This is a genomic window from Shewanella sp. FDAARGOS_354 (genome assembly GCF_002209245.2).
Classification (GTDB): domain Bacteria; phylum Pseudomonadota; class Gammaproteobacteria; order Enterobacterales; family Shewanellaceae; genus Shewanella; species Shewanella xiamenensis.
The window spans coordinates 4,930,585-4,986,657 of record NZ_CP022089.2 but is presented as its reverse complement, the minus strand read 5'-3'; the positions used below and the strand labels follow the sequence as shown (position 1 = coordinate 4,986,657).

Annotated in this window: 57 protein-coding genes, 4 tRNA genes and 2 pseudogenes; 28 read left to right on the top strand and 35 right to left on the bottom strand. The window is 44.3% G+C overall.

The features are described 5' to 3' along the window. The first annotated feature begins 5 nt into the window (after positions 1 to 5). Positions 6 to 830, top strand: a complete 825-nt coding sequence (locus tag CEQ32_RS22460) for a zinc-dependent peptidase (protein WP_037429412.1) — start codon at positions 6 to 8, stop codon at positions 828 to 830. Positions 831 to 949: 119 nt separating this feature from the next. Then, on the top strand, positions 950 to 1,441 hold the full coding sequence (locus tag CEQ32_RS22455; RefSeq protein ID WP_082389640.1) for a nuclear transport factor 2 family protein: 492 nt from the start codon (positions 950 to 952) through the stop codon (positions 1,439 to 1,441). Positions 1,442 to 1,445: 4 nt separating this feature from the next. On the opposite strand, the gene CEQ32_RS22450 is transcribed toward CEQ32_RS22455, so the two are convergent. Together CEQ32_RS22450 and ltaE are read right to left on the bottom strand one after the other, a co-directional pair. Continuing rightward, positions 1,446 to 2,909: an HDOD domain-containing protein gene (locus tag CEQ32_RS22450; protein ID WP_037420732.1), complete on the bottom strand. Its 1,464-nt coding sequence runs from the start codon at positions 2,907 to 2,909 to the stop codon at positions 1,446 to 1,448. Positions 2,910 to 3,071: 162 nt separating this feature from the next. After that, positions 3,072 to 4,085, bottom strand: a complete 1,014-nt coding sequence (ltaE, locus tag CEQ32_RS22445; RefSeq protein WP_088586908.1) for a low-specificity L-threonine aldolase — start codon at positions 4,083 to 4,085, stop codon at positions 3,072 to 3,074. A 299-nt stretch (positions 4,086 to 4,384) separates the two neighbouring features. Here ltaE and CEQ32_RS22440 point away from each other — a divergent pair, with 299 nt between their 5' ends. From CEQ32_RS22440 to tpx, 3 genes are all read left to right on the top strand, one after another. Continuing rightward, positions 4,385 to 4,960, top strand: coding sequence for an OmpA family protein (locus tag CEQ32_RS22440; protein WP_192959176.1), 576 nt, complete (start codon positions 4,385 to 4,387; stop codon positions 4,958 to 4,960). Between the two features lie 31 nt (positions 4,961 to 4,991). Beyond that, on the top strand, positions 4,992 to 5,819 hold the full coding sequence (locus CEQ32_RS22435) for a mechanosensitive ion channel family protein (protein WP_037420742.1): 828 nt from the start codon (positions 4,992 to 4,994) through the stop codon (positions 5,817 to 5,819). Positions 5,820 to 5,929: 110 nt separating this feature from the next. Then, positions 5,930 to 6,520 (top strand): thiol peroxidase, encoded by a 591-nt coding sequence (tpx, locus tag CEQ32_RS22430; protein ID WP_037429419.1) that lies wholly within the window; start codon positions 5,930 to 5,932, stop codon positions 6,518 to 6,520. A gap of 38 nt (positions 6,521 to 6,558) precedes the next feature. On the opposite strand, the gene CEQ32_RS22425 is transcribed toward tpx, so the two are convergent. Together CEQ32_RS22425 and CEQ32_RS22420 are read right to left on the bottom strand one after the other, a co-directional pair. Further along, positions 6,559 to 7,200 carry a trimeric intracellular cation channel family protein gene (locus CEQ32_RS22425; RefSeq protein WP_037420748.1) on the bottom strand — a complete coding sequence of 214 codons (642 nt, stop codon included), beginning with the start codon at positions 7,198 to 7,200 and terminating at the stop codon, positions 6,559 to 6,561. A 353-nt stretch (positions 7,201 to 7,553) separates the two neighbouring features. Then, positions 7,554 to 8,114, bottom strand: a complete 561-nt coding sequence (locus CEQ32_RS22420; protein ID WP_037420751.1) for a DUF4136 domain-containing protein — start codon at positions 8,112 to 8,114, stop codon at positions 7,554 to 7,556. Between the two features lie 178 nt (positions 8,115 to 8,292). Here CEQ32_RS22420 and CEQ32_RS22415 point away from each other — a divergent pair, with 178 nt between their 5' ends. The 4 genes from CEQ32_RS22415 (at position 8,293) to ruvX (ending at position 10,186) form a co-directional block, all read left to right on the top strand. Continuing rightward, positions 8,293 to 8,607, top strand: coding sequence for a hypothetical protein (locus CEQ32_RS22415; RefSeq protein WP_037420754.1), 315 nt, complete (start codon positions 8,293 to 8,295; stop codon positions 8,605 to 8,607). Between the two features lie 162 nt (positions 8,608 to 8,769). Continuing rightward, a complete protein-coding gene (gene yciH / locus CEQ32_RS22410) occupies positions 8,770 to 9,099 on the top strand; it encodes a stress response translation initiation inhibitor YciH (protein WP_047533731.1) in 330 nt (109 codons plus the stop codon). A gap of 68 nt (positions 9,100 to 9,167) precedes the next feature. Next, a complete protein-coding gene (locus CEQ32_RS22405) occupies positions 9,168 to 9,731 on the top strand; it encodes a YqgE/AlgH family protein (RefSeq protein WP_088586906.1) in 564 nt (187 codons plus the stop codon). A gap of 29 nt (positions 9,732 to 9,760) precedes the next feature. Continuing rightward, positions 9,761 to 10,186, top strand: a complete 426-nt coding sequence (ruvX, locus tag CEQ32_RS22400; protein ID WP_037420762.1) for a Holliday junction resolvase RuvX — start codon at positions 9,761 to 9,763, stop codon at positions 10,184 to 10,186. 63 nt (positions 10,187 to 10,249) lie between these two features. Here the strand turns inward: ruvX and hemH are convergent, their stop codons facing one another. The 4 genes from hemH to CEQ32_RS22380 all read right to left on the bottom strand — a co-directional run bounded on the left by hemH (position 10,250) and on the right by CEQ32_RS22380 (position 14,166). After that, positions 10,250 to 11,233 carry a ferrochelatase gene (hemH, locus tag CEQ32_RS22395; RefSeq protein WP_122040785.1) on the bottom strand — a complete coding sequence of 328 codons (984 nt, stop codon included), beginning with the start codon at positions 11,231 to 11,233 and terminating at the stop codon, positions 10,250 to 10,252. A gap of 68 nt (positions 11,234 to 11,301) precedes the next feature. Then, entirely contained in the window at positions 11,302 to 11,835 is a 534-nt protein-coding gene (locus CEQ32_RS22390) for a glutathione peroxidase (RefSeq protein ID WP_088586905.1), read from the bottom strand. Positions 11,836 to 12,006: 171 nt separating this feature from the next. Beyond that, complete coding sequence (locus CEQ32_RS22385) at positions 12,007 to 13,119, bottom strand: PilT/PilU family type 4a pilus ATPase (RefSeq protein ID WP_037420771.1); 1,113 nt, start codon at positions 13,117 to 13,119, stop codon at positions 12,007 to 12,009. A gap of 9 nt (positions 13,120 to 13,128) precedes the next feature. Further along, complete coding sequence (locus CEQ32_RS22380; RefSeq protein WP_037420775.1) at positions 13,129 to 14,166, bottom strand: type IV pilus twitching motility protein PilT; 1,038 nt, start codon at positions 14,164 to 14,166, stop codon at positions 13,129 to 13,131. A 35-nt stretch (positions 14,167 to 14,201) separates the two neighbouring features. Here CEQ32_RS22380 and CEQ32_RS22375 point away from each other — a divergent pair, with 35 nt between their 5' ends. The 8 genes from CEQ32_RS22375 (at position 14,202) to CEQ32_RS22340 (ending at position 21,267) form a co-directional block, all read left to right on the top strand. Next, complete coding sequence (locus tag CEQ32_RS22375) at positions 14,202 to 14,915, top strand: YggS family pyridoxal phosphate-dependent enzyme (RefSeq protein WP_088587025.1); 714 nt, start codon at positions 14,202 to 14,204, stop codon at positions 14,913 to 14,915. Between the two features lie 223 nt (positions 14,916 to 15,138). Continuing rightward, positions 15,139 to 15,957 carry a pyrroline-5-carboxylate reductase gene (proC, locus tag CEQ32_RS22370; RefSeq protein WP_088586904.1) on the top strand — a complete coding sequence of 273 codons (819 nt, stop codon included), beginning with the start codon at positions 15,139 to 15,141 and terminating at the stop codon, positions 15,955 to 15,957. Positions 15,958 to 16,031: 74 nt separating this feature from the next. Beyond that, the gene (locus CEQ32_RS22365; RefSeq protein ID WP_037420784.1) at positions 16,032 to 16,580 is read left to right on the top strand and encodes a YggT family protein; all 549 of its coding nucleotides are present in this window, start codon (positions 16,032 to 16,034) and stop codon (positions 16,578 to 16,580) included. Then, positions 16,580 to 16,870, top strand: a complete 291-nt coding sequence (gene yggU / locus CEQ32_RS22360; protein ID WP_037420787.1) for a DUF167 family protein YggU — start codon at positions 16,580 to 16,582, stop codon at positions 16,868 to 16,870. Before CEQ32_RS22365 ends, yggU begins: the two co-directional genes overlap by 1 nt. A 73-nt stretch (positions 16,871 to 16,943) precedes the next feature. Beyond that, positions 16,944 to 17,378: a DUF4426 domain-containing protein gene (locus tag CEQ32_RS22355; protein ID WP_037420790.1), complete on the top strand. Its 435-nt coding sequence runs from the start codon at positions 16,944 to 16,946 to the stop codon at positions 17,376 to 17,378. 114 nt (positions 17,379 to 17,492) lie between these two features. Then, on the top strand, positions 17,493 to 18,110 hold the full coding sequence (gene rdgB / locus CEQ32_RS22350) for an RdgB/HAM1 family non-canonical purine NTP pyrophosphatase (RefSeq protein WP_037420793.1): 618 nt from the start codon (positions 17,493 to 17,495) through the stop codon (positions 18,108 to 18,110). Then, a complete protein-coding gene (hemW, locus tag CEQ32_RS22345; RefSeq protein ID WP_055647820.1) occupies positions 18,110 to 19,267 on the top strand; it encodes a radical SAM family heme chaperone HemW in 1,158 nt (385 codons plus the stop codon). The genes rdgB and hemW overlap by 1 nt, the downstream gene beginning before the upstream one ends. A 152-nt stretch (positions 19,268 to 19,419) precedes the next feature. After that, entirely contained in the window at positions 19,420 to 21,267 is a 1,848-nt protein-coding gene (locus CEQ32_RS22340) for a DUF885 domain-containing protein (RefSeq protein WP_055647819.1), read from the top strand. 626 nt (positions 21,268 to 21,893) lie between these two features. Here the strand turns inward: CEQ32_RS22340 and CEQ32_RS22335 are convergent. The 5 genes from CEQ32_RS22335 to trmB form a co-directional block, all read right to left on the bottom strand. After that, positions 21,894 to 22,835, bottom strand: coding sequence for a LysR family transcriptional regulator (locus CEQ32_RS22335; RefSeq protein WP_011625622.1), 942 nt, complete (start codon positions 22,833 to 22,835; stop codon positions 21,894 to 21,896). 404 nt (positions 22,836 to 23,239) lie between these two features. Next, on the bottom strand, positions 23,240 to 24,061 hold the full coding sequence (locus CEQ32_RS22330; RefSeq protein WP_055647818.1) for a YggN family protein: 822 nt from the start codon (positions 24,059 to 24,061) through the stop codon (positions 23,240 to 23,242). Positions 24,062 to 24,239: 178 nt separating this feature from the next. Continuing rightward, positions 24,240 to 25,154: a glutaminase B gene (glsB, locus tag CEQ32_RS22325; RefSeq protein WP_011621971.1), complete on the bottom strand. Its 915-nt coding sequence runs from the start codon at positions 25,152 to 25,154 to the stop codon at positions 24,240 to 24,242. Continuing rightward, positions 25,154 to 25,480 carry a YggL family protein gene (locus CEQ32_RS22320; RefSeq protein WP_037420808.1) on the bottom strand — a complete coding sequence of 109 codons (327 nt, stop codon included), beginning with the start codon at positions 25,478 to 25,480 and terminating at the stop codon, positions 25,154 to 25,156. The genes glsB and CEQ32_RS22320 overlap by 1 nt, the downstream gene beginning before the upstream one ends. Positions 25,481 to 25,527: 47 nt before the next feature. Next, complete coding sequence (gene trmB / locus CEQ32_RS22315; RefSeq protein ID WP_055647817.1) at positions 25,528 to 26,244, bottom strand: tRNA (guanosine(46)-N7)-methyltransferase TrmB; 717 nt, start codon at positions 26,242 to 26,244, stop codon at positions 25,528 to 25,530. A 179-nt stretch (positions 26,245 to 26,423) separates the two neighbouring features. Here trmB and mutY point away from each other — a divergent pair, with 179 nt between their 5' ends. Together mutY and CEQ32_RS22305 are read left to right on the top strand one after the other, a co-directional pair. Further along, positions 26,424 to 27,536, top strand: a complete 1,113-nt coding sequence (gene mutY, locus CEQ32_RS22310; RefSeq protein WP_055647816.1) for an A/G-specific adenine glycosylase — start codon at positions 26,424 to 26,426, stop codon at positions 27,534 to 27,536. A gap of 9 nt (positions 27,537 to 27,545) precedes the next feature. Next, positions 27,546 to 27,824: an oxidative damage protection protein gene (locus CEQ32_RS22305; protein ID WP_037420816.1), complete on the top strand. Its 279-nt coding sequence runs from the start codon at positions 27,546 to 27,548 to the stop codon at positions 27,822 to 27,824. A 72-nt stretch (positions 27,825 to 27,896) separates the two neighbouring features. On the opposite strand, the gene CEQ32_RS22300 is transcribed toward CEQ32_RS22305, so the two are convergent. Further along, positions 27,897 to 28,472 carry a YceI family protein gene (locus tag CEQ32_RS22300; RefSeq protein ID WP_055647815.1) on the bottom strand — a complete coding sequence of 192 codons (576 nt, stop codon included), beginning with the start codon at positions 28,470 to 28,472 and terminating at the stop codon, positions 27,897 to 27,899. A 4-nt stretch (positions 28,473 to 28,476) separates the two neighbouring features. Beyond that, on the bottom strand, positions 28,477 to 29,028 hold the full coding sequence (locus CEQ32_RS22295) for a cytochrome b (RefSeq protein ID WP_047533772.1): 552 nt from the start codon (positions 29,026 to 29,028) through the stop codon (positions 28,477 to 28,479). Between the two features lie 387 nt (positions 29,029 to 29,415). Between CEQ32_RS22295 and CEQ32_RS22290 the strand changes: the two genes are divergently transcribed. The 4 genes from CEQ32_RS22290 (at position 29,416) to CEQ32_RS22275 (ending at position 30,208) form a co-directional block, all read left to right on the top strand. Continuing rightward, positions 29,416 to 29,491, top strand: a tRNA-Phe gene (locus tag CEQ32_RS22290). 21 nt (positions 29,492 to 29,512) lie between these two features. Next, positions 29,513 to 29,588 (top strand) — tRNA-Thr (locus CEQ32_RS22285). Positions 29,589 to 30,035: 447 nt separating this feature from the next. Then, a tRNA-Phe gene (locus CEQ32_RS22280) sits at positions 30,036 to 30,111 on the top strand. A 21-nt stretch (positions 30,112 to 30,132) separates the two neighbouring features. Continuing rightward, positions 30,133 to 30,208 (top strand) — tRNA-Thr (locus CEQ32_RS22275). 57 nt (positions 30,209 to 30,265) lie between these two features. On the opposite strand, the gene CEQ32_RS22270 is transcribed toward CEQ32_RS22275, so the two are convergent. Then, a complete protein-coding gene (locus CEQ32_RS22270) occupies positions 30,266 to 30,451 on the bottom strand; it encodes a hypothetical protein (protein WP_037420841.1) in 186 nt (61 codons plus the stop codon). A 154-nt stretch (positions 30,452 to 30,605) separates the two neighbouring features. Here CEQ32_RS22270 and CEQ32_RS22265 point away from each other — a divergent pair, with 154 nt between their 5' ends. Further along, on the top strand, positions 30,606 to 30,950 hold the full coding sequence (locus CEQ32_RS22265; protein ID WP_037420843.1) for a DUF3634 family protein: 345 nt from the start codon (positions 30,606 to 30,608) through the stop codon (positions 30,948 to 30,950). A gap of 75 nt (positions 30,951 to 31,025) precedes the next feature. On the opposite strand, the gene CEQ32_RS22260 is transcribed toward CEQ32_RS22265, so the two are convergent. From CEQ32_RS22260 to CEQ32_RS22195, 14 genes and pseudogenes are all read right to left on the bottom strand, one after another. Further along, entirely contained in the window at positions 31,026 to 31,238 is a 213-nt protein-coding gene (locus CEQ32_RS22260) for a hypothetical protein (RefSeq protein ID WP_181159889.1), read from the bottom strand. Between the two features lie 91 nt (positions 31,239 to 31,329). Next, the gene (locus CEQ32_RS22255) at positions 31,330 to 31,881 is read right to left on the bottom strand and encodes a DUF3833 domain-containing protein (protein WP_088586902.1); all 552 of its coding nucleotides are present in this window, start codon (positions 31,879 to 31,881) and stop codon (positions 31,330 to 31,332) included. Beyond that, entirely contained in the window at positions 31,869 to 32,417 is a 549-nt protein-coding gene (locus CEQ32_RS22250; RefSeq protein ID WP_088586901.1) for a chalcone isomerase family protein, read from the bottom strand. The genes CEQ32_RS22255 and CEQ32_RS22250 overlap by 13 nt, the downstream gene beginning before the upstream one ends. Positions 32,418 to 32,437: 20 nt before the next feature. Then, positions 32,438 to 32,989: a DUF2878 domain-containing protein gene (locus CEQ32_RS22245; protein ID WP_226871858.1), complete on the bottom strand. Its 552-nt coding sequence runs from the start codon at positions 32,987 to 32,989 to the stop codon at positions 32,438 to 32,440. A 42-nt stretch (positions 32,990 to 33,031) separates the two neighbouring features. Then, on the bottom strand, positions 33,032 to 34,288 hold the full coding sequence (locus tag CEQ32_RS22240) for an SAM-dependent methyltransferase (RefSeq protein ID WP_037420850.1): 1,257 nt from the start codon (positions 34,286 to 34,288) through the stop codon (positions 33,032 to 33,034). A gap of 1 nt (position 34,289) precedes the next feature. Beyond that, entirely contained in the window at positions 34,290 to 35,081 is a 792-nt protein-coding gene (locus tag CEQ32_RS22235; RefSeq protein WP_088586899.1) for a DUF1365 domain-containing protein, read from the bottom strand. After that, positions 35,078 to 36,328: an NAD(P)/FAD-dependent oxidoreductase gene (locus CEQ32_RS22230; protein WP_088586898.1), complete on the bottom strand. Its 1,251-nt coding sequence runs from the start codon at positions 36,326 to 36,328 to the stop codon at positions 35,078 to 35,080. Before CEQ32_RS22230 ends, CEQ32_RS22235 begins: the two co-directional genes overlap by 4 nt. Next, entirely contained in the window at positions 36,325 to 37,125 is an 801-nt protein-coding gene (locus CEQ32_RS22225; protein ID WP_069453298.1) for an SDR family NAD(P)-dependent oxidoreductase, read from the bottom strand. Before CEQ32_RS22225 ends, CEQ32_RS22230 begins: the two co-directional genes overlap by 4 nt. Continuing rightward, a pseudogene (locus tag CEQ32_RS22220) lies at positions 37,125 to 37,442 on the bottom strand (nuclear transport factor 2 family protein); the annotation flags it as partial. The pseudogene CEQ32_RS22220 and the gene CEQ32_RS22225, both read right to left, overlap by 1 nt. Before the next feature lie 14 nt (positions 37,443 to 37,456). Continuing rightward, positions 37,457 to 38,665, bottom strand: a complete 1,209-nt coding sequence (locus CEQ32_RS22215) for an IS4-like element IS10A family transposase (RefSeq protein WP_001206290.1) — start codon at positions 38,663 to 38,665, stop codon at positions 37,457 to 37,459. 105 nt (positions 38,666 to 38,770) lie between these two features. After that, positions 38,771 to 38,908, bottom strand: a pseudogene (locus CEQ32_RS22210) (nuclear transport factor 2 family protein); the annotation flags it as partial. A 44-nt stretch (positions 38,909 to 38,952) separates the two neighbouring features. Further along, a complete protein-coding gene (gene phrB, locus CEQ32_RS22205) occupies positions 38,953 to 40,491 on the bottom strand; it encodes a deoxyribodipyrimidine photo-lyase (protein WP_088586897.1) in 1,539 nt (512 codons plus the stop codon). Further along, complete coding sequence (locus tag CEQ32_RS22200; protein ID WP_088586896.1) at positions 40,481 to 41,518, bottom strand: MerR family transcriptional regulator; 1,038 nt, start codon at positions 41,516 to 41,518, stop codon at positions 40,481 to 40,483. The genes phrB and CEQ32_RS22200 overlap by 11 nt, the downstream gene beginning before the upstream one ends. Positions 41,519 to 41,638: 120 nt before the next feature. Then, positions 41,639 to 42,592 carry a YbgA family protein gene (locus tag CEQ32_RS22195; RefSeq protein ID WP_037420865.1) on the bottom strand — a complete coding sequence of 318 codons (954 nt, stop codon included), beginning with the start codon at positions 42,590 to 42,592 and terminating at the stop codon, positions 41,639 to 41,641. Positions 42,593 to 42,793: 201 nt separating this feature from the next. Between CEQ32_RS22195 and CEQ32_RS22190 the strand changes: the two genes are divergently transcribed. Beyond that, complete coding sequence (locus CEQ32_RS22190) at positions 42,794 to 43,303, top strand: hypothetical protein (RefSeq protein ID WP_088586895.1); 510 nt, start codon at positions 42,794 to 42,796, stop codon at positions 43,301 to 43,303. A 133-nt stretch (positions 43,304 to 43,436) separates the two neighbouring features. Here the strand turns inward: CEQ32_RS22190 and CEQ32_RS22185 are convergent, their stop codons facing one another. Together CEQ32_RS22185 and CEQ32_RS22180 are read right to left on the bottom strand one after the other, a co-directional pair. Further along, on the bottom strand, positions 43,437 to 44,666 hold the full coding sequence (locus CEQ32_RS22185; protein WP_088586894.1) for a DEAD/DEAH box helicase: 1,230 nt from the start codon (positions 44,664 to 44,666) through the stop codon (positions 43,437 to 43,439). 107 nt (positions 44,667 to 44,773) lie between these two features. Continuing rightward, the gene (locus tag CEQ32_RS22180) at positions 44,774 to 47,431 is read right to left on the bottom strand and encodes a bifunctional diguanylate cyclase/phosphodiesterase (RefSeq protein WP_088586893.1); all 2,658 of its coding nucleotides are present in this window, start codon (positions 47,429 to 47,431) and stop codon (positions 44,774 to 44,776) included. A gap of 536 nt (positions 47,432 to 47,967) precedes the next feature. Between CEQ32_RS22180 and CEQ32_RS22175 the strand changes: the two genes are divergently transcribed. Beyond that, positions 47,968 to 50,388: a Lon protease family protein gene (locus CEQ32_RS22175; protein WP_088586892.1), complete on the top strand. Its 2,421-nt coding sequence runs from the start codon at positions 47,968 to 47,970 to the stop codon at positions 50,386 to 50,388. Between the two features lie 79 nt (positions 50,389 to 50,467). On the opposite strand, the gene CEQ32_RS22170 is transcribed toward CEQ32_RS22175, so the two are convergent. Beyond that, a complete protein-coding gene (locus tag CEQ32_RS22170) occupies positions 50,468 to 51,535 on the bottom strand; it encodes an alkene reductase (RefSeq protein ID WP_037428790.1) in 1,068 nt (355 codons plus the stop codon). A gap of 129 nt (positions 51,536 to 51,664) precedes the next feature. Between CEQ32_RS22170 and CEQ32_RS22165 the strand changes: the two genes are divergently transcribed. Further along, the gene (locus tag CEQ32_RS22165) at positions 51,665 to 52,246 is read left to right on the top strand and encodes a TetR/AcrR family transcriptional regulator (protein ID WP_069453306.1); all 582 of its coding nucleotides are present in this window, start codon (positions 51,665 to 51,667) and stop codon (positions 52,244 to 52,246) included. Between the two features lie 100 nt (positions 52,247 to 52,346). Here CEQ32_RS22165 and CEQ32_RS22160 read toward each other — a convergent pair whose 3' ends face one another. Beyond that, a complete protein-coding gene (locus tag CEQ32_RS22160) occupies positions 52,347 to 52,571 on the bottom strand; it encodes a TIGR02922 family protein (RefSeq protein ID WP_037420886.1) in 225 nt (74 codons plus the stop codon). A 323-nt stretch (positions 52,572 to 52,894) separates the two neighbouring features. Further along, the gene (locus tag CEQ32_RS22155; RefSeq protein WP_088586890.1) at positions 52,895 to 54,463 is read right to left on the bottom strand and encodes a methyl-accepting chemotaxis protein; all 1,569 of its coding nucleotides are present in this window, start codon (positions 54,461 to 54,463) and stop codon (positions 52,895 to 52,897) included. Between the two features lie 383 nt (positions 54,464 to 54,846). On the opposite strand from CEQ32_RS22155, the gene CEQ32_RS22150 reads away from it, so the two are divergent. Beyond that, positions 54,847 to 55,569, top strand: a complete 723-nt coding sequence (locus tag CEQ32_RS22150) for a YebC/PmpR family DNA-binding transcriptional regulator (protein ID WP_037420892.1) — start codon at positions 54,847 to 54,849, stop codon at positions 55,567 to 55,569. Positions 55,570 to 56,073 lie beyond the last annotated feature (504 nt).

The window sequence follows — 56,073 nt, the reverse complement described above, 5'->3', positions numbered from 1 at the left end:
GGACTATGCTCGCCAGTTTAACGATTCTAATATTTGGCCTCAGTGCGATTGCTTGGTTGGCCTCCAGTCGTTGGCGCAAAAACCTCCGTCGTAAACAAGTGATGGCAAGCCCCTTTCCAAAGACTTGGCGAGCAATACTAAAAAGAAGACTTCCATTTTTTCATGCATTACCTGCAGATCTTCAATTGCAACTTAAACGTCATATTCAGGTATTTTTAGATGAAAAGCATTTTGTTGGCTGCGATGGTTTACTCATAACCGATGAAATTCGAGTCACTATTGCTGCCCAAGCATGCCTACTGCTACTTAATCGCAAGACCGATTTCTACCCTAAACTAAGACAAATTTTGGTCTACCCCGATGCATTTATAGTCGACAGCCAACGACAAGATCCATCAGGCTTAATCAGGGAGCAACGTAACGTACTCGCTGGAGAATCATGGGAGCAGGGACAAGTAATACTTTCATGGAAAAATACGCTTGAAGGCGCTGCCAATCCACACGATGGCAACAATGTTGTCATCCATGAGTTTGCCCATCAATTAGATCAAGAGGATGGCCACGCCAATGGCGCCCCAATTTTAGCTCGTGGCCAAGATTATCTGTCTTGGTCAAGCGTATTTAATCAAGCATTTAATGAACTAGTTGAAGATACTGCCGTCGGTAAACCAGCCCTATTTAATGGCTATGGGGCTACCAACCCAGCAGAATTTTTTGCCGTAGCGACCGAAGTTTTTTTTGAAAAACCAGCAGAACTCAACCAAGAACATCCAGCACTTTACCGAGAATTAAGTCATTTCTATCAAGTTGATCCGCTCAATTGGCACTGATGTCATTACAAAGTAATAAACACAAGGAATACCCTATGACAATAATAGCTAAATACAAACATCTTTCAGCCACTTCGCATAATGCCACTCGGCAAAATTCAAGTCGATTCTGTACCACTATGTTCATTCTTGTTGTGGTCGCGTTACTCTTCAGCTCGAATAACCATGCTAATGATAGTAATGCCATCATACCAGCAACAAGCGGCATATCAGTCCCATCTGCCGATGAACAAGCCGCAGCTCAAGTACTTGATCAATTGAATCAATATTCCAGTAGTGCCGATTGGGATAAATATTTTTCACTGTATCGTCAGGATGGGATTTTTATCGGAACGGATGCGAATGAACGTTGGGGAATGGCAGAATTTGAACACTATTCCCGTCCCACAAAAGGCTGGCGCTACGATTTAACTTCGCGCCATTTAGTGCAACATGGTGATGTAATTCTGTTCGACGAACTGCTCAATAGTCCGAGTTATGGCGTGAGTCGTGGTACAGGAACATTAATCAAAACCAATGGAGAATGGAAAATAGCTCAATATCATTTAAGTTTTCCCATCCCCAATGGTATAGCGAAAAAAATCACTGCTGAAATTAAAAAAGCACAGTAAATCGTTATTTTAAGGACACGGTAAAACACACATTTGCCAGCTGTGAGAAGTGGATGAAAGCTTGAAAATCCACTTCTGTAAAACACCTCTCAGATGGTCCTCTGTCTGCATAATAAAAGCCGATCACTTTATTATCCACCAACAAGGGCGCCACTAAAAAACCCGACTCTGGCAATTGCACTTTTAACTCACGACATTGTTCTTGCCATTTTTTGGCACTCGGATTATCAACCCAAAGTGACTCCTTATGCTCCATCGCCATTGGAAATAACCCCTTCTTATCCCCAAGTTCGATAATAAATAATCGTTTCATTTCCTCTGCATCTCTGCCAAGCATAATTCTTGGCTGTAGCTGTTTACGGCTAGGAGACAACAGCAACACACCACAGCGATCAACTCCAACCCCCTCTAAAATACCCTCAAGTACGGTTTGCATGATTTGATTAAAATCGGCTTTATTGATTGCAAAAGCTGTAAGCTCACGCAGTTTAGCTAATTGGATATTTAAATTGGCGGCAAAAATCGGTAGTTCTACTTCTGGCAAACGAGACTCAAGCTTATCGAGCCTCTTGGGATCAGGTAGATAGTCAATCAACACTTTAGCGCCATAGGCTTCAGCTAATTTATGGGTCGCCTTGGTACAACGCTGCATTCTTAAGGTAAATTCACTCTCATCCAGCCCGGTAAAGTTGGCCGCTTGAGTTATAAATTTCTCAAGATCGATCTGATCTGGTATCGCCACAGAGAGCGTTTCGCAAAGTTTATCCGCTAAAAATATGCAGCGTATTTCAGGACGAGCGTCATCGGGATTATTTACCGCTTGGATCAATAATTCCCCCAATCCCCAATGGCGAGCAATACTCTGGGTTAGTTGTGAAAAAGAGGTACCTAATGATTCACGAATAAGAGTTCGCTCTTCTGCTGGAGTTTCACATTTCGTTAATTGGCTATCGAGGGTTTCGGTAAATTCTCCCCCGATACTCCAAAACGCACTCTCACCAATATGAAAAAGCAAACAGGCTATAAAGGCCTCCTCTTGAATATCATCATCATAATGACTGAGCATCATCCGAGTTAACATCGCAGCTTGAAATGCCTTAGCCATTAATTTGATTAATCTTTGATATACTGAAGGCGAGAGGTTTTTACTTTCTAACAAGCTAGATAATAATTGTGCAGTGATACAAATATTACGAACTGCATCAAAACCAAGCACAATAGCGGCTCGGCTTACAGTAGAAATTTGCGTACTGCCCTTATGGTAAATAGCGCTATTTGCGACCCGCAAAATACGTGATGTGAGGGCGTTATCATGCATCACGCTACGCCCTAATAAGGCAAGTGAAGAAACGTCATCCTTGGCAAGCTTTTCTAACGTTTGGACGGTGGAACAAAGCGCTGGCATTTCCAACTCACTTATCCGTTTTGTCCAATAATCAACCCCTTTATTAGTATTATTAGGTTTCAACCTAGCTTTCCCTTGATGGTTTAATGTTATTGTTTTTAGTATAGATAGGCTTAAAAAATTCGCCTTGCATCTGGTTCACAATTCAACGATTGATTTTTAAATCCGCAATAGGCTGAACTGAAAACAAAGAAAAGCCCAAGGTTTAACTTGGACTTTAATCAATTACGCCTGCAGATGTAATTTAAAAACCCGCAGTACTTTATCAATATCCTGGCGCGAGACATCTTTATGGGTAACAAAACGTATGGTACGCCCAGGACTAATCAAAATGCCCTCATTACGACAGCGTTGCGCTAAGGCCTGTTCATCGATATGAGAAGCTAAGGTTGCAAACACCATATTGGTTTGAACGGATGGCAAGTCAATTTCAAACTCGTCTAATAGGCTTAACTGTTGGGCCAGATATGCAGCGTTTTGATGATCATCTGCCAATCTTTCAACTTGCGCAGTTAGAGCTAACTCCCCCGCAGCTGCTAGAATCCCAGCTTGACGCATACCGCCACCAAGCATTTTTCGCCAACGCGTCGCTTTTTTAATGAGGCGTTCATCGCCTAAGAGTAACGATCCGACTGGCGCGCATAATCCCTTTGATAAACAGATCGAAACAGAATCAAAGTGTACGGCGATATCAGCAATAGCGATCCCTTGTGCCACTGCGGCATTAGCCACTCTTGCACCATCTAAATGAATTTTTAAACCGCGCTGAAAAGCCAGTGCCTGCGCATTGGCAAGATAGGTTTGGGGCAACACTTTCCCCCCGATAGTATTTTCCAAACTCAGCAAGCGCGTTCGGGCAAAATGAATATCATCAGGCTTGATTGCCGCTTCAATTTCGCTAAGAGCAATAGTCCCATCTAATTGATTTGTTAGCGGTTGTGGTTGAATACTACCTAACACCGCCGCACCACCACCTTCAAATTTATAGTTATGAGCTTGCTGACCGCATAGATATTCATCCCCGCGCTCACAATGCGACATCAAAGCCAGTAGATTGGCTTGGGTGCCAGATGCCGTAAAAAGTGCTCCCTCAAAACCAAACATCTCGGCGGCCATGTCCTGTAAACGGTTAACGCTCGGATCATCACCATAAACATCATCACCCACTTCAGCCCTCGCCATGGCTAAACGCATTGCCTCAGTAGGCTGGGTTACAGTATCACTGCGTAAATCTATCATTTTGTCCTCAACTTCTTCTGCCTATCCCCTATGCGCATATCAAACACGCCTCGCGACTCTAGCCTTAAAGAAAAAAATTGTATAGCTTGCTGATATAGCTGCCGATAAAACATACAACCTAATGCAAAATTTAATCTGATATAATTGATTTATATCGAATAAATGGCAAAACTTGGCGTTATAACGTTTAAAAGCTACAATAGCCAACTAGGATGCTCCTGCTAAAGCAATGCCAATCTCCTAGTGATTTTGACTGCTAGATATTAAACATAAGGTGATTTGTGGTGAATATATCCGTAATGCAATGGATTAAACTAGCCTCTTTAGCATTGAGTTTAACCCTAATGCTACCAGCTTATGCGTGGCAGGATACAGATCAAGATGGCGTGCCCGATATTAAAGATGCCTGCCCCAACACAACCACTAACACTACGGTGATGGCAAATGGCTGTGTTTATGAAGTCGAAGCCACGGCCACTAATATTCAATGTAATCTCAATGACCCCAGCACCTATTCAGCTCCTGATTGTCATCATATTGAGACAGCCATTGTGTATTTTGAGTTTGCGATAGCAGAGGTAGATTTATCGCAGTGGAAAGCATTAGCCTTAGTCAAAGCATTTTTAGAGTCAAATACTGATGTTCATTTAATCTTGGTTGGGCACACAGATATTGTCGGCACACCTGAGTTTAATTATCAGTTATCACTTCAACGTGCGCAAAATGTGAAACAAATTTTGGTTGAAGACTATGGATTCAACCCAAATCGCTTTACCGTTGTCGGTAAAGGTATATCTGAACCAGTAGCAGATAATCGTTCCAGCGAAGGTCGCAGATTAAATCGACGAGTACAATTTTTCGTCAATAATAAGTAGTTTTGTTAGCGTATTTTTAGGGAGTAATTTAATGGAAAACCTTGAAGGCTTATTAAAGCAGGCTCCAGATCTGATCATGACCTATGGAGTGAAGATCTTATTTGCCCTTGTTATCTTTTTTGTCGGTAAATATTTTTCCGGCGTTGCGCAAAAGGTAGTGCGAAAGCTACTCAACAGCCGCAAAGTTGATCCAACGGTGGTCTCTTTTGTAGCCAACTTATCGTGGGCTGTTGTGTTTGTCTTCACCATTATCGCCACCTTAGGCCAAATTGGTGTGCAAACCGCATCTTTAGTCGCGGTTATCGGTGCCGCCGGTTTAGCGATAGGTTTAGCGCTGCAAGGATCATTATCTAACTTTGCTTCAGGCGTGTTAATGGTGTTATTCCGCCCATGTCGCGTGGGTGACTATATTGAAGCTGCTGGTATTGCTGGCACTGTTGATGAAATCACCATTTTCTCAACTAAATTACGCACGCCAGATAATAAGGTTATCGTTGCGCCCAACTCTTCAATCATGAATGGCACGATCACCAACTACTCAGCCTTAGAAAATCGTCGTATCGATTTAGTCATTGGCGTGTCTTATTCTGCGGATATTGCCCAGACTAAAAAAGTTTTGACCGAGATTTTAGATAACAACCAATATGTGCTGAAAGAACCGGGTTACACCGTGGGTCTGTCTGAACTAGCAAATTCTTCAATTAACTTTGTAGTTCGTCCTTGGGTAAAAACGGCGGATTACTGGACAGCTCGTTTCGAGATTTTAGAACAAATCAAAAATGCGCTTGATGCAGCCAATATTGAAATTCCATTTCCACAAATGGATATTCATGTAAAACAACTGCCCGAGAGCAAATAATCAGCAGTGATATTAGAAGGCCGGTGAAAACCGGCCTTTTTTATGGTGATAAGCCGGATTTTGGCGTACCTTAACCGAATATGCACACATATCTGAGTAAGAGAGAGAATATGCCAAAGTATGTTTCATTTCTGGCCGCTGGCTGTGTTTTTAGTTTAATGCTGCTCAGCCCAATGGCGATTGCCAGCAATAAAACCCAAGTAATGATGGGTGAAAAGACTGTCACCCTAGAAGGAAAATTACCTCAACTTGAGCAAATGGCCCCAAGATTTAAAGTCGTTGATGATAAATTCAATCCAATCAACTTAACCGACTTTAAGGGAAAAACCATCCTGATTAGTGCAGTGCCTAGCTTGGATACGGGTGTTTGTGCGTTACAAACTAAACGCTTTAATAGCGAGGTCAGCCACTTTTCTGATGATGTCGTCATGCTAACCATCAGCACGGATTTACCTTTCGCGCAAAAACGTTTTTGTAAAGTTGAGAATGTTGAAAATATTAAAGTGTTATCCGATTCTGTTTGGCGTGATTTTGGCGAGAAGTATGGTCTGTTAATTGAAGATTATGGCTTACTTGCACGGGCGATTTTCATCGTCGATGCCGAAGGTAAACTCAAGTACCAAGAATTAGTACCCAACATTGCCCAGCATCCAAACTATGATGCCGCGCTAGAGGCGCTAAAAACCATTCAAGCACAGTAATAAGCATAAAAATAGGGCATTTAATGCCCTATTTTTTATTAGTGCGTATGTTGGTCGCCGTTGGCTTGATAGTCGAAGGTAGGCATAGACCAATGATAGCGTAATGCTAACATCCGCCAGCTAAATCCAAAACTTAAGCAAATTAATAGATTAATCCACTCAGCCAATTGATAGGCGTTTAGCGTGATATATAACCCCGCCGTAAAGAGTGAGATTACCGCATAGAGCTCTTTCTTAAAAATCAAAGGCACTTGATTACAAAGAATATCGCGAATAACACCACCAAAAACACCGGTAACCAATCCCATAACGACCGCAATAGTTGGACTAAAACCAAGCATCAGGGTCTTTTGCGCGCCAACAATTGAGAACACCGCTAAGCCTAAGGCATCGATGGCCAAAAACAGCTTAGACAAATAACGCATAACTGGCGCAATCGCGACAGTTAACAAAGATGCAAATGCAATCGCAATTAGATAGTGGACATTCTCGACCCAAATCAAAGGGTAATTTCCAAGTAACATATCTCGTAAGGTGCCGCCACCAATAGCGGTAGCACAACCGATAATGACTACGCCGAATAAATCCATCTGCTTACGGCCAGCTGCTAATGCCCCAGTCATGGCCTCAGCCAAAATCCCAATCAGCCATAATAATCCGATAAATTGCGCTTCTTGCATTTAAACTACTTATTACCCATGCATAAAAAACGGATTTTGCCTGATAATCCACGGGCTGGATAATGAGATTATTTAAATTTTGTCATTAGAATATTTAATCTATTGATACCATTTATGTATTAGTCATTTCTAACTTTCAATATCACGCTACACTACACTCCTTAAATAACAATAAATTAACTAACAGACAGTTGCCAGCCGCATTCAATTAAGCTTACTTTTTGATAAGTTTTAATAAAGCATAATCAATTAAACTTTGAAATTTTGTAGAAAACTCAACATCACGTCATTCAAGCCTAAATTTTGGCCATAAAAAAGCGGCCTAATAGCCGCTTTTTTAGACGAAAAGTAAATTATTTGTTTTCAGGTTTCGGAGGATAATTCGCCATGACACTTCCAACGGCATCATTGATGAGCTGGACTCTTTCAGAAGGAGTATTTTTATCACGAATGGTGTCAGCCACCGAACCACGCCATATTAACTTAGCTGTTTTATTATCAACTAAATCAATGATCAACGTACCAACTTCGTATTCTCTCACCGTGGTTTGAGTTTGCATGTTGCCACCCCATCCCCAACCAGGACCATAGTAAGGGTTATAGCCAAAGTTGGTATTGAAAGTATCTACATTAATCTTTTTGTCGATTTTAGTCAGATAGTTAACTAGGACATCAGCGTCTTTTGCATCGACTAACGTCATGCCCTTAGCAGAAAGTTGTGCATTAACTGCATCACGCACTCGCTGATCCATCAGACCATCGAGATGATAACCTGAAGCATCAGTCTTTTGTGCTACCCAAGCATAGGTTTTGTATTGAGAGAAATTGGCACTGGGATCATAGTCCCAACCAGACTTAAGAGAACTACAAGCACTCAAGGCCAGCACTGCTAACCCTACGATAAAATTTTTCATGGTGATTTCCTTGGATTTCGTAAAGAACACAAATGAGCCGATAAATAAATTTAGCTTACAGAGCAATGGCCGATTCTACAACTCAATATAATGAAAAGCAGAGCGTTATTCAGCTTGACTTCAGCAATCGATTTAAATGATAATGATTATCACTTAAAGCGATTAAGGGATAAATAACATGTACTGGTTCATTAGCGCATTGATTGTTGCATCAGCAATTTTCTGGCTAGCGCCACAAAAAGCCTCAATCGACACCAATAACAATAAACTCACGCCTCATCTCCCGATGATGTTATTGTTTTTGCCTTTGATTGTAATGAGTTGGCTGATATTCGAAGCTGTATCAAATGGTGCAGACTACACCACAATTGCCGCATTTGGTTTTGTTGCCACAGCCTGTTTAATTGCACTTCCCAAATTACATCGTTTTATTATGCCCTGCGCCCTACTCACCGCATTGGCATTAATCGCTATGGTTTTGCAACATCTATAAATTCCATTTGAAAACATGCTACTTCCCTGCAAAGAGCTAGCATTTACCTTCGGCCACTTTCAGTCTCTGTCTGTGGCCTTTTTTTACCTCTACTTTTTACCTCCACGAAGCATAATGAATTTGATAGACTTAAGCAGTTTACATTCAGATAAAAGATGACTTATGAGAGTAGATCCCAACGTTTCCTTAGTATACAGCACTGATAAAGGTCGCATTACTGCCGAACCAGAAGCAAAAGCACTCCCCGCATCCGATGGCATTGTGCGTATCCACAGAGACAGCAAAGGCCGTAAAGGTAAAGGTGTCTCGGTCATTTCAGGCCTAGGGCTTGACGATGCTGGCTTAAAAGCACTAGCACAAACACTTAAAAAACAATGTGGTTGTGGTGGGACGGTTAAAGATTTCACGATCGAAGTGCAAACCGATAACCGTGAACTACTCAAACAGTTGCTTGAAAAACAAAACTATAAAGTCAAATTAGCCGGCGGTTGATACGCCACGATCCTAAGTAGCTGGATTTTATCTATCGATCAATGCATGTGGGCTGAACGGAGCATTTAATGGAGAGTTTGCAGAACCATTTTTTAATCGCCATGCCATCACTCGATGACACTTTTTTTGAGCGCACCGTCATCTATTTATGTGAGCACGATGAAAAAGGCGCCATGGGACTAGTGATAAATAAACCGCTGGGCATTGAAGTTAACTCCTTGCTCGAGCAGATGGATCTCCCAACAGAGCAAGTGTCTGCCGATTTTGCGATGGGATCGCAAGTCTTAATGGGCGGGCCAGTTTCCCAAGATAGAGGGTTTGTACTACATACTTCCCAACCCTATTGGGCCAATAGTACGGAATTAGGCTCGGGACTGATGCTTACCACATCTCGAGACGTATTAACCGCTATAGGCAGTAAGCGCTCGCCAGATAAGTTTCTCGTGGCATTAGGTTATGCTGGCTGGGGTAAAAATCAGTTAGAGCAAGAACTTGCCGATAACTCTTGGCTTACGATCCCCGCCGATCACACCTTACTCTTTGAAGTAAACCACGAAGATAGATGGCAACAAGCTAGCCGTTCACTGGGATTTGAGGCTTGGCAACTTTCAACACAGGCAGGCCACGCCTAATCTCACTTTATTTAACGAGTTAATATCAGATGAATACTAAAACCGTGTTAGGTTTTGATTTTGGGACAAAAAGCATCGGCGTTGCCGTAGGGCAACAAATTACCTCCAGCGCAACACCACTTTTATCTCTTAAGGCCGTTGATGGCATTCCAAATTGGGATGAAATAGCCAAACTCATCCAAGAGTGGCAACCCGATTTAGTCGTCGTGGGTTTACCGCTCAACATGGATGGCACAGAACAAGAAATGACCCACAGAGCAAGAAAATTTGCCAACCGACTAAACGCTAAGTTTGGGGTCAAAATTGTCACTCAGGATGAAAGACTCACCACCACAGATGCAAAAGCTAGGCTATTTGAACTCGGCGGCTTCAAAGCCCTCACCAAAGGTCAAGTTGATGCTGTGTCAGCCGTATTGATTGTCGAAAGCTATTTTGAAAATCATTTCGGCGACTAATGAGCGATATCAAAACAAAAGGATAGCCTGAGCTATCCTTTTTTATTTCTACGATATTAGTGTCTACAGATAGGGTTTAACCAAGCTCGCCATCATGCTGATATGGTCATCATTATCATTTAGCGCTGGAATATAACGGAACTTCTCCCCCCCAGCATGAGTAAAGATATGGCCATTTTCGCCCACGATCTCTTCTAACGTCTCTAAACAATCGGCACTAAATGCTGGACACACAATCGCAACATCACGCACACCTTGACTCGGCAGAGCCGCCATCGTCGCATCCGTATAAGGCTGTAACCACTTAGCTTTACCAAAACGTGACTGGAATGTAATTGCAAATTCATCTTTGGCCAAACCCAATTGCTCAGCCACAAGACGAGTGGTCTTCATGCAAAAACAATAATAGGGGTCACCCAGATGAAGATTACGCTCAGGCATACCATGGTAAGACAGCACTAACTTTTGTGGCTTGCCATGTTTGTCAAAATCGGCACGAATCGAATTGACTAATGCAGCAATAAACTCAGGGTTATCGTGATAAGTATGAATAAAATGCAGCGAGGGCAAATAGCGCCATTGACAAAGTTCCTTGGCAATAGCGTCAAAAGCGGAACCCGTTGTCGGCGCAGCATATTGGGGATATAAGGGTAAAACAACTATCTTATCAATCCCTTGCTTATGCATATCCTGTAACGTGTTTGCCACTGAAGGGTTTCCATAGCGCATAGCTAAGTGAACCGACACTGGATAACCATCGGCGGTTAATTTATCAGACAATTTAGCCGTTTGCCGCAAACTGATATCCATCAGTGGCGACCCAGCTTCTGTCCACACCTTTTGATAAAGTGCCGCGGACTTTGCTGGGCGAACGCGCAGCACTATGCCATGTAAAATCAGCATCCAGAGGAGTTTTGGAATTTCTACCACCCGAGGGTCGGATAAAAACTCTGCAAGGTAACGCCTTACGGCCGATGCAGTTGGCGCATCTGGCGTGCCAAGGTTAAGTAACAACACACCCACTTTGCCACGCGTTGCGTGGCCCATCTCTTTTGATAATCCTGAAAACCTAGCCAAAGTAGCCTCTTAAAATTTGTAAATGAATAAATTGGGCATTAAAGCACGGATTCTATTGCCTGCTTAAGCTCGGCACTATCGGGTTTAACCTTAGAATTAAATTGCTGCACAGTATTGCCATCGCCACTCACTACGTATTTGTAGAAATTCCACTTGGGTGAGCCAGCTTTATCGCCTAAGTATTTGAATACAATGTTAGCATCACTACCTCGGACGGGAGACGTCGCGAGCATGGTGAAGGTGACACCATAATTGATGTAGCACACTTTAGCGGTGTCTTTTTCATCATTCTCCTCTTGGAAAAAATCATCCGAAGGGAAACCAATTACCACTAACCCTTTATCTTTATATTGTTGATGGAGTGCTTCTAAGGCTTTAAATTGCGGCGTATAACCACAATTACTGGCGGTATTGACCAGCAGCACAGGCTTACCCTGAGTGAGCTCACATAAGTTAACGCTCTGTTCTGAGTGCAATTTACGCACTTCAACATCAAGGTAGCTTGGGCATGTTGCCGCCAAAGCGCTGGTGCTCATCAAGCTAGTCAAGATAAATAGCGGGAGTTTCATCATAATGTCCTTCTTATTCAATGATCCAAGATAGGCGAACTTATTCTTATTACGTCACTTGCTACGGTAAAGATCATATTGAATAAAAAAATAAAAGCTACAAGGAGTTATCGATTGCTTTAGCTGATAAAAAAGCAGCTCAATCGAGCTGCTTTAACACACGACAAAATAGGATTAATCCATATCCAAGGTCACGCCTTCCATAAAGCTCGAACTGGCGGGTTCTTTATTTTGCAATTTAATCATTAACCGCAAGTCGTTGGGTGAGTCAGCATGGTGAAGCGCGTCGGCATAACTGATCTCCCCATCGACATAGAGCTTTAACAGAGCTTGGTCAAAGGTCTGCATGCCTTGCTCATTCGATTTGGCCATGGTTTCTTTGAGTAGATGCAGTTCATTTTTAGCAATCAAACTCGCGACACGTGGCGTATTGATCAAGACTTCAATCGCCGCTCGGCGCCCTGTGCCATCAACTTTAGCCACCAGCTGCTGCGCCACAATGCCACGCAGGTTGAGTGACAAATCGAATAATAGCTGTTGATGTTTACTTTCTGGCACTAAGTGCATAATCCGGTCTAATGCTTGGTTAGCATTGTTAGCATGCAGTGTCGCCATACACAAATGGCCCGTTTCAGCAAAGGAGAGCGCAAACTCCATGGTTTCTTGGGTTCGAATTTCACCGATAAGGATCACATCAGGCGCCTGACGCAGCGAGCTCTTCAGCGCCGCATCAAAGGACTCAGTGTCTATGCCCACTTCACGTTGGGTAATGATACTTTTGCGATGATCGTGCACAAATTCCACAGGGTCTTCAATCGTCAAGATATGCCCGCGGGCATGGGCATTGCGGTAACCGACTAATGCTGCTAAGGAAGTCGATTTACCGGTCCCTGTCCCCCCCACCATGATGATAAGTCCACGCTTACTCATCACCAGATCTTTTAAAATGGGTGGCAGTTTTAAATCATCCACTTCTGGGATTTTGGTCTCAATCCGGCGCATAACACAACCCGGAGACTCACGCTGCCAGAATGCGCTGACGCGAAAACGCCCCAACTCCTTAACCGCAAAAGCAAAGTTACACTCGCGAGTCGTGTGAAACTCCTTCTTTTGCGCCTCCGTCATCACGGACTCGACAAAATCCAAAGACTGCGCGGGCGTGAAGGCACTCTCGGCTAACGGGCGTAACTCACCATCGATTTTGGCGCTCGGCGGAAACCCTGCGGTAATAAACAGGTCCGAGGCTTTACGCTCCACCATGACTTTTAAAAACGGACGGACATCCATCATAAATCCTTAAAACGTCGCTTGTTTGTTTGAGCTCTTCGCCATGGCATCCTCACGGGTGATGAGGCCACGGTTAACTAAGTTTTGCAGACACTGCTCAAGAGTTTGCATGCCATGGGCCATCCCCGTTTGGATGGCGGAGTACATCTGCGCCACTTTATCTTCACGGATAAGATTTCGGATAGCGGGCGTACCCATCATAATTTCGTGGGCAGCCACACGGCCACCACCGATTTTCTTAATCAGGGTTTGCGAAATAACCGCCTGTAATGATTCAGATAACATGGTACGAACCATGTCCTTTTCACCGGCAGGGAAAACGTCAACCACACGGTCAATAGTCTTAGCCGCCGACGTGGTGTGTAAGGTACCAAAAACTAAGTGACCCGTTTCAGCCGCCGTCATCGCCAGACGAATGGTTTCAAGGTCACGCATCTCACCCACGAGGATAACGTCAGGGTCTTCACGCAATGCGCTACGCAGTGCCGCGTTAAAGCTGTGGGTATGGCGATGCACTTCCCGTTGGTTAATCAAACATTGCTTGTTGGGATGAACAAATTCGATTGGGTCTTCAATGGTTAAGATATGATCATGGCGGTTTTCATTGATGTAATCGACCATGGCCGCAAGTGTGGTACTCTTACCCGAACCTGTAGGCCCAGTGACTAACACTAACCCACGGGGAAAACTGGCAATTTTTTTAAAAATTTCAGGCGCACCTAGCTGCTCAAGTGACAAGATATCACTGGGAATGGTACGAAATACCGCCGCAGCGCCGCGAGATTGGTTAAAGGCGTTCACACGGAAACGCGCTAAATTAGGGACTTCGAACGAAAAGTCGATTTCTAAATGTTCTTCAAAGTCCTTGCGTTGTTTATCATTCATAATGTCATAAACAAGGCTGTGTACACCCTGATGATCGAGCGCGGGCAGATTGATTTTTCTCACTTCACCGTCGACACGGATCATGGGAGATATCCCTGCAGAGAGGTGTAGATCCGAGGCTTTGTGTTTTACACTAAAAGCTAATAACTCAGTGATTTCCATAGTTTGGGATATCCTTGCAACTAGATAATTACATCATGACAACAATAGCAGACAGACTCGCCCACGCCCAGAGCAGGATCGCGCAAGCGGCGCAAAAATGCGCACGCTTACCTCACACTATTCGCTTACTTGCCGTCAGTAAAACTAAACCTATCGCAGATATTATAGCCGCCTATAATGCAGGCCAGCGTTGCTTTGGTGAGAACTATGTTCAAGAAGGTGCGACAAAAATTGAAGCGCTAAAAGATACTCATCCCGATATTGAATGGCATTTTATTGGGCCTCTACAATCCAATAAGACCGCCTTAGTTGCCCAGCACTTCGATTGGATGCACACCCTTAGCCGAGAAAAAATTGCCCAGCGGCTTAATGAGCAGCGCCCCACTCACCTTGCGCCACTTAACGTGTGTATTCAAATCAACATCAGTGATGAAGACACAAAATCTGGTATCGATGCCGAGCAAATGCTACCGCTAGCCAATATCATCAGCCAACTGCCGCAGTTAAGGCTCAGAGGCTTAATGGCAATTCCCACTGCAACCGATAACATTACCCAGCAAACCTGGGAACTTACCGAGCTCAAGCAGTTATTCGAGACACTGAAACAGCATTATCCCGATGTCGATACACTATCAATGGGCATGAGTAATGATTTGGACATCGCTATCGAGTGCGGCTCAACCATGGTGCGAATAGGCAGCGCCATCTTTGGAGAGCGGGATTATTCCTCAAAAGAAACGATCAATTGAGTCGATAAGTATCAAACCTATTGCCATTAAAGAGGTCATTGCCAACAGTCGCTATCACAGATTGAAAACTAAGGTATAGCGACTGACTCGGTATTTGGTCTTGTTTTTACAGGCTAAAGCCCAAATACTGTAAAGAGACATTAAATAGAAATTTTTATCCGGTCTAATTTTGTCATCGCTGAACCATAGGATTCAGCCCTAGGCCAGACATTATGGGGTACACATGAGTCAACAAAAAATCTGCTTTATCGGCGCGGGCAATATGACCCGTAGTATTATCAGCGGCTTAATTCGTAGCGGTTATCCAGCATCACAGGTTCAGGCGACCAACCCAAGCCAAGGTAAACTCGACGCTCTCGCTCACGACTTTGGTGTGCGTGTATCCCAAGATAATGCCAGCGCCGCCCAAGATGCCGATGTCATCGTATTATCCGTTAAGCCGCAGTTGATGGAACAAGTCTGCCAAGCACTGCAAGACATTGATATGTCTCACAAGCTGATCATTACTATTGCCGCAGGGATTAAAGCTGAACGCTACAGCCAGTATTTAGCACAACCCATCACGCTGGTTCGCACTATGCCAAACACCCCAATGCAAATAGGCGTCGGCATGACGGGACTCTACGCACCGCAACCCCTATCGGATGCACAAAAAGCCATTACTGAACGATTGATGTCCAGCGGCGGTGAAATAGTGTGGGTAAATGAAGAATCTGAAATTAATCAAGTCATTGCCCTTGCTGGTAGCTCACCAGCATATTTCTTCCTGCTGATGGAATCGATGATTGATGCGGGTAAACAAATGGGCATGGACGAAGCCAAAGCCAGAAGCTTAGTGCAGCAAGCCGCCCTTGGTGCTGCTATGATGGCTAAACAAAATCCTGAGCTCACGCTGGGTAATTTACGGGAAAATGTCACCTCTAAAGGTGGGACAACGGCGCAAGCCATCGCCACATTCGAAGCAGCAGATCTCCGTGGCGTCGTAAAAAAAGCCATGGAAAACTGCATTAATCGCGCAGAAGAAATGGCAAAAACATTTTAATTAAACCACTTTCCCGACGGCTCAAACAAAGATAACGGGCGTTTTTAATTGGACTCATATAGGCAGAAATCTCGATGAATGCATTAACCTTCTTGATCAGCACACTCTTCGATTTGTATTTGATGGTAGTGATTTTGCGGCTCTGGCTCCCCTTGGCACGGGCCGATTTTTATAACCCTTTTAGTCAATTTATCGTGAAAGCAACTCACCCACTCATCGCCCCAATGCGCCGAGTGATCCCATCAATAGGAAGATTTGATACAGCCTCGTTTGTGTTGGCATTATTGGTTGTCATCGTAAAAGTCTTGCTATTGAGCCTTATCGCCGGTGGCGCTATTGATATTGTGCTGTTCTTTGTATTTGCGCTTGTCACTGTCATCAAACAGACGGGCATTTTGCTGTTTTGGATGTTGATCATCCGGGCGATTTTGAGCTGGTTCAATCAAGGCTATAATCCGATCGTGATGATTATGGGGCAATTAACCGAGCCCATTTTGGCCCCAGTGCGCCGCATCATTCCGCCAATTGGAGGCTTAGATCTGTCGGTAATGTTGGTGATTATCGGCATGAACTTTATCAACATGCTGTTGGCGCAATACGTACCTTTTTGGGCCGTGATTTAATGAGCGCAGTCATTATGCAGCAAGGCGACTTGCTGCTTAATTTGTATATTCAACCTAAAGCGAGTCGCGATCAGATAGTTGGGCTTCATGGTGATGAGTTAAAAGTCGCCATTACCGCCCCGCCTATTGATGGCAAGGCTAATGCCCATTTAAGCAAGTATTTAGCCAAGGCCTTTAAAGTCCCTAAAAGCGATGTTCACATCCTTAAGGGCGAATTGGGGCGCCATAAACAGGTACGGATTAGCGCTCCTAAAAACGTCCCGACAGAAATCGCGACACTGCTCGAATAAACACAGCGTTGGAAGTCTAGGTTCAGATACATATAATCAAGCAATCTCTCATATTAAGTTAAGGTACAACATTATGTTACGTAACCTCCTAATCATGCTCGCATTAACAGCTAGCCTTTGTGGTGTCGCTAATGCCGAGCAAAAAGAAACCGTCGGTAATTTTGATATTCATTATATCGCGTTAGGAAGTACCTTTCTGACCCCCAGTATTGCTAAAACCTATGGCATTGAGCGTAGTAGCTACAAAGGTATTATCAACATCGCGGTATTAGATACGAGTGAAGAAGGCTCACCCGCCGTGCCTGTTGAAATAACCGGTGTTGCCAATAACTTACTCGATGCGCGTATCGATTTAAAATTTAGAGAAATCCGTGAAGGTAAGGCCATTTACTATATTGCTGAAGTCCCATACCGCGACGATCAAGAGATTAATTTCAACATCGCCATCAAGTATAGGAACCAGCTGAATACTAACCTACAGTTTAAACAAAAGTTCTACGTCGAATAATCTCAGCCTCACAGGCAGGACGATATCAATTATCGTCCTGCCTTTTTCTGTCCTTTACCGCTCAGCTTGGGTATCATTGCCGCCGTAAACATCGCTCAATGAAATAGGTATCCCATGCAACAAATCGTCCTCGCCAGTGGCAATAAAGGTAAACTTGCCGAATTCGATCAAATGCTCGCCGCCTACGGCGTAAAAGTGCTGCCACAAAGCCAATTTAACGTTAGCGAAGTGGCCGAAACGGGCACCACCTTTGTCGAAAACGCCATTATCAAAGCCAGACATGCGGCACAAATTACTGGACTTGCCGCCATTGCCGATGACTCGGGATTAGAAGTCGATTTACTCCAAGGTGCACCGGGCATCTACTCTGCGCGCTATGCGGGGGAGAATGCCAAGGATCAAGACAATGTGTTAAAACTCTTAGACACATTAAAGGATAATCCTGCGCCGCGTACGGCCAGATTCCAATGCGTTTTAGTCTATATGCGCCATGCGAAAGACCCAACGCCCATCATTTGCCAAGCCGCGTGGGAAGGCCAAATCGATTTCGTACAACGGGGTGACAACGGCCATGGTTACGATCCGATTTTTATTCCAGAACACCATGATTGCAGCGCAGCCCAAATGAGCAGTGACGAGAAAAATGCCTTGAGTCACCGTGGTAAAGCGTTAGTGCAACTGATTGCTGCCATGCAGGAAAAAGGCGTATTTACCGACGGGAACGCCCAATAATGTCAGTGAATGTGTCACCTCAGTTAACCCTGCCGCCGTTGAGCTTATACATCCATATCCCTTGGTGTGTACAAAAATGCCCTTACTGCGACTTTAACTCCCATGGGCAAAATGGCGAATTACCCCAAAAGGCCTATGTGGATGCGCTGCTAGCGGACTTACACCAAGACTTGCACTTAGTACAGGGCCGTAAGCTGCACACTATTTTTATTGGTGGTGGAACGCCGTCTCTATTTGATGCCAATCAAATCAAAAGGATATTGGATGGCGCCAACGCGCTAATTCCCTTTAGTGACGATATTGAAATCACCATGGAGGCCAACCCTGGTACCCTAGAGCACGATGACTTTAGTGCCTACCGCGCCGCCGGGGTCACTCGGTTATCGATTGGGGTACAAAGCTTTTCTAAGGATAAGCTTAATCTGCTGGGGCGAATTCACGATCAAAACGAAGCCCAAACCGCCGCCCAAAAAGCCAGCCAAGCGGGTTATTTAAGTTTTAATTTGGATTTGATGCATGGACTTCCGAATCAAAGTTTCACCGAAGCCATGGCAGATATCGATACCGCAGCCGCACTTAATCCACCGCATTTGTCTTGGTATCAACTAACGATTGAGCCCAATACTTTGTTCCACTCCAAGCCACCGCAACTGCCCGACGATGAAGATCTCTGGCAGATCTACGAACAAGGGCAACAAAAGTTAGCGGCACTCGGTTATGAGCAGTATGAAATCTCGGCCTATGCCAAACCTGGCTATCAGTGCCGGCATAACCTTAACTATTGGCAGTTCGGCGATTATTTAGGTATAGGCTGCGGTGCCCATGGCAAAGTGACCTTACCTGAAGAAAATCGCATCATTCGCACGGTCAAAATCAAACACCCTAAAGGTTATTTAGCGGCCAGCAACTATACCTTCGAACAAACTAAAGTCGCTCAAGAAGATCGCGCCCTCGAATACTTGATGAATCGTCTGCGCCTAATGACGCCAATCCCTAAACAAGAGTTTGAAGACAGAACCGGTTTACACCGAGACACCTTAAAGGATGGGATGGAAAAGGCCAAACAACGGGGTTTACTCACCGAATCGGCTGAACATTGGCAATTAACCAGTAAAGGTCACATGTTTGTGAACGATTTACTAACGCAATTTTGTTAATTCACTGATTAAATTCCCCATATAAATAATGTGTTAGCCTAGTTTCTTCGATGAAGCATCTTTTATGGCTAACACATTTTCTAACATTTATATTCATACATTTTTCCCCTGCTTCTTTAGAATTGCCTGAACATTGTTAAGGAAGCCTGATCATGCCAATAAAAACGAACATCAGCTTAGTCGCATTTACCCTCTCCGTCCTGCTTGCACTGCCTTCCTATGCAGTGCCCAGCTTAAATGACTCACATAATGTGACCAGTACAAGTGTTGCAGCCCAAAGCGAGTCAGAAAAAGCCAATGCCTTGTTTGAAACCATCTTCATGGAAAACATCATGGCAAGCCCCATTGCGCAAACCTATATGGGCATTAAGCAGGACTATGATAAGTGGGATGACATTGGCGACGAGGCGGATGCCCGTGAATTGGCGCGCACTAAGAAACAACTGGCCGAAGTGAATCAACTAGATGCGAGTAAGCTTGACCCCCAAACTCGCCTAAGCCTGACGTTACTCACCCAAAACCTGAATAACGATATCAAAGACTATCAGTGGCGTTACCATAACTACCCAGTAAATCAGATGCATGGCGGCCACTCGATGATCGCCTCCTTCCTGATTAATCAACACCAGATCACCGATGTCAGCGATGCTAAGGCCTATATCAGCCGCTTAAATAGCGTGCCCAAACGCCTAAGCCAACTGCAACAGGCGCTAGAAGTGCGCGCTGATAAAGGCATTATTGCGCCTAAATTTGTGTTCGGTTACGTGATATCTGACAGCCAAAACATCATTAAAGGCGCCCCCTTCGATAAAGGCGAAGACAGTGCACTGTTGGCGGATTTTCGCAAAAAAGTGAATGCACTCAGCATCTCCGAGGCAGAAAAAGCCCAACTGATTGCCGAAGCTGAAAAAGCACTAGTCTCGCAAGTTGAGCCTGCATACAAGACGCTTATCGCCTATATCAAAACCTTAGAAGCCAAGGCCGATACCCGCGATGGGGTTTGGAAACTCCCCGACGGCGAGGCGTTTTATAACAATGCCCTTGCACGCACGACGACTACCCACATGACGGCGGATGAAATCCATCAGCTCGGTCTTGCCGAAGTGGAACGCATCCATAATGAAATGCGCGCCATTATGAAAAAGGTGAATTTTAACGGCACCTTGCAAGAATTCTTCACCTTTATGCGCGATGATCCACAGTTCTATTATCCAAATACCGCCGAAGGCAAGGCGGCATATTTAGCCGATGCTACCAAGCTTATCGATAATATGCGCTCACGCTTGGATGAAGTCTTTAAGGTCAAGCCAAAGGCAGCCATGATAGTCAAACAGGTTGAAGCCTTTAGGGAGAAATCTGCGGGTAAAGCCTTTTATGAACAACCGGCGCCCGATGGCTCTCGCCCTGGCAGCTACTACGCTAATCTCTACGATATGAAGGCCATGCCCAAATACCAAATGGAAGCACTGGCTTACCACGAAGGGATCCCAGGCCACCATATGCAAATCGCCATTTCGCAGGAGCTGAAGGATATTCCTAAGTTCCGTAAGTTCGGTGGCTATACCGCCTATATCGAAGGTTGGGGGCTCTACAGTGAGTCTTTCCCGAAAGAAATGGGCTTATATGCCGATCCATACTCCGATTTTGGTCGACTGGCGATGGAGTTATGGCGAGCTTGCCGTTTAGTGGTCGATACCGGGATTCACGCCAAGCAATGGACCCGCGAACAAGGGATTGCTTATTACGTCGATAATACCCCTAACGCAAAATCCGATGCGAAGAAAATGGTGGAGCGTCATATCGTTATGCCATCGCAAGCCACAGCCTATAAAGTTGGGATGATTAAGTTACTCGAACTGAGACACAAGACGGAAAAACAACTGGGTGATAAGTTTGATATCCGGGATTTCCATACTTTAGTCTTGGCAAATGGCGCGCTGCCTTTGGATGTGCTGGAAGAGCAAGTCGATCAATGGATTGCCAGTGTTAACAAAACCTAAGCTTCAAACCTTGGGAGGCTCACGCTAGTCTCCCTTGAACACCGTTGCGAATGAAGTGATTAAATCGCAGCCAATAAAAAAGCCACTATCAAGTGGCTTTTTTATTGGATTTATCACCAGCTTGGTCATAAAACCCTATCTCACTGTGGATCACTATATTTGATGAATTAAGCTCAATACTTAACACTCGGTGTGACTTTAGGGTACAGAGAGACAAAACTCATTTCCCACGATTAAACCATCAGAAAAAAATTACCTCAGCCTAATAAGCTGAGGTAAACCAAAAACTAGGATGATGGTTTAAAAGCCAACATTGTTTTAGTTCGCAAACTTCTGCTGGCGGTGATTCGAAACCGCAATATTGCAGACCTGTACACTCATATCGAAAGGGGTCATTTCCAATAAAAGCATAGGACTCAGGTCATTCCGAATCATCTGGCAATCATTGTATTCATTTAAGAACAGACCTCAATACAAGCTTCAAAAACTTGTTTTAGACAATGCTAAAAAACCAAACTAAAATGCAAGACAAAAAAACATATAAGCAACTGATTTCATTTAACTTAAAATATCATCAAACGTTTCCAAAACGCATTAAACGCATTTTAAGAACAATGTTTCCAAAATTACTGACGCTCACTGAAAAGTTCAGCATAAGGGATATCCCAATAAGGCGGATTACCAATATGGTCTTTAATAAACTCAATGAAAGCACTCACCTTAGGCGCTAAATGCTTACGACGTGGATACACCGCCTGTAGCGGTAAATGATGAGTCAATTGCCAATCTCTCAATAGTGGCACCAAGGTACCTTTAGCGATCTCATCTTCCATCAAGTAACTAGCAAGATATACAACCCCTAAGCCACTGATCGCAGCTGATTTTAAAGCTGGAGCGTTATCTACCCTAAAGTTACCAGAGACACCTATCTCACAGTAATCATCGCCCTTTTTAAACTGCCACATGCTGTGCTCATGCCACTCACCTTGATACACTAAGCAGTTATGGTCGACTAATTGCTCTGGACGCGAAGGTTCGCCATGCTTAGCAATATAATCGGGTGAGGCAACGAGTAGGAACTGACACTTCATCAAAGGTCGCGCCACCATACCAAGGGGAAGCTGCTCAGACATAGTTAACAGTAAGTCTAAACCTTCACTGACCACATCCACCTTATGATCAAGCAAACTGACTTGCAGTTCGAGCTCAGGGTGTTTTGCCATAAAGGATGGCAGTGCGGGAATGATATGCATAGCGCCAAAGGACTGAGAAATACCCACCTTTAACACGCCGCGGGTCGCATCGTTTAAATTATGCACGCTAGCAATCGCCTGCTCAGCATCGCGGAGTAACTCTTCACCTTGCAGATATAACAAATGCCCAGCTTCAGTCAAACTTAAGCTGCGAGTAGTACGCTGGATCAGTTGAACACCGAGTCTATGCTCGAGATCGGCTACCTGCGTACTAACCTTAGATTTAGAGATCCCAAGCCTTCTTGCGGCCGCACTGAAACTTCCGGCTCTGGCCACATGAGTAAAAATCGCAATAGGTTCTAACAGTTCTAACATGGAAAGTCGCCTTAAGCAGTTTCGACAGTGATTTAAACTTTCGGAATAACGCAGGAATGCAGCATTCCATAACGCCTTAATATCTCACAGCAAATGGGTTCGTTGTAGAGATTTAAACCGAAAAAGTCAGCTAAAGTAGAGTGTTTTATCTGACTGAGTTGCCAGCTTTTCATTATATTTTAAGAGTATACCAAACATTAGTCTGAAGAATGTAACATTCCACACTAAATAGCCGCAAGCATTGGGATTAATATCAAGGTGCTTGGTAACAATTCCCCAATAAAAAGCCCCAAACACAAAGGTGCTGAGGCATTGATCATTTATACTGCTTTATTCATTTTGCCAGCTAGGCAAACGTTCTAGCATAAAAACCTGTTTATTCCCTTAGATATCTTCTGCGATATCTACTCACGCAATTCGTGGTGAGTGTTTTGCGTCAACACGTAAGGTGCTAACTCAGGCACTTCTTTACGCAGTTGATTTTCAAGCACTAGCAGGTTTTCAAAACGGTCACATAAACGGTCGGCTTTCGCTTCAATCCCCTTGGATTGGGATTCAATTTGCTGCTCAATATCATCGCCTAATCTATCCATTTTTTGTGAAAATGCCTCCATCTTAGCATCGAAGGACTCACCATCGCCGGCAAGAATTTGGCCACCGATATTCATTATCAGGGTGCCAATGGAGTTTTGCACGATTTGCTCTATTTCCTGTTCAAACTCATCGTTAAAAGTGTTTTGCATCGACTCTTCGGTCGCACCAAGGTAAAAACTATCGCCCTGCTTGTAGGCTACGGCATCGACACGCTTCTGCACACCTGCCATCATTTCATCAAACTTAGCGCCAGCGGCATCGCCCATCAATGGCGTTAACGCCATACTCACAGCTTGAGAGGCCAGTGCAACCGCTTCATTGACTAATTCAATCACCTCAGGTACCTGAGTTAACACCTCATCGGCATATTGGCTAACTAGCTTCTTCTGCTTATCAGTTAAGGTTACCTGCTTGCCTTCAACGTATAACTTGTCAACCTCGATACGATACTTCTCGGCGCCCTTCTCGCTCATCACTAATTTTTTAGGTTCGACTCTCACATCATAATTAAGGGAAACCTCACAGCGCTCATCAATTTGCGGCTCGGTTTTCGCTTGTGCTGATTGCAAGCCAGAAGCACCTAAAATAACGCCCGATAATGCCACTCCAGTTAATAGCGTATTTATTTTCATTGTGGTTCATCCTTTAATCTGAGTAATTCGACTAAGCTAACATGCTAAAAGACAAATAGCAGAAGATGTGCCAACTTTTTAACAATATGATTAGTATGGAGTTATAAAAATTAGCACCGATAGATGATTAGTGATTTTCACCAATATTTAGCCTAAGGGGGCTAATAAAAGAGGTAAATCAGAAGATTGAACGTCCGAGACGCTGGCTGAGATGCTCAAGCATCGCCGTCCCCGCAAGGGAGTTACCTTGGTTATCTAATTCGGGTGACCAAACGCAGACCGAGAGCTCCCCAGGGATCACCGCAATAATGCCGCCACCGACACCACTTTTGCCAGGCATTCCGACACGATAGGCAAACTCACCAGCGCCATCGTACAAGCCAGAGGTTGCTAACAGGGCATTTAACTGCCGAGTCTGCACTTGCGAAATAAGCTCAGTGCCATCTAAGGTTTTACCGCGATTAGCTAAATACAGCATCGCCCGCGATAGATCGGCGCAGTTCATTTTTAAGGCGCAGTAATGAAAATAAGTGCGCAGCACTGTATCGACATCACCTTGAAAATTGCCGAAGGATTTCATCAGATAGGCGATGGCCGCATTGCGAGCACTGTGCTGATATTCAGAATCCGCCACTTGCTTATCGAAACAAACTTTATCGTTTTGACTCAGCGCCCTGACCAATTCCAACATCCGATGCTTAGGTGCCCCTAAACGGCTCTGTAATAAGTCAGCGATGACTAATGCGCCAGCATTAATAAAGGGATTGCGAGGTTTACCCCGCTCGAGTTCGACTTGGACTAATGAATTGAAGGAGTGTCCCGAGGGTTCTTTGCCGACGCGGCTCCAAATTTCTGTTTCTTCATATAAAGTTAGCGCTAAGGTTAAGCTGAAAACTTTAGAAATACTTTGAATTGAAAATGGCTCAAGGTAATCGCCTGCGCCTATGGTTTCACCGTCAATAGTGGTCACGGCAATGCCCAATTTGCCAGCATCAACATTGGCGAGCGCAGGAATATAATTAGCAACCTTTCCTTGGCCGAGCAAGGGTCGAACTTTGTCGACCACTTCCTCTAATAACGCCTGTTCTGGCATTAACTCCACCAGATATCGTACAGTTCGCTAACTTCGAGTTGAGTCACTTTTTGACCCGCCCAGAATGCCTTAACAGCAGCGATATCTTCCTCGGTGCACTTGCCGATAGTTTGGGTCGCAATAATACCTTCCCATTCGATATGACCACCGCCATGGAAGCCTAGCTTACGGGCTTCAATCACCTCATCAATAAACTTATCGACAGTTGCATCAATTTCAGCTTCAGAGACTGATGCATCGAACGTCCAAGTGATGTCAAAACCTAACTCTTGGAATTCATCGACGCGCATTTTCTTACGTAAACGACGGCTACGATTCGTTGCCATAGTGATTTTCCCCGTTGTGTTAAAAAACCAATAAAAAGATAACGATATTAAGCGATACGCTCGAACATCAGATCCCATACGCCATGGCCAAGGCGATGACCGCGGGCTTCAAATTTCGTGAGTGGCCGATGATCCGGACGCGGTACAACAGTACCATCGGCAGATTGATTCTTGTAACCGCTCGCCACATTCATCACTTCCAGCATATGTTCGCTGTAGTTTTCCCAGTCGGTTGCCATATGGAATACGCCGCCAATCTTCAGTTTACGGCGGATCAATTCGGCAAATTCAGCTTGTACGATACGGCGTTTGTGGTGGCGCTTTTTATGCCAAGGATCGGGGAAGAACAACTGCACACGCGTCAGGCTACCATCGGCAATCGCATGTTCTAATACTTCCATCGCATCATGGTGATACACACGAAGATTGGTCACGCCCGCGACAGCGGCATCACTTAAGCATGAGCCAACACCAGGCTTATGGACTTCAATACCGATAAAGTTCAGCTCTGGTGCTTCTTGCGCCATTTGCACTAAAGAAGCGCCCATACCGAAACCAATCTCCAGTACAGTGTCAGCTTCGCGGCCAAAAACTTCGGCTAAATCCAATGGTGTTGGGCTGTAATCTAAGCCCATTGTTGGCCACTGAGTCTCAATGGCTTGCGCTTGACCTTTAGTCAAACGCCCTTCTCTTAGGACAAAGCTTCTGATCTTACGCAGATACTTGCCTTCTTCATTAAATTCAGCGGTAGTGACTTCGCTCATTTTTGCCTCGTCTCGTGGACAACACCCTCTAAAAAGAAGGGCATTATCCAAAGTTCAACTTACAGTGCAAGCACTAATGGAGGCGAAGTATAACAAGATTCTTCGCCGGAGCGAATCTAGCACTGTTTTTCCTGTGAGAGTGACTTGTTTGCCGCCCTATCTCCCGCTACACTGCGCCGATGAAATCTACAGCCTCCTTTGCAACACGTATCGTTAATTGGTACGACACCCACGGTCGTAAAACCCTCCCTTGGCAGCAAGATAAAACCCCATATAGTGTATGGGTTTCAGAGATTATGCTGCAACAAACTCAGGTGGCGACTGTTATTCCCTATTACCAGCGTTTTATGACGCGTTTCCCCGATGTATTAGCCCTCGCTAACGCCCCGGATGATGAAGTATTGCACCATTGGACTGGCCTTGGTTATTACGCCAGAGCTCGCAATCTGCATAAAGCCGCTAAGATGATCCGCGATGAATATCAAGGACAATTCCCGACGAATTTTGAGAAAGTGCTAGCACTGCCAGGTATTGGCCGCTCGACAGCGGGTGCTGTGCTATCCCTATCACTTGGGCAGCAGCATCCGATCCTCGATGGCAATGTTAAGCGCGTCCTAGCAAGACATGGCGCGATTGCGGGCTGGCCTGGACAAAAACCAGTGGAGGAGCAACTCTGGCAATTAACTGAACAGTTAACGCCAGAGCAGGATATTCAAAAATATAACCAAGCCATGATGGATATTGGTGCCAGTATTTGTACTCGCAGCAAACCAAATTGCGCCGCTTGCCCTGTGGCTATCGATTGCAAGGCCCAACTTATGGGTAGGCAAACCGATTTCCCAGGTAAAAAACCGAAGAAAACTATCCCAGAGAAATCTGCTTGGATGTTGGTTTTGCTCAAAGATAATCAAGTATTCTTGGCTAAGCGCCCTCCTGCTGGCATTTGGGGCGGACTCTGGTGCTTCCCCGAGTTTAATACTCAAGCCGCACTCAATGCAGAGCTTGAAGCCCAAGGTTATAAAGCCGCTCAACTCGAACCATTAATTGGTTTTAGGCATACCTTTAGCCATTTCCATTTAGATATTCAGCCCATGCTACTGAATTTAGATAGTCACGCGAATGGCTACAACAAGCAAACCGCGGGTAAACAGATCGTGGGCGCAGTCATGGAACAAAATCAGTCTCTCTGGTATAACATAAATCAACCTTCCAAAGTGGGGCTCGCCGCCGCAACCGAGCGTGTGCTAGCCAATTTGGAGTCACTCATAACCGCTACAGTCAGTAAGCAGTAAGGAATAATCATGGCGCGTACAGTCAATTGCGTATATTTAAATAAAGAAGCCGACGGCCTAGACTTTCAACTGTATCCAGGTGATTTAGGTAAACGCATTTTTGATAACATCAGTAAAGAAGCTTGGGGCCTATGGCAGAAAAAACAGACCATGCTGATTAACGAAAAGAAACTCAACATGATGAATGTTGATGATCGTAAGTTTTTAGAAGAGCAAATGACATCCTTCCTGTTCGAAGGTAAAGACGTTGAAATTGAAGGCTTTGTGCCTGAAAAAGATCAAGAATAAGCCTAAGTGCCTATCCATAAATAGCAAAAAAGCGCCTAAGAGCGCTTTTTTGTTACAGGAGAAATGGCGTGCTTACTTACGCACACCTTCTACCACTAAATCTAATTCAACATTGGCAGATGCCGGACCTAAGTCCATCTTGATGCCATAATCTTTCATCGCAAAGGTGGTAGTACCGGTAAAGCCGGCACGATATCCGCCCCAAGGATCTTGACCTTCACCCACAGCATGCGCTTGAATCGCAAGTGGTTTAGTCACACCGTTTAGCGTGAAGTTACCCTTGATAACCATATCGCCATTACCTTTATCTTCAACCGAAGTAGAAACGAAAGTCGCTTCGGCAAATTTAGCAGCATTTAAAAAGTCAGCGCTACGGATGTGTTTATCACGCTCAGCATGGTTTGAATCCACACTTAAGGTGTTCACTTTTACATTCACTTTGGCTGCAGCTGGATTTTTAGCGTCGTAGCTGAAATCACCGCTGAAATCATTAAAACGGCCAACCACATAGCTATAACCTAAGTGACTCACTTTAAAGGTAATAGAGGCATGGGCACCTTCACGATCAATCACATAATCGGCAGCAGATGCAGCCATAGGTGCCAGTAAAGACCCGCCAATCAAAGCCGCTAATAGTTGTTTTTTCATTATATTATCCTCGGTTAAATTTAATCATCTTGAGTAATGTTGAATCTTTATCGATAAAATGGTGCTTTAGAGCACCTAAGGCATGCAGTACAACCAAAGCAATCAAGCTATAGGCGGCATATTGATGAATATCCCCCGCTATATCAGCCTGATTTTCAATCAGCGGCGTCAGACCAGGTAACTCAAACCAGTCAAACACCATAATTCCTCGCCCCTCTGCCGTTGAAATCAAAATGCCTGCGGCCATAATCAGCAGTAATAAGAGGTAAATCGCGCCATGGGCAATCTGGGCAGTAACCTTTTCCCATGGCTGATGATTTTGCTCTGGTGCAGGCTTTGGATTAATCAAACGCCAAACTAAACGAAATAACGTTACCGCCAGCAGCAAAATCCCGACGCTTTTATGCCAATGTGGAGCCGTTTTGTACCATGGGCTGTAGTAGGTCAACTCAACCATCCAAACCCCCATGGCAAATAATCCAATCACGGCTACAGCGCTCAACCAATGGCTTGCAATAGCAATAAGTCCATAACTTAACTTAGTATTTCTAAACATACTGCCACTCCGAACCTTTATACTTCTGCCACATAATTAAATAATAGTCATTATCATAGAACTAAAATTAAAAACTAAAATCAGTAAAAATAGCTTATATCTTTCTAAAATTTAGAATGTTTGTCATTTTAACGTTTTGAAGCTGATAGCAAGGTTAGTAAAGGCAATATATTCGAGTGGAAATACAACTTAGTGATATTAAACTGAACCGATTTTGATAGGTTTATAGATAAAAAACAGCCAAAGTGCACATTAAACAGTCGAACACATCATTTATCAGGAAAAAGCACTTGCAGCGGCTAAATACCCTCGCTAATATAGCCGCACTTCGAATGAGACAGCATTGAGTTGTCAGTTTTAAGTAGTCAACTAACGCTTAGTTTAGTTGCCCGAATAGCTCAGTCGGTAGAGCAGAGGATTGAAAATCCTCGTGTCCCTGGTTCGATTCCGGGTTCGGGCACCATTATTCAGCAGTAAAAGTTTAGCCGGCATAGCTCAGTTGGTAGAGCAACTGACTTGTAATCAGTAGGTCCCGAGTTCGACTCTTGGTGCCGGCACCATAAAAAAACAAAAAAGCCACTCAATGAGTGGCTTTTTTGTATCTGGGATTTCAGTCAAATCATATAACTCCACTCTAAGTCACAACCAACCTGCTCTCGATAATTGCAGCGGTTTCCAAGCTCGACTTTTGCTCCTGACACCATTCAAACAAATATTGATTTACGGCTTTACACTTAAACTTTGCCAATTTTCAAAGTTCGGAGGCAGAGACTAAGGTGTTATTCGCGCCTCCCACTATTTAATTGTATTAAGCCATTGATAGTTAGGCTAAGTAAGCCTTTCACATTCAAGTAAAGCGATAAATATTGCGCATTTTGTTTAATACTTGGTCAGTCGAATTAAAAGGGCTTGCACACTGAAAGCGTGCACTATATGATACGCGCACTTCGAACGAATGGGGTGTTAAACTCACGATTTGAAGTAGACAACTAACGCTTAGTTTAGTTGCCCGAATAGCTCAGTCGGTAGAGCAGAGGATTGAAAATCCTCGTGTCCCTGGTTCGATTCCGGGTTCGGGCACCATTATTCAGCAGTAAAAGTTAAGCCGGCATAGCTCAGTTGGTAGAGCAACTGACTTGTAATCAGTAGGTCCCGAGTTCGACTCTTGGTGCCGGCACCATAAAAAACAAAAAAGCCACTCTTTGAGTGGCTTTTTTGTATCTGTGATTTTAGCAATTTACTTTATCAGCTCATGCACTATCGGCCTATCCCCCGTTTGGACTTGATGCTGCAAGTGTCGCCAACCATGAGTTAACTCGCTTAGCGGCTCTTTTCGCTCAGGAAAGTGCGAAGATAATTTGTCGATCACTTCAATTTGCATTTTACACAATAACGACCAACGGTCTGCATTTGATAGGTACATAGCGTTTTCCTTAACGAAGGGGATGATATTTCCTTAATTGATTAACACTAGGTCATAAACCTAACGTTGCCAAATTAAAATTGCGTGTTAGCGCACTGTTAAACATTGCTACTCCAGAGTATCTTTATTCTATAAACATAAGATAGGAGACATCATGACAGCTACGATTTTTAAACTTATTTTTATCGCAATTGGTTTGTTTCTGGTTTATAAGCTGATATTTGGTGGTAAGAAGGGATCGACTATTTTCGAAATGCACTTTAAAGACGGCCGTATGACTCACCACAAAGGCAAAATCCCCGAGCGTTTCGAGAAGGAATGTCGACATCTTGCTAAAGCAGATAAACTCACTTGTACTATCAGAGCCGAGAAAAATACCGACGTCCGACTACATATATCTGCCAATGTAAATGACAATCTACAACAAAGGATCCGTAATCAATTTCCCTTTGAGTATTACGATAAGAAGACAGTGGATAATAGTCGTCAAGCGGGTTAATTTTCCGAATCATCAGCCCTTATGTCAAAGTAAGGGCTGCACAATCCACTCAAACTCTATTGAGATTGATCAATCTTAGAATTTAATCGGATCCTTTGGCTCTAGCTTTCCATCTTCGCGCGCATCACGAACACGGCGCTCATTATCTTGCACCATAGGATCGCTACTCGATTGATGAGGATCTGCTTGTTCCTCTGAAGTGTCTTCGAAACGAAAATCAATGTTAGAACAAGCTGTTAATGAAATACTTGCTAACACAGCCAGTAACATCCAATACTTTTTCATTATATGATTCACGATAGATTGCTTTGAGCCAGTCTAGAGCAGTCAGAGAGCGATTATTAGCCAAGCCATACCGTTAACCATGGCAGCAAGCCGCTTAATCTAGCTTTTGGATCACTAAAGTCACCTTAGCAACGGTAACCCCCCACTTAATAATGTCGCTTTTATTGATGATGGTATTGTCATTAACTAAAAACATCCAATCATCAAAATGCACTTGGTATTCATCACCATCAACAGGCAATAACATATCGTAGCGCCAGCGCAGCGCGCTTCCCCTCGCCTCACCTACTGCAGTACCAATAATATCGCCTGCCGTGCCGGTATATTGTCCATCACCTAGGGAGGTTATACGCCAGATACGGGTTTGGGTTTCACCGTCATCATAGACAAACCATTCATCGATAACACCTTCGTTCCCTTGCCAACTCGCCTCCATAGTGACATTGAATTTACGGATCACTTTGCCACTAAAATCCTCAACGATGCCCGATGCCTTAAGCGGGCCATTAAAGAATTTTTCCAATACTAATGGTGGATTTGTACCTTGATAATCAGCTACTTCAACCGAGGAACAACTAGATAACAGGCTGAGCATCAATAAACTTAAGATGACATTTTTAGTCCAATTTAACTTTAACAATTGCATGATTTTTCTCCTAGTAATTGCGCTCGTAAACTTGGACGACTGGTTTTAGTCGATAACCAAATCGCTAAAAAAGCCTGTGCAAATTGTGGTTCTTGGATAAGCCCGAGGGGTTGTTGATTAAAATAAAATTGACTCTGGTTTGCATCGATAATCTTAAAACTTAAATGATCACCTGGCGTGACATCAGGCCAAATACCCTTTAGTAAATTAAGCCAGCGACCAATATCACTATCGGCATAACCTAGATGTCGCCATTGGTCGGCTGTGGCTTCCAGTAAATCTGCAGCATCAATATCACGATAATATTCAATATCTAACAGTTGCGGATACTCCCCCTGCTGATACTGACCGGTTGGCGTCATCAGACGAGCTTTATATAAGTTGAACCACAGCCAATCCATTTCGCCGCGCCCAACCTCAACAAGATCCTGGGTCACCGAGTTATCGACCGTAGCGGTTGAATTTGCATATCCAGGAAAAAGGAGTAACAACCCAAAGATGGCGCTAAGATACGTTTTAGTCGATAGCATAGACATCCGATTCCTCCACTTGAAAATTAACGATCGCACAAGCGACGATGTTCAAGCCCATAACGCCTAACTGGCCTATAACTACGGGATATTTTGATAAACAGCGGCAATAAGATAGCCCAAACAACAGCAAGGATAATCATGGAAATACTTTCGCCAAAAGGAAGCGTCACCGCATTAAATTGCGCGCCCGCAATGTAGCTAAGACTGCCAAAAACACCACCCAATATAACCTGCAAAATAATAGGTAAAGCACGCATAAAAATGAGGCTATGGTGCAGGCTCAAGGCAAAATGCAGCCATAGACAAGCGAGCCACCAAGGTAAAACGGTAAACTCAAATACCCCGAACAAAGTGAGCAAGGTATCAATCACGATACCCAGCAATCCCACCTTAATCATGGTACTGAAGTCCCGAAACACAGCTTGTCGGTTTTCAACCAAAGTCAACAGTAAAAAATGAATCAATAACAATGAGATATTGAGTAACAACACTCGATTGCCCCATAAGATGCTACTCCACCAAACACACTGAAAGCTCAAGGCGTTGTAGATAATAACCCCTTGAAGCTTAGACATATTTTGAATGTATCTGACCATAGGGAGCATCTCTGCGCGACGTTAACTACGGTTAATCGTATTAGGTAAACGATACCCGGGACGTACAGCCACTAAATGCACAGTGCTTGTGGTGCGCTCTAAAAATCCGCCTTCGCAGTAACTGAGGTAAAACTTCCACATGCGAATAAAATCTTCTCCATAACCAAGGGCTTGGATTTGGGCAACGGAACGATCAAAGTTGTCGTGCCAATCCTTTAAGGTTTTGGCGTAATCTAAGCCCATGTCATCAATCGACCAGACCTGCATATCGGTGCGCTTCGCCAAATGGCCAACCATTTGGTGAACCGAAGGCAAACAGCCACCAGGGAAAATATATCGCTGAATAAAATCAACGCTTTTACGATAACTATCGTAACGCTGATCTGAAATAGTGATTGCCTGTAATAACATCCGCCCTTCGGGTTTGAGCAATGATTCCAGCTTTTTAAAGAATCCAGGCAAATATTCATGACCTACGGCTTCAATCATCTCGATAGACACCAATCTATCGTATTGACCGCTAAGATTTCGATAATCCTCGGTCAGCAAAGTCACACTATCGCTTAGCCCTTCACGTTCGACCCGCGCTTTAGCATAGGCATATTGGGCATCGGAGATGGTAGTGGTCGTAACGTGCACGCCATAATGTTTAGCTGCGTAAATCGCCAAAGCGCCCCAACCAGTACCGATTTCTAATAGGGTTTGCCCCGGCTTTAAATCGAGCCGTTCACAAATGGTTTTGAGCTTATGTAGCTGCGCATCAGCAAGGCTTGCCTCGCTATGGGGATACAAGGCACTGGAGTACAGCATTTCACGGTCTAAAAACTGCTCATACAACGCATTGCCCAAATCGTAATGGGCAAGAATATTACGCTTAGAGCCCTGTTGAGAATTACGGTTAAGCAAGTGCTTAAAGCGATTAATCGAGCCAGTAAGCCAACTAAATTTAGCTTCAATCTGGTCAAGCAACGGCAAATTTCGAGCAAAAAGTTGCACGACTTTGGTTAAGTCAGGGCTGGTCCAATGGCCTTGAATATACCCCTCACCTGCACCGATGGAGCCTGAAAACATCACTTGACGATAAAAGCTCGGATGCTTCACGACTAGCGTTGCATGTAGCTCACTGTGGTGCTCACCAAAACGATAGCTTTTATCCCCCTCGACTAAGGTTAAACATCCGTTAGGGAGATTTTCTAAGGCCTTGAGCAATAGCTTACGGGCAAGACTGTCAGGCAATTTTGCCGTAACAACTGAAGATTGCGATGCAGTGTTTTCCATATTATTTCTCCATTTGAGCAGGATGTGGCACAAAAGGCACTCGTTTGTAGAACAGCTTTAACGCCTGCCAGTAAATCCCACCGAAAATTTTCAACGTCATAAAAGGAAAGCGAAACAACAGCGTCCTAAGTGATGTGGCATTAATGTCTTGGCGAGTCATCGAAAGCGTTGCATTAAATAAACGCTTGCCTGAATGATTCGGCAGATTTTCTATACCAATATTTAAGCGTTCAGTGGGGGGGGCAACATGCCACTGGTAGCGCATATCAAGATTCATAAAAGGCGAAACATGGAACACTTTATCCGTTGTTTCAGGAGCCGATAAATCCACTAAATAGCAGTGGCGCTGATCCCACGGGGTGTTACTCACTTCGGCAAGCATGTATAAAGGCTGTTGATTTTGATAACAAAAATAGAAATTTACCGGGCTAAAATACACGCCAAAATGCCGAATTTGCCCAACAAATAGCACTCGATTACATCGCTCTTCACCGCCCAATTCTGCCAGTTGCTGAAGCACTCGGCTCTTGAGGGCTGAAGCACTCGGCTCCTCTATATCGAGTTTGCGGTTAAGATTGTCCTTTGAGGTAAACGTAGTGAGATAGTCCGCAGGATTAAATCTCAGCAAGGCGCGGCGCTGACTAGCAAATATCCGCCCCATACGACTGATAGAATCAACTTCATCCAAATCAATCGCCAGCAACGCCATTTGGTAGCTAAAGTGATGTTTTATTGGGGTAAAGCGACTATGCGTCACTGTGCCGTAGTAAATACCACTATTGAGCTCACTCATAGGCTGATCCCAAAATGGTCGCAAACATCTAACGCACTACGTACACCATCTTCATGGAAACCATTGTGCCAATAGGCCCCTGCAAAATGGGTGCGGTTTTTGCCAGAAATCTCCTCCCGCCTTGCCTGTGCCTGTAAACTACGTTCGTTAAAGACTGGATGAGCATAGTTGAAACGACGCAGAATTTTCGACTCATCAATGAGCTCACTCTGATTAAGCGTTACGCAAAAGGTTGGCGCGTCGCTAGGTAGGCGCTGCAGAATATTCATATTGTAAGTCACAGAGGCAGGGCGTTTTTTATCGCCATCTAAGCGATAATTCCAACTTGCCCAAGCCGCTTTACGCTTAGGTAAAATGCGGGTATCCGTGTGCAGCACCACTTCATTATTTTGATACTGTAAGTCGCCCAAAATGGCTTTTTCAGCGGAGGTAGCATCGGTTAGCATTCCAAGCGCTTGGTCGCTATGGCAAGCGAGTATCACTTCATCGAACTCATGCCACTCGCCATTAACCTGCAGCTTGACGCAATCATCATGGCGTTCGATGGCACTAACTGGGCTGTTTAAATGCAGATTATCTTTAAATGGTGCAATTAATTCAGGAATATAACTGCGAGAGCCGCCCTTAAGCACATACCATTGTGGTCTGTCCGTCACATTTAACAGTCCATGATGCTCGAAGAAACGGATAAAAAAGCGCAGCGAAAAAGCCCGCATATCTTCAATGCTCGATGACCAAATCGCCGCGCCCATTGGCAAAATATAATGCTCAGCAAAAAAAGCTGAAAAGCGCTCTCTGTCGAGGAAATCCCCTAAATTAGCATCAGGATATTGGTCCAGCTGATAAATGGCTTTACAGCTTTTATTAAATCGAACAATTTCATTTAAAAAGGCCCAAAAGCGCGGATTCAGGAGGTTACGCTTTTGGGCAAACAAACTCGCAAAATGATGGCCATTGTATTCAAGCCCAGTGAGCGCATTGTGCACGCTAAAACTCATCTCTGTCGGCAAAATACTGACATTGAGGCGGGCTAACAACCGCTCAAAACGGGGATAAGTTCTATCGTTAAATACGATAAACCCAGTATCTATCGCATAGGTTTTACCTTGATAATCCACATCCACAGTGGCAGTGTGACCACCGATATAATCATTAGCCTCAAATACAGTCACTTTGTGTGACTGGCTCAATAGATGAGCGCAGGTCAGCCCTGAAATCCCAGTACCTACAATGGCAATATTTTTCATCTTCCGGTGTCCTTTAGCGCTTTTGCTTGGCTATCTCTTTGGATCATTTTTTGCCATACAAATGCTGGTAAAAATGACATCAATTTCAACAAATAAGTAAATCGTTTTGGAAAATGGATCTCTGCGTCGCCGCGTTCGATACCAACACGAATCGCCAACGAAGCCTCATGCACATCAATTTGCATTGGCATGGCAAAGTCATTTTTGGCGGTTAAGGGGGTTGCAACAAATCCAGGGCAAATCACGCTGACACTAATATCATCTTGCGCAACATCGAGTGACAGACTCGCAGCCAAGTACTTAACGCCCGCTTTAGATGCGCCGTAAGCCTCGGCACGGGGAAAGGGTAAATAAATCGCGCTGGAACTCATCAAGGCTAATTTCGATCCTTTTGGCATTAGAGGCAAAAATGCCCCTAAACAGTAGCCCATCGCAATCAAGTTAGTGTGTATGACTCGCTCAAAGAGCTGATCATCAAAATGTTTTGCATCGTCGATATACTCACAACTACCGGCGTTGAGGATCACGATATCCAATAGACATTCACTGCTCGAGAGCATATCGCCTAGCTCAGTAGCAGCCTGCTGGACTTGAACACGATCGCTAATATCAAAACTCAAGCAAGTGGCGCCTATCAATTCCTTCTGCGCCAACAAATCAAGTTTTGAGGCGTCACGGCCACAGGCAATCACATGCCAACCCAAGGCCAGATAATCCTTTGCTAACTGCAAACCGATACCTGAACTTGCCCCAGTTATCAGCACTGTATTGATTTTTTTGGTGAGCAAAGAGGTCATTACTTAGCCGCCCTATCTTTAAGCAAGCGAATAAGTCCGCCCATACAAGGCAAATGTTCATACAGCATTTGCCCGAGGTCGAAATAGTCCCGATGAAAATAAATGCGCTGATGAAACTTAAGCTGGCTCATCCCATCAACCCGAACTATCTCTCCTTTATTGAGCTTAGGATGACGATATTGCATTTGCCAAAAAAGCGATGCTTGAGTGTCATCCTGTAATACTTCTTTGATTTCAAAATGAATATAGCCAATATTTTGATAAAGCTTGGCAAAATACTGTGTCAACGCGTTTAAGCCATTCACTTGATGCATAGGACTGAAGGATCCCCTCATAAATCAGCCATAGCATAGCCATATTTGAGCAACTGATTGGCGAATAATACCCAGGCCGCCAGCAATTCTTTCTCCGTGATTTGATAATCAGGCCGCCTGAGCACCTCCAATCCCAAGCGAATCGTTGAGAGTACCGTTCGATGCCCAATGGTATTGGCCTGAAAATGCTTATCCCAGCCCTGTTGCTGTGCGTGTAAACCAACTAGCCACAACAGGCATTGAACCATCAACGCTATCAGTAGGATGATGTCGAATCGCTCTGGACTGTTGGTACGACTTTGGCGTAAGCCAAAGCCGTATGCCGGGCTTTTGAGGTCACGAAAGGTTTCCTCTATTTGCATACGTTTGGCGTACAGGTTTACCAGCTGCTTTGGGCTCCGAGATTCTGGTGGTAAATTGCTGGCTAACACCCAAGGCTCTTTCGCCGATGTTGAGTACGTTTTTGCCGATGGATGGTGGCAATTAGTCCTCGTTGAACGCTGATTTGTACGCCCCTTAGGTTTGCTACGATAAAGCGTGAGATGGCAATTGATAGGGTTAGTTTTGGTCAAGGTCTTACAACCCAGGCTCTTCGCTTGACCGTTGGCCAAGTCATGTGTACTGCGAACTGCACGCCAATTTTCAGCGCCAATATCTGCAAATTGAACTGTACCGCGAATACGGCTTAGCCAAAACCAACCATGCGCCTCAACCTCTTTGTACCAAGGCACTTTGAACCCCGCGTCAGTCACGATGAGAGGGGTAACATGCAAAGGTAAAATCTTGGCTAAGTCCGCTAAAAAACCGTTGTGGGAGGCCTTAGAGCATTGTTCTGATAGGGGATAGGACTTCTCATACAGGGTAATAGAGCGGCCATTGAAGGCTATTGAGGCGCGCAGAGCCATGATGCGTTTATGCTCTCGGATGTCTGACCAATCGACGAGCACAATCGGCATAGGGTTACCAGAACAGATGAGGCTGGCATGCCATTGGTAGACAGCTAACCGTTCTTGATGCAGATGCGTGTTGCCGAGCAAACGATCAATGCGCTTGATGTTGTGCTTGGTTCGGGCCGTGGTTGGTAAATTTCGACCTAACTCAGTCAAGGTCAGTGTCTTACATTCAATCAGTGCCTTAGAGGCCAGCATCAAGCTGTTTAATCGTTTTAGGTGAAGTTCTGGGCAGTATTGGTGTAAAGAATGTTGTAGGATATTGGCTTCGCGCATCTTGTTGTCCAAGTGTAGTTTTTAGCGAAACCATTTGATCATGCAACAAGATGCGCTTCCACTCTAATTTGATGATTTATTTGTAAATCATCAGGGGATTCTTCAGTGCATAGGATCGATAAAACAAATATTGTCATCATAGACCTCTGCAAGTAGATGCAGATTATCCTTATTTAACGCTTGATAGAGGCTGATAAAATCATCTACTAATCCGCTATGCTCAATCTTCGCTTGGTTTATCATCCAGACACTCCCTAAGGGATAAGTATTAAGGTTGAACTTGTGGTCTAAGCCTTTTTCAGCACACCCAGTACCGTCAGCGCTCTTGCTCTTGCCGCATTGTGCTCAACAATCGCATAGGGATAATCCGCTTGCGATGCAAATAACGGTGCTTCAAACAACGAAGGCATTTTTTGCAGATTAGGTTGATGCAATCGCTTAACGCCCCAAGATGCTAGTTCTGGTAAGTACTTACGAATAAAGCGGCCATCTGGATCAAACTTTTCGCTCTGGCTCATAGGATTAAAAATCCGAAAATACGGCTGCGCATCACAACCGCATCCTGCCGACCATTGCCAACCGCCATTGTTAGCAGCCAGATCGCCGTCGATAAGGCGCTGGCGGAAATACCGCTCACCCCAACGCCAATCAATAAGCAAGTGTTTGGTTAAAAAGCTCGCCACCACCATACGCAGGCGATTGTGCATCCAGCCGGTTTGATTAAGTTGGCGCATAGCTGCATCCACTATCGGATAGCCGGTTTTGCCCTCGCACCAAGCTAAAAACTCATCGTGATTGTTGCGCCACGACACATGATCGGCTTGGCGATTAAAATTGTGTCCCTTGGATAAATCAGGAAAAGCCACCAGCAAATGACGGTAGAACTCCCGCCAAATCAGCTCATTTAGCCATGTACGCCCAGGGCTAGTGTCATCAACCATTACCTCAGGGAAACGTTGTAAAAGCGCCGCGACACATTGCCTTGGGCTGAGCACACCAATCGCCAGATAAGGGGAGATAACACTGGTGCCATCAATGGCGGGGAAATCTCTATCTTGCTTATAGTCTTGCACTTTTTGCTGAATAAACTGATTAAGCAGCCGCTTGGCTTGCCCCTCACCTGCCGCCCACTGTTCACTCGAGATAAGCGGGGTTGATATGGTTTGATTTAAACCTGTTTCTGATGGCGTAGTGCCCTTGTTAGTCGGAGAATCAGCAAAGCCGATATTTTTAAAAAATAATGGCTTAGGCTCCGATAAGATAGGACCAAGCGGTGCTGGCACACCCAGCGGCACAATAGGCTGCTTTGCGGCAACCTCTCGCCACTTGCGGCTAAAAGGAGTAAACACCCGATACATGTCACCGCTTAAATTAAGCACCGTTCCCGGTGGTAATAAGCAATGTTCATCACTAAGCACCAAAGGAATCCCCGCTTCAATACAAGCTTGATCGCGCTTTTGCTCATTGATCTCAGGTTCTCGTCCTGCAAATACCCGTCCAATACTATGCTCTTCACAATAACCCATTAAAAATGCGGGAATATCTTTAAAGCTATCAAGTTGAATGAGTTCAAATTCAACCCCTAAACTCGCCAGTCCTTGGGCCAGTAGATTCACATGCCGCTGAATAAAGTCGAGTTGAATTGGCGCGATATCATGGCGACGCCATTGACTTGGGGTGGCGATGTAAATCGCTTTAAGCTTGGTGGCATGATGCTGCCTTACCCAATCACAGGCGGCCGTAAACGCTTGATTATCAGTAAGGCGCAGATCTTGGCGAAACCACATTAACGCCTGTTTCTCCAAACCGCATTGATTAATGCTCATCAGCGCTCACTCCTTCAATCAGTGCGGCGTTTGCCTGGTTTTTCTGTCTACGATACTGTTTTTTATGTTGCTGCTTTGCGGCCGTTATTTGCAGAATGATCTCGGTAACACTAGGGGCGATATAGTCCGATAAAGTGGTTAGTGTCGGCGCGAAAGGGCCAACGAGATAGCAAGCGAGTGACTTAGTCTCCAGCAACATTTGCAGCTCTGTCTGCTTTGATAGTGAGTGATTCGCCTCTGGCAATAACACTAACGCATCAACCTTAAGCCTGTTATTGATTAGCCCAAGACTGCTGATATGTTGCACGCCTAAGTTGACCACTGAGACTCTTAAATCGGCAAGTTCAAGTAATAGTGCAAGGCAATACAAACGGTTAGTAAGGCTTGAACTGGGCGCAAGCGTAGGCTCTGTATTTTTTTGCGATGTAACATAAGGCAAACGCACTAACGCAATCTGGGGCGAGCTTGCTAGCCCCGCTACGCTTAAACGCCCACCGATACGGCTAGCTAACTCACTGTCTAACCAAGCAAGCAGCAGCTCCACATCTAAACGCGGCTCCAATAAAGGCATTAATTGTGCAAACCAAGCCTGTAGCAGTTTTTGTTTAACCAATTGAAATGGATATAAGCCCAAGGCTTCATCTAAGATTTGGTGAAACTTGAGCTGATCTAGCTCAAAAAATGCAGTATTTAACGCCAATATCTGCTCATGCCAAAAATCAGACGATTGAGATTGCACACTCGCGACATCTATCGCTTTAGCCGAACTCATCAATAATGGCTTTACCTTACTGATGGCAACGCCTTTTGCTAACCATGCATTAATCTCATGGATTTGTTGAATATTTTCGGCAGTATACAGCCTGTGCCCCTTGGGAGTACGCTCAGGGATAACAAGCCCAAAACGCCGCTGCCATGCCCTTAATGTCACCGCATTAACGCCAGTAAGCCGCGACACCTCACCGATCGGCAGTAATTCGCTACTGCTGGGATTATCAGCTGCAAGCTCTAAATTATGATCTTCCATTTTTGTCTCTTAACTCATGAATCAGATTGGTTGGCCTAAGCATGTTGTGCTAAACCATTTCGCCAATCGTGGTTTGTATCTGCTAAGCCATTTTTATCAAACGCACCTATCAGCAAAAACCTAGTAGGCATAACGCAGTTTTAACTCCTCCGGATGGGGATTTAAGTACACTTGATCTTCAATATATGGCGTTGGGAATTGTCTTAAGTAATGGTTAATCAAGGTGATAGGCACTAACAGAGGCAAGAGTCCTTGACGATATTTCATAATCATTTCAGACAGTTCTTGTTTTTGCTCCTTAGTTAAGTGCTTTTTAAAATAGCCCTGAATATGCTGCAAGGTGCTGGTATGATTTCTACGGGTCGCATTGATTTTTAAGGCGGTCATAAAGCCTGTAAAATAGCGGTCAGCGGTCGCTTCAATATCCTCAATATTGGCCACAATCGGCCCAAGCTCGCGATACCATTTAGGACTGTGGGCCATTAATAAGTACTTATAACGGGAGTGAAACTTCACTAACTTATGCTTAGTCAGCCCCTCGTGACGCATTGTATGCCAGTCGTGATAGGCGTAGACCCGAGTAAAAAAGTTTTCCCGCAGTACCATATCGTGCAAACGCCCTTCTTCTTCAACCGGTAAATGGGGATAACGTTCCATCAATTTGCGGGCAAATACGCCAATACCGGATTTAGAGCCGTTATTGGTGCCAATCTTGTACTCTGTCACACGTTCCATACCGCAGGTTGGGGATTTAGCACATAGTAGATAACCGCCTAAAAAATCTAACTCTTCTACTTTGCGCTCACTGAAATCATTGAGTTTTTCGGTGACATCTAAACTTCCATCCGCGCTCTGTACCCGTATTTGTTCACCATCGCGTACTAAACGAATACTTTTACGAGGTGCGCCTAGGCCAATCGCCATTTCTGGGCAGATAGGAACATAATCAAAAAATGGGGCAATTTCTTGATTACAATAAGAGGAATTTTTATGACCACCGTCAAAACGTACCTTCTCCCCTAACAGACAGGCACTGATCCCTATTTGAATACGTTGCGGATTAAACTTGTACATAATGAGATTCCTTGTATCAATTTAGATACTATTACGGACCACTCTTGTACAAGGATCAAGTTTTTGTACAATTTTCTATAAAAATATTTTTCTACTAAAAATCCAACGAAAGTCGCCAGAGTTTGGCCTTGATATTGCTTAATTTATTTGCCCTATTGGCGCGGCATCTGAAAGTGAAAATCAACGAGGAAAAATAAGGAAATGACTGTCATCAATCCCAATAGCTATGCGGCCATCGCGTTGAACCAAGTAAAATCGTTGCAAACTCAGCAAACGCAAGGTGTATCAAGCCCTGCGGAAAATCCGAGAGCTCAAATGACAGCCCCGCAAGATACAGTCACCCTATCTGGCGGCGTGACTCGAGATGCTGAAAGCAGTGATACCTATAGTCAGCTTGCGCCTAATGCCAAACAACATTACACCGCTAATGTGCAACATATTGCCGGTACGGCAGAGACTGAAAAGCCGCATAATAGATTGGAAGACGCAATGCAGGCGATTCTCGATAAACGCACAGGCATTGATAGGGATAAGCTTAAACAGCTAGATGCGGAGATAGCAAAAATAGCCGATGATGACAGCTTATGCGAAGAGGAAAAAGCAAAAAAAATTGAATTACTCCAAGCTCAAAAAGTGGAGCTAATTAAAGAAGCTACTGAGAAAAATGAAGAGCGACAACGCAATAACCAGGCTGAAGTGTATTTTAGTTAATAACGCGAGCGGTATGGCGAGCACAACAAGTCCAACTTAATCATCATGCAAAGCCATTGGTGAAATGATTATCCGCCCTATCAAAGGGCGGCTCGCTATCAGAATAAAAGCTTAAATAACCTTGTCGCCTTAATTAGCGCTTTTTACCACCTAAGGCGCGCTTTTTAGCCCGTTGTTTTTGCGCAGCTTTGCTATTGCGTCTTGGCTCGGAGGTCATGTTGTTAAAATCGGGTTCAAAGCCAGGATACCATTGTTGTGGCAAACGCTTATCGAGCAAGGCTTCGACTTCTTCTAGCAGTAGCGCATCCTCTTGGCTAAAAAGCGTAATAGCCACCCCGGCACTGCCAGCGCGACCAGTACGACCGATACGGTGAATATAATCTTCAGCTATAAACGGCAATTCGAAATTAATCACATACTGTAGCTCAACAATATCAAGTCCTCTTGCGGCCACATCGGTGGCGACTAAGACTTGCACTTGCCCTTGTTTAAACTCCTGCAATACCTTTTCCCGCGCACCTTGGGACAGGTCGCCATGGAAAGCTTGCGTTGCCACCCCGAGTTGATTGAGCTGAGTGGTCAGCTTATCGACACCCTGCTTAGTGCGGCTAAAGATCAACACTTGCTGCCAATTTTTGCTACGGACTAAATGGCTGACAAACTCAGTTTTACGATCACTATCAATCGCATAGACTCGCTGCTCTATCTGGGCCGCGGTCGTATTACGTTTAGCCACTTCAATCAGCTTGGGATTACGCAGAAGGTTTTTGCTGAAACTAAAAATCGAATCATCCAAAGTGGCGGAAAATAGCAGGGTTTGTCTGTGAGCGGGCACTTGCTTAAGCACGGCTTTGATTTCATCCATAAATCCCATATCAAGCATCCGGTCGGCTTCATCAAATACCAGTGTGTTCAATTGGTTAAGATTGAGTGCACCTTGACGTAAATGATCAAGCAAGCGGCCTGGGGTTGCAATCAACACATCGATCCCGGCGTTAAACACCGCTTGCTGCGCCTCGATACTGACGCCGCCGTAGGCTATGCCCACACGAATATCTGTGCCTTTCGCATATTTTACAAAGCTTTGCTGAACTTGTAGTGCCAGCTCCCTTGTTGGCACTAAAACTAAGGCGCGGATTGCTTTTGGCGCCTTAAGGTTTTCGTTATCAGCGATTAAGTGTTGCAGAATGGGTAATGCAAAGGCTGCGGTTTTCCCCGTCCCAGTTTGAGCCCCCGCCATCACATCCTGTTTTGCTAAAATGGCGGGAATGGCTTCAACTTGAATAGGCGTGGGTTGTTGATAACCAAGTTCAGCTAAGGTGTTAACTAATTGGGTATTTAAGGAAAGCGCGCTAAAAGACATGAAACATCACCAAAAACAATCATGCCGCAATGTTAGCAGACCGGACGGACTGCGACCAGTTTACGCTCGCGCCTTTAATATCATGCTTATCGGTCAAAGCCACACCACTACTTAGGTTTGGTAAACAATTCCGCTTCGGTAAAAAAGGCCTCAACATCCGCTGGTAATTGTGGGCGGCTAAAGAGATATCCCTGTGCTTGGTCGCAAAAATTTTGAGTTAAAAACTCGGCTTGCTCGGTGGTTTCTACCCCTTCCGCAACAATATCTAATTTTAAGGCATGGCCAAGGGCAATCACAGCTTTAGCTATCGCGGTATTGTTGGTATCGAAGGGAATGTCTCGTACGAAAGACTGGTCGATTTTAAGCTTATGAATTGGAAGTTTTTTCAAATAATTCAGTGATGAATAACCCGTACCAAAATCATCGACCGAGAGCTCAATGCCCAAATCACCTAATAATTTTAAATCACGAATCGCGACATCCGGATTATTCATCATCACACTTTCTGTCACTTCAAGCTCAAGGCACGTTGCAGGTAAGCCTGTTTGCGTTAGGATACGTTTCACGTCCTCCACAAAGGAGCCACGTTGCAACTGCTGTCCTGCGACGTTAACCGCAATGCGGCCAAACTGTTTACCGTCAGCCAACCAACGCACACCTTGCTGGCAAGCCGTTTCAAGCACCCACAAACCAATATCGTAAATTAAGCCAATTTTCTCGGCGACGGGAATAAACATCCCTGGGGAAATTTGTCCTAAAATCGGATCGTTCCAACGCAATAGCGCCTCAACTCCAACGGTTTTGCGGGTCACCAAATTTAATTTAGGTTGATACATCAAATACAGAGAATTTTGCTCAAGTGCACCATAAAGCGTACTCTGCAACTTTAAATGCTCGATCGATTCTTTGGTCAATGATTCAGTGTAAAAGGCATAATTATTTCGCCCCTCACTCTTAGCGCGATACATAGCGGCATCGGCATTGCGTAGCAGCGTATCAGCATTACTACCATCACTTGGGTAAAGGGAAATCCCCATGCTGGCGGTAAGGCGTAAATGATCCCCGGTGCTAACCACAAAAGGCAGATCAAATACTTGGCGCAATTGGTTAATTGCCGCTGTAGCATCCTCATGGCCTTGAATGCCGGAAATCAGCGCCACAAACTCATCGCCACCAATACGTGACAACACATCTTGCTCCTGTAATTGGCTACGAAGACGTTTAGCCAGTTCTACCAGCATTTCATCGCCAATACTATGACCAAAACTGTCATTAATGTGTTTAAACAAATCCACATCAATAAAGACTGTCGCTAATTGGGCATTGAGTCGTTTCGCATGTCTGAGTTCTTGCTTAAGCTGCATCATCAGCTTCATGCGATTCGGCAAATGAGTCAGTGGGTCAAAATAAGCTAAATGAGCAAGTTGCGCTTCACTCTGCTTTTGAGCGGAGATATCGGCAAAGACTGCGACAAAATAGCGGATCTCCCCAACCTCATCGCAGATGGCGCTAATAGTGATATTTTGCGGAAAAATAGTGCCATCTTTACGTCGATTCCAAATTTCACCATTCCACTTACCAGCATCGAGTAAATGATTCCACATGGTTTCAAAAAAAGCTCTATCGTGACGGCCGGAATTAAATAAGCGTGGATTTTGCCCAAGTAACTCTTCCCGCGAGTAACCTGTAATCTCGTAAAAGGCACCATTAACATCGGTAATATTACCGTGCCTATCAGTCACGACTACACCTTCAAGGGAGTGTTTAAAGACATTGGTAGCGAGGGTAAGTTGTTCTTCCACTTCTTTATGTTTAGAGATATTACGGGTCATGCCTATCACGCCCGCCAGTTCACCCTCGGGCGTTAAGGCGGGGATTTTAAGGGTCTCTAGCCATAAGTGTTTATTTTGATTCTCACCATCTAAACATTCGGCAACAATAATTGGCGCCCCAGTCTCAATAGCAAGTTTGTCACCATTAAGAAAAATATCCGCGATCGCTTTGCCAAATAGCTCTTCGTCCGTCTTGCCAATAATGTCACTGCGAGGTAGGTCCCACGCATTTTCAACACTTTGGTTGCAAATGGTGTAAACACCGTCGGTATTTTTGACCCAAATATGCTCTTCAAAACTATCGATAAAGGTCTGCAAGTCAATAACATCCATCGACTTCGCATCACCGCGCAAGGCGGCCATTTGCAGTCGTTGGGCCCTGTGCAACTCACTCAAATTAAGCTGTAGGCTATTAACCGTTAGGGAAGCGAGTTGCAGTGCCTTATCATCTAACAGTAAAGGAGTATGATGATATAAACAAAATACCCCGAAATGCGCTCCAGAATTCCAGATGATAGGCAAATAAATTAAGCTTCCAAGTCCGGTATCACGCCATTTTGGCGTTGATTTTACATCAGGGATCAAGGCTTGCTTGAATGCAGCAGCATGACGTACATCCAACGGAATATTAACCTGATGATGACTAAAGGTACTCGATTCGTTGAAGGGTTCATGGGAAGCGGAGCGAGTGGATGGGGTATTAACTTTAGGTGTCGCGTGTTGATAGAGGTTTAAATGAGCTTTATGATTAAAATGCCGAACAAGAGCTTCTATATCAACAAGTTGGCATCGTTCAGACTGAATTAACTGACGATATTCACCCGCTGCATTCGCAGTTAAAATCACCGCATGCGACTGAGTGATATTGGCGACTAACTGTAAGTCGTTTGCCCAATCTGTTAACTGCTTTTGTGAAATTGCAAAATCAATCATAAGCTTGCTAACTATAGCCTCTACAATTCCATGTTAAATAAGGACAACAAGCGCCCCCCTAAAAAACACTACACCAACAACAATACCCACCCACTGTCTGAACAAAATCTGAGCCTAGGCTGAAGTACAAAACCAGTACAATCCCATGCTCAATTGACAGATATTACCGCAGACACTCAATCATCGTCATTCACTAATACATAATTATTTGAGTTATTAGCAGATTAGTTTGTTTCAGATAACGAAATTTAAACACCATTATCGCCAACAGACTCACTGTCGATAAAGGTTAGGCTCAAAGCTACTCAAAAATGAGTTCGTCAATAAAAGCTTAGCAATAAAACATTTGAATAAAAATCAAACATATTCATCTTAGTTTTGCAAGCAAAAATTCACGCCAACAAACAGGGCCGAATCCCAAGGCATAGCCTCCTCGCATAAGGATTGTTTAAGTAGAAATTACCGTCTTTTCATTGACAATAACATTATCCTATTGTCTACAATGGAAATAATCAGAAAGAGAAACAAGGATTTTTATGCCTACCGTGCCTACAGCCACACCCGCCATCCCGTTAACGAGCCAGCAGCTTTACCGAAAGTCAGAACTTAAACAGCTTAATACTGAGTGCCAATCTACAGCCCAGCTCACGCCACTCGATGATATTGTTGGCCAAGAACGTGCCCAACAGGCGGTAGAATTTGCCATGGGGATAAAAGAAAAGGGCTATAACATCTATGCGATCGGCCAAAATGGTCTCGGTAAACGAACCATGATGCTGCGCTATCTCAATCGCCACGATCCCATAAAACCCGCGTTATTTGACTGGTGCTATGTGGTCAACTTTGACGATACCCGCAGCCCTAAAGTGCTAAAACTCACCGCAGGCACGGGGCAAGAGTTTAAGAAATCCATCGAGAAACTCATGCTCAAACTGGTAAGAGCATTACCCTTAGCCTTTGATAATGAAATGTATTATGCCAGAGCTGAAAAACTTAAAAGCCAACTGATACAAAAGCAAGAAACCGCACTCACAGAGCTCAGCGAAGAGGCCAAACAAAAAAATATTAGTCTGAGCTTAACCATGCAGGGAGATTATCAAATGATCGCCCTCAATGGTGATGAACCCCATGATGAAGCCAGCTTCAGCGCCCTCACGGAAGCCGAGCGTAGTCAATTCGAAAGCAATATCAATGGGCTAGAAGTAAAACTCAGGAGTATTATTCGCCAAAACACTGAATGGGAAGAAGAATTTAGTGATACTCAGCAGGAACATGATGAACAAGTTGCCAAGGAGGTGTTGATCCACTTTTTTAAGCCATTGAAGGATAAGTACAAACATCAACCAGATGTCAGAGCATTTTTAACCGGAATGCAGGCAGATATCCTAAGTAATTTAGATATTTTCCTTGAAGAAAGCGAAGAACAACTCGCCCTAGCCTACGCTTCACTTGAAAAGAAAATGCCCCGCCGCTATCAGGTCAATGTACTTGTATGCCAAGGCGAACAGAAATTCCCCATCGTGGTCGAAGAAAGCCCAAGCTACCACAGCCTGTTTGGTTATGTTGAAAACGCGACCTTCAGAGGTACAGTGTTTACCGACTTTTCATTGATCCGCCCAGGAAGTTTACATAAGGCAAACGGTGGCGTGCTATTAATGGACGCGATCAAAGTGCTTGAACGCCCCTATGTTTGGGATGGGTTAAAGCGAGCATTGCGTTCACGCAAGTTGGATCTGAGTTCATTAGAGCGGGAAGTCTCACTATCTGGCACCATTTCATTAGCACCGGAACCGATCCCGTTGGATGTAAAAATTATCCTGTTCGGCGACCATGAAACCTACCAACTATTACAGCATTATGATCCTGATTTCAGTGAGTTATTTAGGGTAACTGCCGACTTTGAAGATGTCATGGATAGAACCGACGACTCCGAAGCCCATTATGCCCGATTTATTTCCAGTATTGTCCACGATAACAACATGCTGCACTGCGACCGTAGCGCCATTGCACGCATCATTGAATACAGCTCACGTGAGGCACAGGATCAACAGAAGCTCTCACTGCACTCTGCTAATATTGCCAACCTATTACGGGAATCCAACTTTTGCGCAAAAGCCGCAGCAAGTGAACAAATAGAAAAGCAGCATGTTGAACAGGCACTTAAAAATCAAGAGAAACGCGTCTCCCGCCTGCATGACAACATCATGGAAAGCTTCGTGAATGGCACCACACTAATTAATACTCACGATAAAGTCGTTGGTCAAATCAATGCGTTATCTGTTGTTTCTACTTCAGATCATCAATTTGGTCTGCCTAATCGCATCACCGCCACGACCGCGTATGGTAAAGGAGAAGTGCTGGACATCGAACATAGGGTCAAACTCGGTGGGCGAATACATTCTAAGGGGGTTTTAATCCTCACCGCCTATTTAGCCTCTGTGTTAGGTAAAACCGCGCAAATTCCTCTCACCACTTACCTCACCTTCGAGCAATCCTACAGCGGTGTCGATGGTGATAGTGCGTCAATGGCCGAATGCTGCGCTATTATCTCCGCTATCAGTGAGTTGCCCTTAAGACAAGATATTGCCATTACTGGCTCAATGAATCAGTTTGGCGAAGCTCAACCTATCGGCGGGGTTAATGAGAAAATTGAAGGCTTTTTCGATGTGTGTCAAATCAAGGGTAGAACCTCGAGTCAAGGAGTGATTATTCCCAAGTCGAATATTGCAAACTTAATGCTACGCCAAGATATTGTGGAAGCGGTTGAACGTGGTGAATTCCATATTTGGGCGATTAACCATGTTACTCAAGCGATGACTTTGCTATTAGGTAAAGCCGCTGCGATAGTGCAAACCGATGAGAGTAAACACACAGAGCACTATGCATCAGATTGCGTGTTCGGCATTGCCCAACACAAACTTAATGCTTTGAGAGCACTCAGCAAAACGAATTCATAGTCTCGATTGAACAACAGATACAAAAAGCAAAAAGGGTTAGCTTAGCTAACCCTTTTTTACCAGCGTTGCAATCTAAACCTTAAATCAAGGTTGCTAACATCTCATCACTATAAGCCACCAGCTCCTCGCCTTTACGCACTTTAGCAACATAATCGGGGTTAGCGATAAAGGGGCGACCAATTGCAATTAAGTCAAATTTATTCTCAGCAATGGCCTTGCTCGCCGTCTGTGCACTATAACTGCCCACACCCACTAGCGTTTTGCCATAGTGTGCACGAACATAACTTGATGCAGAGCCGCCTAAGTAATCAAACTCCATACTGTCATCGAAAATACCGATATGCACAAAGGCCAGATCGCGTTTTTCTAACTCAGGAAGTAAATAATCAAAAACCGCACGGTCACGGCTATCGCTTGCCATATTGAAATAGGCGCCAGGGGAAATACGTAAACCCGTTCTGTCTTTACCAATACGCGCGGCAATTGCATCGACCACTTCTAAGGCAAACCGTGACATATTGGCTGGTGTGCCACCATATTCATCGGTACGACGATTACTATCATGGTGTAAGAATTCATCAATCAAGTAACCATTAGCACCGTGGATCTCAACGCCATCAAAGCCGGCTTCAATCGCATTCTCAGCCGCTTTTGCATAATCACGCACCAGCCCCTGAATATCTTCAACCGTTGCAGCTTTTGGCGTTACATAGGTCAATTCACGCATTCTTGGCACACTGCCTTCAATTTTCTGGGCAGAAGGAGCCAGCACATCACCACCACCGAAGAAATGTGGATGAGCAACACGGCCTGTATGCCATAATTGCACAAAAATCTTACCGCCATTGGCATGCACAGCATCAGTCACTTTGCGCCAACCTGCAATTTGCCCTTGGGTAAAAATACCGGGAGTGTTTGGGTAGCCTTGGGCATCAGGGCGAATAATCGTGGCCTCAGAGATAATCAATCCGGCTTCAGCACGGCGTGCATAGTAAGCCACCATATCATCGGTAGGAACCAAGTCGGCATCAGCCATACAGCGCGTTAATGGCGCCATCAAGATACGGTTTTTTAAGGTTATCGTGTCATTAAGCTTATAGGTGTCGAATAGATTACCTACAGAGTTCACTGCATTTTCAATCGTCATTGGTTAAACCCCATTCTTGAATGTACGTTCAAGATATTACTATTTGAATGATCATTCAAGAACATTTTTGAATGTTTGTTCAAAATTAGTTAGAATCTCCGGCAAGTATCGGTAAGAGGTAAGAATGCAATGCGAAACGCAGAGTTTGATAGGGCGCAAGTACTCAGGGGGGCAATGGCGGCCTTTATGCGTAAGGGATATACCAAGACCAGCATGCAAGATCTCACCCAAGCCACCGGATTACACCCTGGGTCCATTTACTGTGCTTTTAGTAATAAACGTGGATTACTCATTGCCGCTATCGAGCAATATCAACAGGATAGAAACGAGCAATTCAAGCTTATCTTCTCCAATAACCAGCCAGTGCTTAAAAATTTAAAAACTTACTTAGATAATGTCGTCGTCGAATGTATCAGCTGCGATAGCCAGCAAGCCTGTTTACTGACCAAGGCGTTAAATGAAATCGCCGAGCAAGACGATGAGATTCAACATATTATCAGTCAGAATCTCCACCTATGGCAAAACGCACTCACCGCACAATTTGAACTGGCAACATCTCAGGGGATATTGCAGGGAGAACTCAATAGCGAGCAAAGAGCGCAATACCTAATGATGGGCATTTATGGCTTACGAACCTTCGCTCACACCCATCCGCAGGCAGAGATATTGCAACAATTAGCCAATAAACTGTTTGATGACGTTTGCAGATAACAGCCGAACCTGACGCTTATTTAACCGAACGCATAAAGCAAAAGGACGATAAATCAACTTATCGTCCTTTCAATATGATGTTTTGCCAGTATATTTTTTCTTAACCTATATTTGCCTGTGCAAAAACACGCTCACCGAGTGAGTTCAAAATCTTACACTCACCTTCTAATACGGCAATAATGGATTTTCCTTTGCGAAAACTTGCAGGAATCATCACACGACCTGACTCGCTAACAGGTAAACCTTGTAACACCGAATTGTGCATAATTAACCCAACGGGCGCATCATAATACAAAACTGTAACAGTCGCTTGTGTTGCTTGCATAACTTTTAACTCACATTAAGCAGAATCTACTGCTATCGATCAAAGTGGCAAGAGTCTCCATTCATCTCTTATGAAAACAAAACTCAAAACTTGTTTTACCATTTAAAATCAACAAATTAAAAACTCAAAGCGATATAACTTTGTACAAAAGATAAAGACATCATCGCGCCATGAATATCACATCATTTAAGCACTTCGGCAAATAGATGCCAATCTATTTCTATTTTGTTAATCAAATCCGCGCAATCGATCACACTTAAGCAACAAGGACAGATGAATATTTATCTACAAAATAAAAGCGTTAATTCTATATTAAACTACAGTTACTTCGCTTTAAACCCCACTCGAAAACCGCCCCAGTGTTTACCATTAACATAAATGGGTACTGACAAGTCATGCATAATCTCCCCGGTATCTCGCTTATAGGTTTGCAGTAAAACAGGATCCGTATGTGTCCCACAACGGCTGCCCGTAGGGTCATTAAATAAGCGTTTAGTGCGATTGTGCACCATATCAACCTCAACTTTGCCCGTTAATGCTTGGCTAAAGCGTTTATTATGGGTTGGGAAATAACCTTTTTTATCAACGGCTCCAGCATAAATGATCTCACTATGCTTAGCTAAAATCGGTTCTTGAATCGCGGGAAAATGTTGATCGGTGAAACGGTCAAATGCTGTGGTATATTTCTGCGGCTGTGTATTGGCAATTGGCTGATATTTGGGACTAAACAACTCTGCTTCCGTAAAACTACCATTAGCTAATCCTTGCGCAAGTTTCTCTCCGCAAGCTTTTGCCGCTTCATTAGCGACTAATAGCACTTGTTGATCAAAGGTTTGAGTATCCCAATGAGACAATGCTTTAAATATACCCTCTGTCGTTAATGACAGGGTAAACGCCTGCTCAGAAACCGTCATGCTTTGTCTTCCTGTCGCAGTCAGCGAGTCACGGATCTGCGCTACCGAGTTGCTAATCTCATTGGTGGTATGATTGTATTGCTTAAGGGATTCTTCCATATCTCCAAGCGCATGCGCAGAACGAGTTACAGAGGTTGAGATATCAGTAAAGTGACCATCCAACTCCCCCATCGCACCGACAACATCAGCAGTTTGCAAAACCACTCGTTCCATTAACGCTGAACTTTTGTCTGTTTCAGCACGAATTTCGAGCAGCATCTTACCGATATCTTGGGTCGCTCCAGCCGTTTTTCCGGCAAGGCTTCGAACCTCATCAGCTACCACAGCAAAGCCTCGCCCTTGCTCTCCAGCTCTTGCCGCTTCAATAGCAGCATTTAATGCCAGTAAGTTTGTTTGTTCCGCAACCGAATTAATGACCTCGGTGATTTTTTGAATTTGTTCAGCTTTTGACTTTAAGGCCTGCACTTGCTGAGCGGCAGTGTTGATATCAGCATTTAATGATTCTATAGCAGATACGCCCTTTTGTGCTTGAGTTCTGCCTTGCACACTCAAGCGCTCAGCCTCTTGGGTTTGGACTAAAATGCTGCTGGCATTATCACCAAGCAAAGCAGTTGTATTACTCAATTGCGCCGCAGCCACCGCGATAGCACTCGCATGTTCACCATTGGACTCAATCGATTTATTCAATAAATCAATAAAATGTGAGACCTCAGCTGCACCAATTGCAATCTTACTGGTTTGGACGCTGATATCATGTTCAGGAGAGCTTAACCGATTGAGCCTAAGAGCATTTTCATCAGGATTTGGCGCCTTGATACTCAAAAAACGCTTAACAATCCATAATACCCACACACAAACTATCCCGCCTAAAACCAAGGCATGTGTAAAACCGGATAAGGAGATGGCATTAAGTAAAAGGCTGCCAAACACAACTAAGACTAAACTCAGTGCAATGACGATTTTATGTTGTAATTCCATATTTGTATCTCACCAAGAAAACGCACATGCAAAGTGAGAGAAGTGAGTATTCACTTGCTATCCATTGCTATTTGATTGGCCGCAGTAAGCAGAATAGACAAATTCAAACACTGCGTAGTGAGTCTATCCTTCTGACTAAATTGAACTATTCATCCTAAAACCTATAGTCTATCTTCAGCGCTCTAACGCGCTTATGGCATTAGACATTAGTATAGATTTCGCCGAATTACCCAATAAATCCTTCCTAAAATCCTCTGGCCATTTTTAGCTGACAAAATGTGGTGCTTATCGCTTTATTGACAAGAATTCCAACTCGAGTGACTGCACATACGGCAAGAAAACTGCTACTATCGGCGCAATTTTTTTGAGCTAACGAGATCAAGATGGGCAGAGCATATCAAAACCGTAAAGAATCCATGGCGAAAACAGCTGGCCAGAAAACCCGCCTTTACTCACGCTACGGTAAAGAAATTTACGTAGTCGCCAAACAAGGTGGTGTCGAGCCGGACGGCAACTTATCACTCCGTCGTTTAATCGAACGCGCGAAGAAAGATCAAGTACCAGCACACGTTATTGAACGTGCTATTGATAAAGCCAAAGGTGGTGGCGGTGAAGATTATGATACTGCCCGTTATGAAGGTTTCGGCCCAGGTAACTGCATGGTCATCGTCGACTGCTTAACCGATAACGTAAAACGTACTTTTACTGAAGTACGTCAAGCCTTCGTAAAAAACGATGCCAAACTTGGTACACCCGGTACAGTAGGCCATATGTTTGACCAATCTGCCGTGTTCGTTTTCCCCGGTGAAGATGAAGATGCCATCCTCGAAATTCTAATGATGGCCGATGTCGATGTGAATGACGTTGAAGTGGAAGATGGCATGATCAGTGTTATCGCACCACACACCGAGTTTTTCAAAGTTAAAACGGCACTGACAGATGCAATGCCTAACATCAACTTTGAAGTCGAGAACATCACTTTTGTGCCTCAAACTATGACCCCAGTGTCCGGTGAAGATGTGGCAGTATTCGATAAATTTATCGCCGCTTTAGAAGATTGTGACGACGTGCAAAACGTTTATCACAATGCAGAAATTCAAGATTAATTAAAATCTTACTTAACAAAAACGCAGCCAATGAGCTGCGTTTTTATTTGCGATCATGCATGAAATTCAATCGCTGCACACTTGGCCAAACGCGCGAGATCTCGTAGCGCGCTTCATGGAGGGACTCATCATCGCGATGGGCCATAATCATTATGGAAAATAGTTGCCACTGCCGAAAGCAGCGCCATATCCATACAATACCCCCGACCACTAACACCTGCGAGTAACAAAGCGTTACCGCATCCGGCAATTGGTATCGCAATGCCAAGGTTGCATTCCTACTATCACTAACTCATTACCTCATAGGCTAACGACACCGCCACTCCCGCTTAATAAAAACAACGTAGCTTGGTTTTATCAAAAACGCTGATCACATTGAGCCACTTCACTAAGCAATTGATTTAAAATAAATATATAACATCACCATATAGCTGGCGTTATTAGGCGTGGTTAATAATCCACATATCAGATAAAACTTCACAAACTGAATTAAATAAATAATTC

What these genes read in the sequence shown, in the direction of transcription:
- CEQ32_RS22460 (WP_037429412.1), top strand. Translation starts at nt 6, where the DNA reads ATGCTCGCCAGTTTAACGATTCTAATATTTGGCCTCAGTGCGATTGCT.
- CEQ32_RS22455 (WP_082389640.1), top strand. Translation starts at nt 950, where the DNA reads ATGTTCATTCTTGTTGTGGTCGCGTTACTCTTCAGCTCGAATAACCAT.
- ltaE (WP_088586908.1), bottom strand. Translation starts at nt 4,085, where the DNA reads ATGATAGATTTACGCAGTGATACTGTAACCCAGCCTACTGAGGCAATG.
- CEQ32_RS22440 (WP_192959176.1), top strand. Translation starts at nt 4,385, where the DNA reads ATGCAATGGATTAAACTAGCCTCTTTAGCATTGAGTTTAACCCTAATG.
- CEQ32_RS22435 (WP_037420742.1), top strand. Translation starts at nt 4,992, where the DNA reads ATGGAAAACCTTGAAGGCTTATTAAAGCAGGCTCCAGATCTGATCATG.
- tpx (WP_037429419.1), top strand. Translation starts at nt 5,930, where the DNA reads ATGCCAAAGTATGTTTCATTTCTGGCCGCTGGCTGTGTTTTTAGTTTA.
- CEQ32_RS22425 (WP_037420748.1), bottom strand. Translation starts at nt 7,200, where the DNA reads ATGCAAGAAGCGCAATTTATCGGATTATTATGGCTGATTGGGATTTTG.
- CEQ32_RS22420 (WP_037420751.1), bottom strand. Translation starts at nt 8,114, where the DNA reads ATGAAAAATTTTATCGTAGGGTTAGCAGTGCTGGCCTTGAGTGCTTGT.
- CEQ32_RS22415 (WP_037420754.1), top strand. Translation starts at nt 8,293, where the DNA reads ATGTACTGGTTCATTAGCGCATTGATTGTTGCATCAGCAATTTTCTGG.
- yciH (WP_047533731.1), top strand. Translation starts at nt 8,770, where the DNA reads ATGAGAGTAGATCCCAACGTTTCCTTAGTATACAGCACTGATAAAGGT.
- CEQ32_RS22405 (WP_088586906.1), top strand. Translation starts at nt 9,168, where the DNA reads ATGGAGAGTTTGCAGAACCATTTTTTAATCGCCATGCCATCACTCGAT.
- ruvX (WP_037420762.1), top strand. Translation starts at nt 9,761, where the DNA reads ATGAATACTAAAACCGTGTTAGGTTTTGATTTTGGGACAAAAAGCATC.
- hemH (WP_122040785.1), bottom strand. Translation starts at nt 11,233, where the DNA reads ATGGGCCACGCAACGCGTGGCAAAGTGGGTGTGTTGTTACTTAACCTT.
- CEQ32_RS22390 (WP_088586905.1), bottom strand. Translation starts at nt 11,835, where the DNA reads ATGATGAAACTCCCGCTATTTATCTTGACTAGCTTGATGAGCACCAGC.
- CEQ32_RS22385 (WP_037420771.1), bottom strand. Translation starts at nt 13,119, where the DNA reads ATGGATGTCCGTCCGTTTTTAAAAGTCATGGTGGAGCGTAAAGCCTCG.
- CEQ32_RS22380 (WP_037420775.1), bottom strand. Translation starts at nt 14,166, where the DNA reads ATGGAAATCACTGAGTTATTAGCTTTTAGTGTAAAACACAAAGCCTCG.
- CEQ32_RS22375 (WP_088587025.1), top strand. Translation starts at nt 14,202, where the DNA reads ATGACAACAATAGCAGACAGACTCGCCCACGCCCAGAGCAGGATCGCG.
- proC (WP_088586904.1), top strand. Translation starts at nt 15,139, where the DNA reads ATGAGTCAACAAAAAATCTGCTTTATCGGCGCGGGCAATATGACCCGT.
- CEQ32_RS22365 (WP_037420784.1), top strand. Translation starts at nt 16,032, where the DNA reads ATGAATGCATTAACCTTCTTGATCAGCACACTCTTCGATTTGTATTTG.
- yggU (WP_037420787.1), top strand. Translation starts at nt 16,580, where the DNA reads ATGAGCGCAGTCATTATGCAGCAAGGCGACTTGCTGCTTAATTTGTAT.
- CEQ32_RS22355 (WP_037420790.1), top strand. Translation starts at nt 16,944, where the DNA reads ATGTTACGTAACCTCCTAATCATGCTCGCATTAACAGCTAGCCTTTGT.
- rdgB (WP_037420793.1), top strand. Translation starts at nt 17,493, where the DNA reads ATGCAACAAATCGTCCTCGCCAGTGGCAATAAAGGTAAACTTGCCGAA.
- hemW (WP_055647820.1), top strand. Translation starts at nt 18,110, where the DNA reads ATGTCAGTGAATGTGTCACCTCAGTTAACCCTGCCGCCGTTGAGCTTA.
- CEQ32_RS22340 (WP_055647819.1), top strand. Translation starts at nt 19,420, where the DNA reads ATGCCAATAAAAACGAACATCAGCTTAGTCGCATTTACCCTCTCCGTC.
- CEQ32_RS22335 (WP_011625622.1), bottom strand. Translation starts at nt 22,835, where the DNA reads ATGTTAGAACTGTTAGAACCTATTGCGATTTTTACTCATGTGGCCAGA.
- CEQ32_RS22330 (WP_055647818.1), bottom strand. Translation starts at nt 24,061, where the DNA reads ATGAAAATAAATACGCTATTAACTGGAGTGGCATTATCGGGCGTTATT.
- glsB (WP_011621971.1), bottom strand. Translation starts at nt 25,154, where the DNA reads ATGCCAGAACAGGCGTTATTAGAGGAAGTGGTCGACAAAGTTCGACCC.
- CEQ32_RS22320 (WP_037420808.1), bottom strand. Translation starts at nt 25,480, where the DNA reads ATGGCAACGAATCGTAGCCGTCGTTTACGTAAGAAAATGCGCGTCGAT.
- trmB (WP_055647817.1), bottom strand. Translation starts at nt 26,244, where the DNA reads ATGAGCGAAGTCACTACCGCTGAATTTAATGAAGAAGGCAAGTATCTG.
- mutY (WP_055647816.1), top strand. Translation starts at nt 26,424, where the DNA reads ATGAAATCTACAGCCTCCTTTGCAACACGTATCGTTAATTGGTACGAC.
- CEQ32_RS22305 (WP_037420816.1), top strand. Translation starts at nt 27,546, where the DNA reads ATGGCGCGTACAGTCAATTGCGTATATTTAAATAAAGAAGCCGACGGC.
- CEQ32_RS22300 (WP_055647815.1), bottom strand. Translation starts at nt 28,472, where the DNA reads ATGAAAAAACAACTATTAGCGGCTTTGATTGGCGGGTCTTTACTGGCA.
- CEQ32_RS22295 (WP_047533772.1), bottom strand. Translation starts at nt 29,028, where the DNA reads ATGTTTAGAAATACTAAGTTAAGTTATGGACTTATTGCTATTGCAAGC.
- CEQ32_RS22270 (WP_037420841.1), bottom strand. Translation starts at nt 30,451, where the DNA reads ATGTACCTATCAAATGCAGACCGTTGGTCGTTATTGTGTAAAATGCAA.
- CEQ32_RS22265 (WP_037420843.1), top strand. Translation starts at nt 30,606, where the DNA reads ATGACAGCTACGATTTTTAAACTTATTTTTATCGCAATTGGTTTGTTT.
- CEQ32_RS22255 (WP_088586902.1), bottom strand. Translation starts at nt 31,881, where the DNA reads ATGCAATTGTTAAAGTTAAATTGGACTAAAAATGTCATCTTAAGTTTA.
- CEQ32_RS22250 (WP_088586901.1), bottom strand. Translation starts at nt 32,417, where the DNA reads ATGTCTATGCTATCGACTAAAACGTATCTTAGCGCCATCTTTGGGTTG.
- CEQ32_RS22245 (WP_226871858.1), bottom strand. Translation starts at nt 32,989, where the DNA reads ATGTCTAAGCTTCAAGGGGTTATTATCTACAACGCCTTGAGCTTTCAG.
- CEQ32_RS22240 (WP_037420850.1), bottom strand. Translation starts at nt 34,288, where the DNA reads ATGGAAAACACTGCATCGCAATCTTCAGTTGTTACGGCAAAATTGCCT.
- CEQ32_RS22235 (WP_088586899.1), bottom strand. Translation starts at nt 35,081, where the DNA reads ATGAGTGAGCTCAATAGTGGTATTTACTACGGCACAGTGACGCATAGT.
- CEQ32_RS22230 (WP_088586898.1), bottom strand. Translation starts at nt 36,328, where the DNA reads ATGAAAAATATTGCCATTGTAGGTACTGGGATTTCAGGGCTGACCTGC.
- CEQ32_RS22225 (WP_069453298.1), bottom strand. Translation starts at nt 37,125, where the DNA reads ATGACCTCTTTGCTCACCAAAAAAATCAATACAGTGCTGATAACTGGG.
- CEQ32_RS22215 (WP_001206290.1), bottom strand. Translation starts at nt 38,665, where the DNA reads ATGCGCGAAGCCAATATCCTACAACATTCTTTACACCAATACTGCCCA.
- phrB (WP_088586897.1), bottom strand. Translation starts at nt 40,491, where the DNA reads ATGAGCATTAATCAATGCGGTTTGGAGAAACAGGCGTTAATGTGGTTT.
- CEQ32_RS22200 (WP_088586896.1), bottom strand. Translation starts at nt 41,518, where the DNA reads ATGGAAGATCATAATTTAGAGCTTGCAGCTGATAATCCCAGCAGTAGC.
- CEQ32_RS22195 (WP_037420865.1), bottom strand. Translation starts at nt 42,592, where the DNA reads ATGTACAAGTTTAATCCGCAACGTATTCAAATAGGGATCAGTGCCTGT.
- CEQ32_RS22190 (WP_088586895.1), top strand. Translation starts at nt 42,794, where the DNA reads ATGACTGTCATCAATCCCAATAGCTATGCGGCCATCGCGTTGAACCAA.
- CEQ32_RS22185 (WP_088586894.1), bottom strand. Translation starts at nt 44,666, where the DNA reads ATGTCTTTTAGCGCGCTTTCCTTAAATACCCAATTAGTTAACACCTTA.
- CEQ32_RS22180 (WP_088586893.1), bottom strand. Translation starts at nt 47,431, where the DNA reads ATGATTGATTTTGCAATTTCACAAAAGCAGTTAACAGATTGGGCAAAC.
- CEQ32_RS22175 (WP_088586892.1), top strand. Translation starts at nt 47,968, where the DNA reads ATGCCTACCGTGCCTACAGCCACACCCGCCATCCCGTTAACGAGCCAG.
- CEQ32_RS22170 (WP_037428790.1), bottom strand. Translation starts at nt 51,535, where the DNA reads ATGACGATTGAAAATGCAGTGAACTCTGTAGGTAATCTATTCGACACC.
- CEQ32_RS22165 (WP_069453306.1), top strand. Translation starts at nt 51,665, where the DNA reads ATGCGAAACGCAGAGTTTGATAGGGCGCAAGTACTCAGGGGGGCAATG.
- CEQ32_RS22160 (WP_037420886.1), bottom strand. Translation starts at nt 52,571, where the DNA reads ATGCAAGCAACACAAGCGACTGTTACAGTTTTGTATTATGATGCGCCC.
- CEQ32_RS22155 (WP_088586890.1), bottom strand. Translation starts at nt 54,463, where the DNA reads ATGGAATTACAACATAAAATCGTCATTGCACTGAGTTTAGTCTTAGTT.
- CEQ32_RS22150 (WP_037420892.1), top strand. Translation starts at nt 54,847, where the DNA reads ATGGGCAGAGCATATCAAAACCGTAAAGAATCCATGGCGAAAACAGCT.